Raw genomic sequence first — 57,671 nt, 5'->3', positions numbered from 1 at the left:
TGCTCAATGACCTTCTTCTCTCCGCTGATGCGGGATACGAGCACACAGACGCCATTCTCCATGTCACGTGGTCCAAGTTCGAGACGTACAGGAACTCCGCGCATTTCATATTCGTTAAATTTCCAGCCTGGGCTGACATCTGACCGATCGTCAACCTTAACCCGAATGCCAGCCTTCTTCAAATCTGCGAACAGCTCATCGGTACGGGCGAGGACAGCATCCCGTGTCTTTGGTGGGCCGATTGGAATCATCACGACCTGCGTAGGAGCTACCTTCGGTGGAAGGGCCAGACCACGATCATCACCATGCACCATAATCATGGAGCCGATGAGACGTGTACTTGTTCCCCAGGAAGTCGTATGCGCATACTCCAGATTATTTTCCCGGCTCAAATACTTGATATCGAACGCTACCGCAAATTTTGTTCCGAGATAGTGGGAGGTTCCCGCTTGTACTGCGCGTCCGTCTCTCATCATCGCTTCCAACGAGAAGGTATCCACAGCACCAGCAAACCGCTCAGAAGGAGTCTTCTGCCCTGTAATAACAGGGATCGCAAGTACTTCCTCAATCACTTCGCGATAGACCTCCAGCATCTTCATGGTCTCTTCGCGAGCTTCCTCTTCATTCTCATGAGCAGTGTGACCTTCTTGCCACAAAAATTCGCTCGTGCGCAAGAATGGAAGTGTTCTCTTCTCCCATCGAACTACGTTTGCCCATTGGTTAATGAGTACTGGCAGGTCACGGTATGACTGAATCCACTTGGAATACATGTGACCGATCATCGTCTCTGAGGTAGGACGAATGGCAAGTCGCTCTTCGAGCTTCTCTCCGCCTGCCTCAGTTACCCATGGCAGCTCTGGATTGAAGCCTTCCACGTGCTCCTTTTCTTTCTGGAAGAAGCTCTCTGGAATGAACATTGGGAAATAAGCATTACGATGACCTGTTGCCTTAAAACGCTCGTCCATCGCATCCTTGATATGCTCCCAAATCTCGAATCCGTCTGGACGGAACACAATACAGCCACGAACTGGGGAATAATCCATTAGTTCAGCTTTTTTGATGACATCAATGTACCAGCGGGAGAAGTCTTCTCCCTGTGGTGTTATTTCGGATACAAACTGTTTATCTTTTGACATTAGAAAAGCGTCCTCCCGTACCGTCTACAAGCATTCTAGCCTGCATACGACCATTAATTAACCGCTGATCAAGCGTAATATATCGTTATAAGTTACCGCAAGCATAAGCAGGAACAGCATCGCAAATCCAACGAAATGCACCATGCCCTCACGGCTAGGATCAATAGGCTTGCCACGAACGGCTTCAATCCCGAGGAAGATCAGTCTGCTACCATCAAGCGCTGGAATTGGCAGCAGGTTGAAGATACCGAGATTAATGCTGATCATAGCTGTCCAATACATCATCTGCACGAGCCCAGACTTTGCTACCTGACCTGTAACCTCAATTGTTCTGACGGGGCCACCAATGTCATCAAGTGCAAAATTCTGAACGAGCTGCTGCAATCCGCGGAAGATTAGCATGGATGTATCTACTGTGTACTGTCCAGACAGCTTCAATGTCTCACCAATCCCGGCGCTCCGAGTCGGCAGTTCCAGACTAATCCCCACCTTGCCGCCTTCCTGGCCAGGCATCGCTCTCGGAACTACAGTGATATCCATCGGCTTATCCTCACGCTTAATCTGCCAGCTCATTGGCACATCCTGTGAACCAGAGATCAGTTCAATGGCTTTTTGCTGGTCCGCTCCAACAGGGGTACCATTGATCTCATTGATGATATCACCCTTCTGCAATCCAGCCTGCTCGGCTGGTGAGCCTGCAGTGATTTCTCCTATTTTTATGTAGGTTGGGTTATCAATTTGAACACCGTTGACCTGAATGTAGATAGCAAATAAAAAAAAGGCCAACACAAAATTCATCAAAGGTCCAGCAAAAATAGCCAAGGCACGCTGTCCGACCGTCTTACTGCCGTACTGCCGATCTCTCGGAGCAATCTGTATCTCACGGCCTTTGCTCACAATGATAGCCTGGGGGTGGACTGAATAGGTCATCGTTTCACCGTCTGCGAGCAGTGTAATGGTGAGTGCATCCTCCAGGTCGATATGCTGTACCTCACCTTGGATGACATTCTTCTGCTTGTCCAGATCGTCAGTGAACATTCTCTTAACCAATCCGTCAGTCAGTCTAACATTAATGGTCTGACCGGGCTCGATCTGAATCAAATCCGGGTCTTCCCCGGCCATTCTAGCGAAGCCTCCGAACGGTAACAGGCGAAAAGTGAACTGAGTTTCATTCTTCTTATATGAAAACATCTTGGGCCCAAAGCCAATAGCAAACTCACGGACCAAAATGCCAGCACGCTTTGCAAAGTAGTAATGACCCCATTCATGTACCGCAACAACTAGAAAAAACATGAAGAAAATATAGATCACGATCTTAATAGTCTCCAACTGGTCGACACCTCCTTATACTATAATATGCATGTTCTAGGATAACATTATTCTTTTATAATACCAAGAGTTTTTGATGGTTGGCAAATGGTTCATACTCTCAACGAATTCTCAATCTACTCTACGAAAATCACGCTATAAGCTTAAAAAAACGAGACTGCAGATCAGCCATGAATCATAGCCTATACAGTCTCGTATTAATCGTTCTAACGCAGCTCGTTCATATCTCTGAGATGCTCAGTGGCTTACTAGCGTGGCTATAGGCCTATAGCACTGACGCAGCCTTGCGAGCCTCCTGATCCGCCCATTCAATAGCTTCCAGGTCAGGCTGGCTCACCGGCTGATGCTGGCTGACGATTCGCTCAATAATCTCTTCGATCCGGAGGAAAGGAATCTCTCCCTTCAAGAAGCGGGCCACCGCCACTTCATTGGCTGCATTAAATGCTGTGGCCGCCGTGCCACCAGCCTTACCGCATTCAAAAGCCAAGCGTAATGCCGGATAACGCTCATAATCCATCTCGCTAAAATGCAACTTCCCTACCTGAGCAAGCGACAATGGCTTGGCCGGAGAAGGCATCCGGTCAGGATAGGTCAGTGCATATTGGATCGGGACCCGCATATCCGGATTCCCTAACTGAGCAATCATGCTAGTATCAACGAACTCTACATAGGAATGGATAATACTCTCTGGATGAAGCAGCACATGAATGCGATCATAGTCGATTCCGAACAGCCAATGGGCCTCAATGACCTCAAGGCCTTTGTTCACCATGGTAGCTGAATCAATCGTTATCTTCGCTCCCATGGACCAGTTCGGATGCTTGAGCGCATCCTCCACGCTCACACGCTCTAGCTCGGCACGACTGAGATGGCGAAAGGATCCCCCCGAGGCCGTCAACGTAATGTGGGACACGCGATTCAGATCCTCACCATTCAAGCACTGAAAGATCGCAGAATGCTCACTATCAACAGGCAATAGCGCTACACCTTTCTGACGAGCTCGCTGCGTAACGATGTGTCCAGCCGTCACCAACGTCTCCTTGTTAGCTAGTCCGATATGCTTGCCTGCCTCGATCGCCGCAAGTGTAGAGCGCAGGCCCACGCTTCCCATCACCGCCGTTACGACGAGCTCAGCATCGGTTCCTGCAGCTACCTCAACTAACCCCTCGTCTCCCCAGTAAACTGCTATGTCTTCTGGAAGCTGCTGTCTCACTTGTTCGGCCAGCTTCTGAGTAGCGACGGATACTTTTTTCGGCCGAAAGCGCAGTGCCTGCTCCAGTAGCAACTCTACATTCTGACCAGCTGCCAGACCTTCAATCTGATAGGCTTCAGGATGCATAGCCACCACATCCAACGTCTGTGTACCAATAGAGCCGGTGGAACCAAGTAATGAAATCCTCTTCATCATGCACCTTCCTCACGATAACTCATAAACCTTCCTGCCTCTCTCAAAAAGGGAGCAGAAACATATGTATGAAAGGAAATACTACAATCCAGCTGTCACAACGGTCCAGAATACCTCCATGACCTGGCAGTAATCGACCTGAATCCTTGATATCATAGGCCCGTTTGTAAGCAGACTGAATCAAATCTCCTAATTGTCCAACGAGGGAGCAGGCCAAGCCAATGACAATCGCATGTCCCACTGTAAGAAGCCCACCCGAGAACCAGGAAAATACTACAGCTATGACGACAGCAAGTATAATCCCTCCCACAGAGCCTTCAATTGTCTTATTCGGACTGATGGAAGGCCATAGCTTCGTACGACCGAACGCCTTTCCTGCAAAATAAGCTCCTGCATCACTGGACCATATACTGGCCAACAGCAATATAGTCCAAAATAATCCATATGCCATATGTCTTGAATCCGCAATCGCAGAAAAGCCAACCCCCACATAAACAGTACCCAGAAACAGTAATGCTGCTGTATTGATGTTCACCCTATTTTTGGACAGTACCGTAATGACCAGAAATAAAGTCAACCATATCCACAGCATACTGGACAATTCCAGAGGTGGTTGTACTTGTAGAGGCTCATATGGAAATACCAATAGCAGAACTCCTACATAGCTCAGAAGAGCTTCTATGCTAAAGGAAGGGACCTTGATCATACGAATGAATTCATGTATGCCAATCAAGGCCATAGCAAGAATCAGGATATGATAGGGTAGCCCTCCCAGATAGACCATCATAAAAAACAGGGCACCTGCTATAATGCCTGTCAGCAATCGCTGCTTCAACGGCTTCAACCTCCATTACTTCAGGCCGCCGTATCTCCGTGTCCTGCGTTGATACTCAGCCACTGCTTCGTATAAATGCTCCTTGGTAAAATCGGGCCAATAGATATCTGTGAACCAAAGCTCACTGTACGCCAGCTGCCAGAGCATAAAGTTGCTCAGTCTGAGCTCCCCACTTGTACGGATCAGCAGATCCGGATCAGGCATTCCATTCGTAAGCAAGGATTGATCGATCAATTCTGACGTAATATCCTCAGCCTTCAGACGGCCCGCTTCAACCTCACGTCCGAGCGTTTTCATGCATTCCGTTATTTCCATACGACTCCCATAATTCAGGGCAAAATTAAGCACAAGTCCTGTATTATGCTCGGTCCGCCGGATCGCCTCCAATAATGGTTCCCGTGCATACGAGGGCAAATACTCCTCATGCCCCATCATACGTACTTGAACATTATTTTCGATCAGTTCATCCAGCTCAATCGCCAGAAATTCCTGTGGAAGCCGCATCAGAAAATCGACTTCTTCTTTGGGCCGCGTCCAGTTCTCAGTTGAGAAGGCATACATCGTCAAATACCGGATACCGAGATCACTTGCGGCGATTGTCGCACGCTTTACAGCTTTCATACCGTTCTGGTGTCCTACTGTGCGCGGCATGCCGATCCTCTTAGCCCATCTGCCGTTCCCATCCATGATTATGGCAACATGCTGCGGAATATTATCGTTTGAAATGGTCGGTGTCTGCTCTTTATGTCCCCCGCTCCACCAGGACCGAACCCGTTTGATCATGCTAATCCTCCAACATTCTCCCCGAAATGAATCATGGCCCAGAAAGAGACAAACCCCACCTTGACGGAGGGGTCCGAGGTCTCTCACTTATACTTCCATGATTTCTTTTTCTTTCGCAGCGAGTACTTTATCTACCTCTGCAATGAATTTATCTGTTGCTTTCTGAATATCATCCTGATGGCGACGAGACTCGTCCTCAGAAATATCTGTCTTCTCCAGCTTTTTGATATCATCATTAGCATCACGACGAATATTACGCACGGCAACTTTGGCTTCTTCACCGAACTTCTTTGTCATCTTCACGAGCTCCACACGGCGCTCTTCCGTTAACGCCGGGATGCTCAGACGAATCTGGTTACCGTCATTTGACGGAGTCAGACCCAGATCCGATTTCTGAATAGCACGCTCGATGTCAGCCAACGAGGACTTATCCCAAGGCTGAATCATGAGTGTACGAGAATCTGGCGTGTTAATGTTCGCCAACTGGTTCACCGGTGTCGGCGCTCCATAATATTCTACCTGAATCCGATCGAGAAGACTAGGGGTCGCTCGACCTGCACGCAGTGTTGCCAGGTCCCGTTTGAGTGCCTGGATCGCTTTATCCATACGCTCCTCTGCGTTCTTTTTAATCGCTTGTGGCATTAGTCTACACTCCCTTTTACAATTGTACCGATTTTCTCGCCAAGCACAACACGTTTGATGTTGCCTTGCTCCGTGATCGCGAACACGATCAACGGGATATTATTATCCATGCAGAGGGATGAAGCTGTAGAGTCCATTACGCCCAGATTCTTGTTCAGAACATCCAGGTAGGTCAGCTGCTCATACTTCTTAGCAGTGCTATCCTTGAATGGATCTGCTGAGTATACTCCGTCCACTTTGTTCTTGGCCATCAGAATGACTTCAGCTTCAATTTCAGCCGCACGAAGAGCTGCTGTCGTATCTGTAGAGAAGAATGGGTTACCTGTACCTGCCGCAAAAATAACTACTCTGCCCTTCTCCAAATGGCGAATCGCTCTGCGCCGTATGTATGGCTCAGCAATTTGTTGCATGGCAATGGAGGTCTGTACGCGAGTAGGAACGTCAATCTGCTCTAGGGCATCCTGCAATGCCAGTGAGTTCATGACGGTGGCCAGCATGCCCATATAATCAGCCGTTGCACGGTCAATACCGTTGGCGCTGCCAGCAATCCCCCGCCAAATATTCCCGCCTCCGCACACAATCGCTACCTCTACACCCAACTCTACTACATCTTTAACCTGTTGGGCAATCGACGCAATCGTATCGGCATCAATTCCGTATCCATTTGGACCCGATAATGATTCACCACTAACCTTCAGGACAACACGTTTAAATACTGGACTTTCCAAATGTTCAACCTCCATTGATATTCCATATTTGTTAATGCGCCTGACGAAACAAAAGCTCCTGACGGAGCCTGGCCCCGTCCGGGGACCGAAGGATCGTGCCCGCAGGAAGCTTATGCTGTCAAGGAGCTGTAAGACAGACCACATATCGTAGTTGTTTTCCTTGCGATTATAGAAGCATTTCAGTTCGGCTGAAATCTTATTCATTCTATAATCTAAAGAAAAGGAACACTGCTGTTGCCGTGTTCCAATTCTGTGTCTAATGTACTATAGACCCCGAGGGGCTATCATTATTGCTTAACTTGAGACATAACTTCTTCGTAGAAGTTGTCTTCTTTCTTCTCCAGACCTTCGCCCAGCTCGTAACGAACAAAACGACGAATGGAGATGTTCTCACCAATCGTGCTGATTTTTTCGTTCAGCAGTGTAGCGATTGTCTTGTCTGGATCTTTAACAAAGGATTGCTCCATCAAGCAGAACTCTTCGTAGTACTTGCTGATGCGGCCTTCCACCATTTTCTCAACGATGTTAGCTGGCTTACCTTCGTTCAGCGCTTGAGCTTTCAGAATTTCCTTCTCTTTCTCAAGCTCTTCTGCGGATACTTCTTCACGACGTACAAAGCGAGGGTTGGAAGCTGCGATATGCATCGCGATGTCGCGCACGAACTCTCTGAATTGGTCTGTCTTCGCTACGAAGTCAGTCTCACAGTTGATTTCTACCAGCACACCAATTCTACCGCCAGCGTGGATGTAAGATTCAACTACACCTTCAGTTGCGATACGGCCAGCTTTGTTCGCTGCTGCTGCCAGACCTTTTTCACGCAGGAATTCGATTGCTTTCGTCAAATCACCGTTTGTTTCTTCGAGTGCTTTTTTGCAATCGAGCATTCCTGCGCCTGTTTTTTCACGAAGTTCTTTTACTGCGCTAGCATTAACTGCCATATTTAATTCCCTCCAAAATTGAATTTAATTCCTTTTGCTTTAACGCAAGGCTGAATTTATTCCTTAAAAAAAGGGTAGTGAAAGGCTTCCACCTACCAACCACCCTTTTCATTTAATTCATGTGTATTAGCAATCCAGGGCTAATTAAGCAGTTGTCTCTTCGCCTTGGTTTGCTTCCATAACAGCGTCAGCCATTTTGCCAGTCAGCAATTTAACTGCACGGATCGCATCGTCGTTACCAGGGATAACGTAGTCGATTTCGTCCGGATCACAGTTCGTATCAACGATACCAACAATTGGGATACCCAATTTGCGTGCTTCTGCTACAGCGATGCGCTCTTTACGAGGATCGATGATGAACAGGGCACTTGGCAGACCCTTCATGTTTTTGATACCGCCCAGGAATTTCTCAAGACGATCTTTCTCTTTGCGGAGAAGGATGACTTCTTTCTTAGGAAGAACTTCGAATGTACCGTCCTCTTCCCAAGTTTCCAGTTGTTTCAGGCGATCAATACGTTTTTGAATAGTTTGGAAGTTAGTCAATGTTCCACCCAACCAACGTTGGTTGATGTAGAATTGACCAGCACGAGTAGCTTCTTCTTTTACAGAATCCTGTGCTTGTTTCTTAGTCCCTACAAACAGGATTGTGCCGTTATCAGCTGCGATGCTTTTAACGAAGTTGTAAGCTTCCTCTACCTTTTTCACTGTCTTTTGCAAGTCAATGATGTAAATACCGTTTCTTTCAGTGAAGATATAACGATCCATTTTTGGGTTCCAGCGACGAGTTTGGTGTCCGAAATGAACCCCAGCTTCCAGAAGCTGTTTCATGGAGATTACTGCCATCTTCACGCACCTCCTAAATTTGGTTTTTTAGTGTATCCTCCGTCGACATCATTTTCCACAAAGACTTCCTTACAGAAGCACCCCTTTGCAAAATTAATCGACGTGTGTTTTTAACACCGTCATTTAATATACCATAACACAAAGCTCCTTGCAACAATAAAACCGTCCCCTGTCCGATAGTCTTATCGGGAAGGGACGGTCGTGAATTTGGTAATGATGGAATTCAGGCTCTCACCTTTTTCAAGCGTATAGGTACCAGAGCGAATTTTGCGGTTTATTTTCTTGGCATTAGCTGCCTCCATGAAGTCACTGGCACTCTGCACAACCCCTGACTTCTCCAGTTCCTCTGCTACTGCGGTCAGATTCTTGCCTGGAGCAATCCGAAAGGTGACAAGTTGCTTCGCGGCCTTTGCCTGCTGCGGTGCCACTGCCTCCTTAGGTGTATCCACTGCCTTCACTGCTGCTGTCTGCTGCTTATTCGTCTCCTGGGGAGCAGAGCTTTGTGGTTCCGAAGGGGTTGATGGCTCCTGAGAGGGATTTGCCGTGTCTGGAGCTGTCGGATCAGCAGGCGTTTTGTTGCCTTGCTCAATGACCTTTTCACGCCACTCATCCTCTGTCATAAGCTCCTCTGAGCTTTCAATCACCTTCAGGTCCAGTCTCGCAGCAGCTTCCTCCAGTTGCTCGCGTGTCAGCTCTTGCGTATTCATGGAGGACACGCTCTGTGCCTGACCAATAAGGGCTAGCTGCAGCAACAGAGCACCAGCGATCAAGCCTGTACCAAGCCCAAAAATAAATAAACGTTTTTTAATCATGCTGGTCCTCCTGCTCGGCAAGCTGTAAAATCAACTGGACCTCTCCGCGCTGAATTCCTGTCTGCTTCACGATGAAATCGACAGACTTTCCTTGCCCGTATAAAGCAAACAATTCGGGATAACGATCCCGTATGCTTGGCCTTGTCTCTGGAACAGCCACCTCCGACTCTTCTGCCTGAAGCACTGCTTCCTCCGTAATCGCGGCTTCTTGTTCAGCTACGACCAAATTCGCAGCTTGCCTCTCCTGGAACTGGATGAAATCTGCAGCTTGCTTCGACAATTCAACGGGCTCGCTACCTGTCCGTTCCAGATCCACGACGCGCTGCCTCAGCTCTATAACCTGTTCTTGCAAAGCAGCATTCTTCGCTGCATGCTCACTCTTGATCTGAGTTACGATCTCAATGAGCTCATCGTTACCATGCTCAATGTCAGCCATGTATTGCTCAAGCGTAGCCTCTACATTACTCAGGACCTTTTCGTCCGAGGCTTGTGCATTCTGATTCTTTGGCAGCATCCAAGCATATAGCATGAGCGCCAGCCCCAGCAGGGCAATCATGATCCATGGCTCCACAACCCATCTTCTCCTTCTTATGATGATTTTCTGCTATAGCGACAGGTCCAGATGGTGTCCTTTGTACGGATGCTCTGCCTTCGGCTCTTCTGCTGACTCGGTCTGAGTGCGAGCCTTCTGATCCCGATGTCGTTGCGACTGCTGTTGTCCGTCCTCCTGGTCCTTCAGCTTCACGAAGGCCTCCGAGGATTCCGAGACGTTGACCGGCTTATTCCGCTCGGCATCAGCATCTTTTATTGCCTGTTCTCCAAGATGTGATTGTTCATTCATAGCTCTATGCCGATATTCGCTTTGATACCTCCCTGCTTCACTTGTACGAGGCACGGCTATCTGCAATTCAACGGCTTTCAAACTCATCATCACCACACCCTTCACTGGTTTGCATTTTGCAACAGTCGACTCAAGTAGCACACGTGATGTCTGCAAACGATCAGTTCAACTGAACAAGCTATTAGGCCAAAGCTGACATAGTGATATCTCCGTCAAAATAATAAAATGACATTCTTGATACCGGATCTTTAATATATTTCGTGTATCTGCCGATAACTATTTTAGAGCCACCATAAATGACATTCTTAACCTCTACCTTTGCCATGGTGGTATCCTCCAGCATTTTCTCAATTTCAAAAATGCGAACCTTGATTTCACCGGCTTCACGCTCGCTGGATTTCTGAGTAGCTGAGAGCTTTACTCGCATCGCCAGCTTATCAGGGGTCAATTGACCGGCTGCTGCCAATTGGTCCAAAATATGAAGCGCTTTATTTGTCTTGTCCATGCTGGCCAGTTGCAGCTTCAACTGGTCCCGCAATGTTGTTAATTCATTACGCAATTCTGGCAACACGCCTACTTCAATGGAAGTCAAGGTGGACATTGTATTCCCCACCGTGCGTGCACTTACCCTTTCGCCCGCCTGAATACTTCCGCCAACAATCAGGCCCTTCGGACCACCACAAGTTACGTTTCTTCCGGCCCTTACATGGGAATGCATGATGCTCTGGGATACAAGAATATCCACTCCTGCAATGACATTGCCATCCTGAATAAATGAGCATTTGACATCCTGCCCAGCCTTGACATGTCCTTTGTTGTAACCGATGATGCCACTGCTGATCTCTACGGAGCCTGAGGCTTCAATTTCAGCCCCCTCGACGCCTCCGATGACACGGATATCCCCATCTGCTCGGACACGAAAGCCTGTCAGCACGTTTCCACGGATGACCACAGTACCAACAAAATCAACATTGCCAATGCTGTAATCAACATCTCCATTGATTTCGTAGACCGGAAAAACATTAATCTTATCGTTGTCTGTTTTGGTAACCAGGCCATCAATTGCCGCATACATGGCGATTCCTTCAGGATGAATAACTACGTTTTTTCCAACCTTGAATCTTGCCTGTTTACCTTCCTTATAAGGAATCTCCTCATTCGTGACCGCAATACCAGGCACTCCAGGTTCAGGAGCTACCAACTCAGCGATTAACTGACCTTTACGCACATTCTTCAGCCTGGTTAGTTCTTTATAGTCTACTACTCCGTTGTTATGTTCAAGTGGCTTATGCTCATCATCCTGCAGCATAACATCTGCATACATGACATAGCCATCTACACCGTGAATCGGTTGCTTTCCTTTGGCAATCAGTGTCTTGGTATGCAAAAACAGCTCCGGCCTAACACAAAATTCAGCCAGTGCTGCATCGATGATACCAAAGCGAATCTGATTACGTTCCACGAACTGCTCCAGCTCCGGCAATGAGCAAGTGAAATCCTCCACCGGCTTGACGAACTCAAGATATGCAGCGCTTTTATCAGCAGATTGTGTAATTTTAAGTACAGATTCTAAGGTATGTGGCTGCTCCATTGCAATTAGCCCCCTTTGCATCAGTTCATTCCGATTTATCTTTAATCCTTGCTCATTAACAGATCCTTTTGCTTGTCTAGGGCTGCACGTAAGCGAAGAATTGCCTTGGAATGCAGCTGGGAAATGCGGGATGGGGAGAGCGACATTACCTCAGCAATCTCGCTTAAGGATAAATCCTCATAATACAAGAGGGATACTACCGTACGTTCTTTCTCTGTAAGCTTATCAATGCCTTGGACCAAGGCTTCCTTTAAGTAAAATTCATTGACCTTATGATCCGGATTTTTCGCTTTTTCATCTACCAACAGAGAAAGTCTAGTCTCGGATTCCTCTTCCCGAATCGGGTCCTCCAGAGAACAAATGGACATGACCGCTACTTCCTGCAACATCGTATTGAATTCCTTCTCCGAGATGTCCAAGTAATTGCTCATCTCTTCATCGCTTACGGATCTGAGATAACGCTGCTCCAGATGCTGATAGGCATCCTCAATCCGTTTAGCTTTTTCTCTAACCGAACGCGGGACCCAATCTCCCTGACGAAGACCGTCCAGAATGGCGCCACGTACACGCCAGGAGGCGTAGGTCTCAAATTGCAAGCCTCGCTCGTAGTCAAACTTTTCAATAGCGTCAATCAAGCCCATTACCCCATTGCTGGCCAGATCATCTTTGGAGACATTCTTGGGCAAGCCCACAGCCAGACGGCCAGAGACGTAGTCCACGATGGGAAGATAGTTCTCGATTAACTGCTTTTTGGCTTCCACTTCACCATGTTCTTTCCATTGCTCCCACAGCTCCGAGTAATTCAAATGAGCGGCTTTTCGCTCGTTCATCGAGTTCACCCTTCCTTATTGGTCTGTCAGGTGACGAACGGCCTTGGCCAATTCCTCAGGTTCCTTGGTTGTAACTAGCTTGGGCGGGTTCAAAGGCGTGAATGCTGCTTGTGCCGGATCAGGTTCCGGCTTTGGCTTCAGCATGTTGTTCAGATCTTCACCCTCATCAGGAGTAACCAGGTCCAGATTGGTGCCGAGACCTTGCTCCTGCCCGTCCTGCCTCATGTTAGACAGCCCGGCAGACGACAAATCTGGTCTGGATACATACCCGATCACCCAGCGAACCAGATAAGCCAGGATAAACCATACCACAAAAGCAATTATGCCACGTATGAAGCTCGTCACCAGCAAGTTTTTGCCGGTAGATAACAAGAATGTCAGCACAAACCCAAATATTCCAGACCACAGATTAATGCGCAAGCTTCCAAATAGCATAGTTTACAGTTCCTTTACACCTTTTTGTACGCTCCGAATACTCAAAACGCCAGTCTCACAATTCAATTCAATTGTTCTGCCGACACTTCCGCCAGTGTCTTCACCTAGCAGTGGGATCTTCAGATCCAGCAGGACATCCCGACAGGATTCCACATTCCGGGGACCGATTCTCATCGTATCCCCGCTGCCAGCAAATGCAAACATCTGAGAGCCACCAGCCATCTTGGCAACAATCCGGTGCTTGGATGCTCCCATGGAAATCAAGCGATTCAGCAGCTCCGGAAGGGCTGTGTCAGCATATTTGGCAATATTCAGATTTCCTTCACGGGCAATCTCCGAGGAGGGCAGCATGACATGTGCCATGCCTGCCAGCCTCAGATTAGGATCGTACATCGTTAATCCGACACAGGAGCCAAGGCCTGTAGTTCGGATTAAGTCTGTAGAACTAGCCACGTTTAAATCAGCCATTCCGACTTTAATGATGTTCTTTTCCTCAATCATGATTTAACGGACTCCTAGTGACTCAAATATTTTCGCAAAGGATTCTGGATCGGGAATCAGGAAGAATTGTCCCTCAATCTGATCCTGCCCTTCTAGAAAAGCTGTGTCAATCAACAAGGCGTCGTTACCCATTTGGCCGAATTGCAAGAGTCCATAGCTCAGGATAGCACCAGCCATATCCATCGCAAGTCCCGGTACGGTAGGGAACATGGACAGCTTGGTAAAGTCCGCCAATGAGGACAGATAAGAGCCTGCCAGAATGTTGCCAATTTCCGAAAGAGCTGAATGTTCCATCTCATTAAATGTTTCGTCATCGTCCGACTCAATTCCTGCTAATCTGCGCACCAGACTTTTGGCGGCTTCAGGAGAGAGAATAAAGAACAGATTGCCAGGGACCTCTCCCTCCACTCTAAAAAAAATAGCAATGACAAGCCGCTCAGGCCCGCCTACTTTCTCGGCTATCTCCTCGAATGGAAGAAGCTGTACCTTGGGAACACCCATGTCAATTGGCTTATCCAGGAGACGGGATAGGGCTGTCGCCGCATTCCCTGCTCCGATATTGCCAACTTCCTTCAGCACATCTAGCTTGAAATCCTCCAAATGATTAAACACGGCTTAGTCCTCAATACTTTCCAGCTGGACAATCTCGCTCTTATTCAAGACTTCTGCAAGATTCAGCATAATCAGCAGACGTTCTTCGCTGATCTTCGCTACACCACGTAGGTATCTGGCTTTCACGCCGCCAACGACCTCTGGTGGAGTCTCAATACTGTCTGTATTGAGATCAATAACATCATTCGCAGAATCTACGATAAAGCCTACTTGCATCTCATTTACAGCCACAATGACAATCCGCGTCTGGTCCGTATATTCTGCTTCAGGAAGGCCAAAGCGTCCACGCAGGTCGATGACTGGGATCACGACCCCACGCATATTGAACACACCCTTCACGAAGGTGTAAGTCTTCGGTACCCGCGTAATCGGCACCATCCGTTCGATGGACTGAACCTTATCTACCTCAATACCGTATTCCTCGTTCCCCAGTTTAAAGACGATAACTTTAATCTCTTCTCCCATGTCTAAAGACCTCCTCCAATGAGTTAAGCAGCTTTATTTAATGAAAACATTCGGGTCAAGAATGAGTGCTACCTGACCGTCTCCAAGAATGGTTGCACCTGAAATCCCTTGAATGGCCGGCAGATATTTCCCCATATTTTTAATGACAATTTCACTTTGTCCAAGGAAATCCTGCACTGAAATCGCAGCAAGTCGATCCCCTTTGCGGATGACTACGATTTCTGTCTCTTCCTCTTCGTTTTCATTAAAATCAGGTACCTCGAACACTTCACTCAGAGAGATCAACGGAATCGTGAATTCACGGTATGAGATCATCTTGTTACCATGTACATTCCGGATACGGTTGCGCTTGATAATAGCTGTCTCCAGGATTGAGGAGAGCGGAATGGCATATTTCTCGGAACCAATCTGCACCATCATGGCTGCGATAATCGACAAGGTCAGCGGGAGCTGTACAGAGAAATTGGTACCTTTTCCAGGTGTCGAGAATATCGTAACATTACCGCCGAGTGATGTAATCTTGGATTTGACCACGTCCAGTCCTACGCCACGACCAGATACGTCGGAGATGACCTCTGCAGTACTAAAGCCCGGAGCGAATAGAATCTGGTAGGCTTCCTCATCGCTCATAGCGTCAGCCTGCTCCTGCGTAATGATGCCTTTCTTGATGGCATTTCCCAGCACCTTGTCACGGTTAATACCAGCGCCATCATCTTCGATCTCAATGAAGACATTGTTCCCACTATGGAAGGCACGAAGGTTTACTGTACCAATCTCCGGCTTGCCAGCAGCAATACGATCGGCAGCGGATTCGATACCATGGTCTACTGAGTTACGCAGCAAGTGAACCAGCGGATCCCCAATCTCATCAATGACTGTGCGGTCCAGCTCAGTCTCCGCGCCAGTAATGATAAGCTCCAGCTTCTTGTCCAGCGTCTTTGCCAGATCACGAACCATTCGAGGGAACCGATTAAATACCGTGTCGATCGGAACCATCCGTAGCTTCAGAACAATGTTTTGCAGGTCTGAGCTGACACGGCTCATGTGCTCAACCGTCTCCGTCAAGGACTGACTGCCCACTTCCGAAGCCAGCTGCTCCAGACGAACACGATCAATCAGAAGCTCACTGAAGAGGTTCATCAGGACGTCCAGACGTTCAATATCCACGCGGATCGTACGGCTCTGAGCTGCTGCTCCATTCTTCGCAGGACTACTAGCCGCCTTGGCAGTCTTTGGAGCTGCAGTTGGTTGTACAGTAGCAGCTGTAGGAGCTATAACTGGCGTCACTGCCTCAGCTACAGCTGCAGCCATCTCTGTAGAAGCAGCTCTTGCAGCAGCCATACTCTCTTCTGTCATGTGCCGGAGCGATTCCTCATCCAGCAAAGTCAGCACTGCGTCTTCAATTTCGGAAATCCCTTTTATTTCTTTCTCCAGGTCAGCGGCGTCCTTCTGGGTTATGTAGTACAACGAGAAGCCGCGGTCGAATTTCTCTTGTTCAATGTCCTGCACCGATGGGTAAGCCTTCACTATTTCCCCCGAGTTCTCCAGAACGTTGAACACCATGAATGCGCGGGCAGCCTTTAGTTGACTCTCCTCACTCACCGTAACCTGAATATAAAGTACCCGGTGACCTTCCCTGATGGATTGCTCCAGGATTGAGTACTGGTATTGATCGAGTTCAAGTCCTGCATTGGTGTACGATACTGTAGCTTCAGCAGGGGTTCCTGTCGCAGCTATTTCAGCAACGGCCGGGCTTGCTGTTTTGAAATCACCACTCACAATTGATTGCAGGGAGGCAACAATTGAGGAGACATCTGCCTTTCCGTCTCCGCCCTCCATAATGTTCTGGACCATGGATTCCAATGCATCCAGCCCTTTAAAGAAGGTGTCGAAAATGAACTCATGCATATCAAGCTTTTCATTGCGCACTAGATCTAGTACATTTTCCATTTGATGTGTTAGTGACGCCAGGTCTTCAAAGCCCATTGTTGCTGCCATACCCTTCAAAGTATGGGCGGAACGGAAAATGATTTGAACGATTCCGAGATCAGTCGGATTGCTTTCCAATTGAAGCATATTTTCGTTAAGAGACTGCAGATGATCATTCGACTCATCAATAAACATGGATAAATACTGATTCATGTCCATTGTGAGACACCTCCTCCATGAGTTACACTCCGATTATTTCACAACTTGTACAAGCTTTGGCGCTATCTGGTGCAAAGGTAACAAGTATTGCACACAATTCAACTCCACAGCAGAGCGGGGCATGCCGTATACCACACAAGTCTCCTCATTCTCTGCAAACGTAGATCGAACTCCCGAATCGTAAAGCTTCTTCATCATTCTGGCTCCATCACTACCCATGCCTGTCAACAATACCAGATGTCGCTCCAGTGAAGTGAGCGAGGCAAGTGATTCGAACATCGTGTCCACAGAAGGTCTATGTCCGTTGCGTGGCTCCTCTGTCGTTAAGGAGAATGCGTATTTACCGCCGGATTGTGATGTGACTCTTAACTGATAGCCGCCTGGTGCGATATAGGCTGTCCCACTCTCCAACGTCATTCCTTGTTCTGCCTCAACGACCCGAATAGCGCTTAGCGAATTCAGACGCTGGGCAAGAGAACGGGTGAAATTCGGCGGCATGTGCTGCACAATTACAACGGGAGCAGGGAAATCGCCTGGAATCTGTTCCAGGAACGCCTTTAAGGCTCGCGGCCCCCCTGTAGAACAACCGACAGCCACAAGCTTACGGAACTGGACACCCCCGGTAGGTTTCTTCACGCTCTTTGCAGACTCCTCTGCCAATAATGATACGGTTGGCGGATTGGCCTTTGTTACTACTGGAGTAGTCTTCACCGGCTCTGGTGGTTTGGCAGTCACCCCAGAGGTCTTCTTCGTTACCGAAGGATCAGCAGGCTTCTTCTCACTGAAGCTCTTGAGAGGCTGTGCTTTTCCGATTTCCGCTTTGCGAGGCTCTGTCCTACGAGGCTCTGTCTTACGAGGCTCGCTAGGCTTGGAAGCACTTAGCTCCTGCCAAGTCCTGCGCGATTGTTCATCCAACTCTTTTTTAAGTAGCGGTTGGGCTGGGACAGGCTTGGGCTCTGCATTAGGCGGGACCTTAAGTACAGCTTGAACAGATTCCTCCGATTGTGATGGCTTCGGAGAAGGCACCTGCGAATCCTGCTTGCGTTCTGCCGGGGGTCTGCTAGACAGTGCAGGCTCGGTTTGAGAAGATTCCTTGAAGCGTTCCTGCTTCCTCTCAGCCGCCTGTACAGCTGCCTTCAATCTCTCCAGCAGTTCGACCCCCACCTTCGCAATATCGTGAGAATTGCTGATTGAAGGTTTGCGGATGAAATCAAAAGCCCCAGTTTCCAACGCTATGATGGTCTCCTTCATCCCCTGCTCATTAATGGCAGACAGCATAATAACGGGAAGGGGGCATTCCTTCATAATCAGCTTTAGCGCCTCTAAGCCATTCATTTCAGGCATCTCGACATCCATCGTCACCAGATCGGGCTTCAGGTGTCTAATCTGTTCCACAGCCTCACGACCATTGCTGGCTGTCCCAGCAATTTCAAACGACGCGTCTGCTACGATCAGATCGGAAAAAATTTTCCTCATGAACGCAGAATCGTCAACGACGAGTACACGATATACTGTCATTCATTTCACACCTCTGTCCTCGTTTCAAGAATCATTTGGTTGTCAATCGAAGCCATTTTTGCATGAAGCCCTTGATTCCTGTCACGGTACCTCCATTTTGCTCTGGCAAAGCCATGCCTGCATAGTGATGAGCCAAGCGCACAAGATCCCTTGTCGCTGGGCAGCCTGGAAACCCAAGTGAGAAAGGGACCTGCTTTTTGACAGCCTCGCTCACATGAGGATCATCACTAATGTAGCCAAGCAGCGGAATATCAAGGTTCAGAAATCGACTGGTGACTAGTGAAATCTTATCAGCCACAAGACGGGCCTCATTATCGTTATCGGCACGGTTGACGATAATCTTAAATTTTGTATCTGATTGATTGCCACTTACCACCTTTATAAGTGCATATGCATCTGTAATGGAGGTAGGTTCTGGCGTTGTTACAATTAAGCATTCGTCCGCGGCCATGATGAATTTCAGGTTCTCCATCGACAGACCGGCTCCGGTGTCAAAGAAAACATAGTCCATGTCAGTGGCTAGGAGTTCTATTTCTTCCATAAAATAATCCAAATCAGCAGATGTTAACGAGAACAGCTCCTTCACACCAGAGCCGCCTGGCACAAAAGGGAGTGAGTTGGCCCCCTTTTGCACAATCTGTGTCATTGTCTTTTCCCGTCGCAGAACATGGGAAAGGTTGTAAGGAGAGGATGTCCCCATTAACACATCAATGTTAGCCATTCCAATATCCGCATCGAAAAGTAAAACCTTTCTTCCAAGCGATTGAAGGGCCAATGCAAGATTTAGCGTAATATTGGACTTGCCCACCCCGCCTTTCCCGCTCGCTACGGTAACGATTCTGGCCTGTCCAGTTCTTTGGGGTAGTCTATATTTATCCAAAGTAGACATCAGCTGTCTCAACATCTGAGCTTGATCACTCATGACGACTCACCAAGCAACATATTTAGTAGCCGCTTCGTATCTGGCAAAAATACATCCTCAGGAACGTTTTGTCCGTTGGTCATATATGATATTTTCAACGGATACTCATGCAGGAGATTGAACATGGCTCCAATACTGCCTGTCTCGTCTGCCTTCGTGAAGATGACCTTATCCAGATGATACTGGCTGAAATGCTGTGCAATGGTCTTCATATCTTTACTTTTGGATGTGAGGCTGAGTACCAGGTATGTTTCGCTATCCTCCCTATGAGCCAGCAGGCTTTGGAGCTCGGATACAAGCAGCTCATTTCGGTAGTTCCGCCCAGCGGTATCCATCAGAATCAAATCGCAGGCTTCCAGGCGTTGCATGGCCCGATGTAGATCACTAGGGGATTGAACAATCTCTAAGGGAACATTCAGAATGGAAGCGTACGTTCTAAGCTGATCAACTGCTGAAATCCTGTATGTGTCAGATGTAATGAGCCCTACCTTCCGATTGAATCTGAACAGCTGCTCTGCGGCCAGTTTGGCAATTGTCGTCGTCTTGCCGACACCCGTTGGTCCCGCTACATATATGATTCGGGTGCTTAGCTCAATACCGCCCCCAATACGCTGGTCGATGAAGCCTTTCAATAACTCCCGAAATGCTTGTTCCCAGTCGAAGTCACTTGCGCTGGACAGCTCTCGGTCTCTTTGCTGATACACCATTTCCAGCCAATCATCCAGCAGTTCGCGGTCTACATCCTGTTCAATCAGGCGTTCACAAATGCGCTGTGCCGGCTCTGGTAGCTGTGGTTCCGTGACCGCGCTTCGGGACAAGCGGGTCATCATCAGCTTCATTTCGCGTATTTCCTCTAATAGAGATTGGTCTGCTGTGCTTACTTCAGCATATGCAGGAGGTTCATTCTTGACTGCACGATGACCTGCTACAGCCAACAGCTCCTGCATCTGAGCCTCGGAAAAAGGTGCCGAGACCTTCGCCTGCGGCACGCTCTGCTCAAGCTGAATATCATTCGCTCTGACCTGTTGTTCTGTATTCGGCCGAGCCTGCGGCGGCGCATAATCCTCTGCTGCTCTTCTATAAGCGTTTGGCGCGGCAGAGCGTGGCACCGTCACGGGTCGTGGAGGCTGCTCTTCTTCAATAAACAGCTTCTCCGCAGGTCTTGCTATTGTAGCCGTATTGATGCGTGGTGAAGAGTCAGCCTCCTTTTCGAGTGCAGCAATAACCTCTATCTTTCTCTGACGGAACATACCTAGGAAACCGCCAGTTTTCATAGGCTTCGTACTTAGTATTACAGCGTTGGAACCCAGGTCTTCCCGAATCTGCTGCATGGCTTCCGGCATGGTGTTTACGATATACCGTTTAACCCTCATAGATTCACCACCCCGACACTTTGAATTTCAACGTTAGGCTCCAATTCACTGTATGACAGTACCGGTACATCCTGCATGGTCCGCTCCAGTACCTGTCGCAAATACATACGAATCGTTGGTGAGGTTAACAAAATTGGCTGCTGACCAGACTGAATCAAGCGATTGACTTGCTCTGAAATCTTCTGATAGACCGTCTGGGTTGAGATAGGATCCAGTGCTAGATAGCTTCCTTGCTCCGATTGCTGTACACTTTCTGCAATCTTCTTTTCTAGCGAAGGGCCGACTGTAATCACCTTCAGCGTATCACCTTGTCTGGAGAACTGCTGAGTAATCTGACGTGATAGCGCCTGACGCACATATTCTGTAAGCACATCCGGGTCCTTCGTGTAGGCTCCGTAATCTGCGAGCGTCTCGAAGATGGTCACAGTATCCCGAATGGATACCTTCTCCCGCAGCAGCTTAGCCAGTACCTTCTGCACGTCGCCAATGCTGAGTACGGAAGGAATCAGTTCATCCACAAGCACCGGATAGCTCTCTTTCAGATTGTCTACAAGTGCACGTGTCTCCTGTCTACCAATCAATTCGTGTGCATGACGTTTGATCATCTCCGTTAGATGTGTAGCAACTACCGATGGCGGGTCAACCACTGTATAGCCTGATAGCTCTGCCGCATCCTTGGTTCCTTCATCAATCCATAATGCTGGCAGACCAAAGGCCGGTTCCGTGGTCTCAATGCCTGTTATGCTTTCATCATCGTACCCGGGACTCATCGCCAAATAATGATTCAGCAGCAGTTCACCGCCACCCACTGCATTTCCTTTTATCTTGATGATGTACTCATTGGGCTTCAATTGAATATTGTCCCTGATCCGAATAACCGGTACAACCAGTCCCATCTCCAGCGCGCATTGGCGCCGTATCATAATAATCCGGTCCAGCAGATCTCCTCCTTGCTGGGTATCCGCTAATGGAATCAGCCCATAGCCGAACTCGAACTCAATTGGATCTACTTGCAAGAGGTTAATGACACTTTCAGGACTTCGAACCTCTTCAATCTGCTGTTCCTCCTCCAGTTGTTCTTCCTCGATCGATTTCCGATCCAGATTCTGCTGCATTTTCCTGGCCACAAAAAAGAGCAATATGGCCAGAGGCAATGTCGTAATCACATGAATCGGTGTGAAGAAGCCGAGTAGAGCAACCGTTACAGCAACGATATAAATAAGCTTTGGATATTTGAAAAGTTGCCCTGTCAGGTCATCAGCCAAATTTCCATCAGAAGAAGCTCTAGTAACGATTAGCCCTGCAGCAGTAGAAATAAGCAGAGCAGGAATCTGACTCACGAGTCCGTCCCCGATCGTTAGAATCGAATACGTGGATAATGCATCAGCGAAGCTCATCCCCTTGACAGTCATTCCGATAATAAAACCGCCAATCAAGTTGATAACCATAATGATGATACTGGCTATGGCATCTCCCTTAACGAACTTACTTGCACCATCCATTGCACCATAGAAGTCAGCTTCTCTTTCGATCTTGCTGCGACGCTCACGAGCTTGCTGTTCATTAATAAGTCCTGCATTCAGATCCGCGTCAATACTCATTTGCTTACCTGGCATAGCGTCGAGGGTAAATCGAGCCCCAACCTCAGCTACACGCTCCGAGCCCTTCGTAATGACGATGAACTGGACGACAACGAGGATCAGGAACACGACGAAGCCTACTGCAATCTGTCCTCCAGCGACCCAGCTACCGAAGGTAGATACTACTTCCCCCGCATGACCCTCGCCCAGAATCAGCTTAGTCGTAGACACGTTCAGGGATACCCGGAACAATGTCGTAATGAGCAGGAGAGCCGGGAAGATCGAGAATTCGAGCGGCTCGTTTGTGTTCATAGCCACCAACAGCATAATCAATGCAATCGAAATATTAATGACCAGCAAAATATCGAGCAGCCATGCAGGGATCGGAAGTATCAACATAAGTACAATACCGATGATACCAACAAGGACAGTTATATTTTTAGTTTTCAATGGTCTCTTGGCCTCCGATCCCGTTATTTCGTTTTACCTTTTAATTTATATACATAGGCCAGCACTTCAGCGACTGCTTGGAATAAGTCGGCAGGGATGGAGTCCCCAACCTCGGTCCGCTGAAACAGCGCTCGTGCAAGCGGCTTATTTTCCATAGTCATTACACCATGCTGCTTAGCGATATCTTTGATGCGAAGCGCCATATAATCCTGACCTTTTGCTACTATCTGGGGCGCCTCCATCTCCGAGCCCTCGTACTTCAAGGCTACAGCAAAGTGAGTCGGGTTCGTGATAATGACATCAGCCTTAGGCACTTCCTGCATCATGCGTTGCATGGCCATCCGACGCTGCCGTTCACGAATTTTCCCCTTGATTAAGGGGTCCCCTTCCATCTTCTTATATTCATCCTTAATATCTTGCTTGGACATTCTTAGATTCTTCTCATATTCATAGCGCTGATAAATATAATCCAAAATCGCTAGAGCAAACAAACACGCGCCAATTTTGAGTCCTAGCTCCAGTGTCAATCCTGCCGCAAAGTTTAGAATTTGATCCCCTGAGAACTCGGATAGCTTGGCAAGGTTGCCGCGTGTGCCCCAAACGACGTTGTATACTAGAAGAGCTATAATCGTCATTTTAAAAATGGATTTCAGCATTTCTACGATAGAACGCATGGAAAACATATTTTTGAACCCTTTTATCGGGCTTATTTTACTGAACTTCGGCATCAGCGGCTTGCCTGTTAGTAGAAAGCCGATTTGAACGTAGTTGGCCAGCAATCCAACTAACATCGCTACGGCAAATACCGGGGCCAGAAGCATTACAATCTGGATTCCATACTCCGAGAACATCATCATGACATTTTGTTGCGTAACATCCATCGTAAGCCGATTTGTAAATACATCTACAAAGAGGTCAACTGTTCGAGTCTTGAAAAAGTCACCCATCATCATGAGACAGCCGAATACGAGTAGCAGGATCGAAGCAGCTGATACATCCATACTTTTGGCTACTTGTCCTTCTTTTCGGGAATCCTGTTTTTTCTTCGGAGTAGCCTTCTCGGTCTTCTCACCAGCAAACAGCTGCAGATCCAGTGTATACCTCAGTCTCACATGCACACCTCCGGCATTAGGGGCGGGTTCCAATTACATTAAGTAGATCTCTCATCGACTCAAACATCATGTTGAACAGACGCTCGAATACAAAACCAAAGCTAGGCATCAAAAGCAAGAGCATAAAAAGACCTACAATAATTTTTAACGGAACTCCTATTACGAAAATATTGAACTGTGGAGCCGTCTTGGCAAGGAATCCCAGGCCGACATCCGTCAAAAAAATAGCCACCACAAATGGCGCCGCCATCTGAAAGGCTAACAGGAACGATGTTGCAAAGGTCCGGATCAGAAAACCCGAAATGTTACCTGCATATAGCTTTAAGAAAAATTCATTGTCCAGTGGAATCCAATTGTAGCTGTACACAATCGCATCCAATAGATAATGGTGACCATTCATCGTCAGAAAAAGCAACGTGGCAATAGCATATTTGAAGTTTGCAGTCACTGGTACTGAGGCACCTGTCATCGGGTCATATACATTCGCCATCGCAAAGCCAACCTGAATATCCACAAAGGCTCCTGCCGTCTGAATGGCTGTCAGAATTAAGTAAGCGACAAATCCAAGCAATAAGCCCACCAGAATCTCACGTACAATCAGCAAAAAATAACTGACATCGGTTGGAATCTTCTGATCCACACCAAAAATCAAAAATACAATAAGTGCTATACAAGCCGAAATTCCAACTTTGTACGTAGCGGGTACACTTCGCATAGAAAAGATTGGTGCAACTACAAAAAACGATGTAATTCGACAGAATATCAACAGAAAAATAGGAAAGCTCTGAAGTATGATCTGCATCGCTCTCCGCCTACCCTATGTATCTATAAAGATTGTCTAGGATATCGTAGGTAAAATCGATCATCGTCGATAGAATCCAAGGGCCAAATAACAGCAGTGCCAGCAAGACTGCCACAATTTTAGGTACAAAGGCGAGCGTCTGCTCTTGAATCTGGGTCGTGGCCTGAAACACACTGACGATTAGGCCCACAAGCAATCCCAAGATCAGCATCGGCGCACTCGCCTTCAACACGGTGTAAACTGCTTGTGCGGCCAAAGAAATTATAAATTCTGATGACATTTCCGGCCTCCTTGGCTTGAATCTAGACTTGAATCGAAATTACTCATGTGTTAAAGCTGAGCAATAATGACTTAACAACTAAATACCATCCGTCCACCAGTACAAAGAGTAGTATTTTGAAGGGCAGTGAAATCATGACAGGTGGAAGCATCATCATCCCCATGGCCATCAAGGTACTCGCAACCACGATGTCAATGATTAGAAATGGTATAAAGATCATGAAGCCCATCTGGAATGCCGTCTTTAATTCGCTGATTGCGAATGCAGGCACCAGTACGTTCAGCGGAATCTCCTGATGATTGTTCGGCTTCTCCAAACCCGTATACTTGATGAACAACAGCAGGTCCTTCTCTCTTGTATGTGTGAACATGAAGGTCTTGATCGGCTCCTGTGCTTTATCCAATGCTTCTGATTGGCTCAATTCGCCTTTGAGATAAGGCTGCAAAGCCGTATCATTCATCGCCGAAAACGTAGGTGCCATAATGAACAAAGTTAAGAACAAAGCCAAACCGACCAATACCTGATTAGGTGGCATTTGCTGCGTCCCCAAAGATGTTCTTACAAAGCCTAATACAATAACGATCCGTGTAAAGCTGGTCATGAGCATCAGTATTGCTGGTGCGATACTCATAATGGTGATAAGCAGGATTATAGACAGCGACGTCGTTCCGGGCTGCCCGTTCTCTGAATTGCCGATGTCTATGCTAATATCAGGTATCGGATTGACAGCTGATGCTGACACAATCGTTACAGACATGAAATGACACAGAACGATCAGCAGGCAAGCAAGTATCAACTTTTTCTTCATCTTTCTCCCGACCGATCTGTAGTATTATCCTCATCCCGCAGCTTTTCAAATTTATCCTTGCGATCTGGCCTTTGCCGCAACTTCGATTCAAACAGCTCATGGAATGAAGCGTCATCCTCTAGTTCCTGCGACTCTATCGTATTTCTCTTGCGTAGCTTTTCCGTTAACCTCGCGACGAGCGGGGCTAACGGGCCGCTGTGCAAGGATGTCTCCTGCTCGAATGCGGCCACTATACGCTCCACTTCCTCGGGATCGGATACTTTGTCAATGAGACGGATCTCTTCTCCTACGCCAATCAGATATATACTGCTGCCAACCTCGATAAGCTGCAACGACTTGTTGGGAGCCAGACCCACGCCACCCAAAATACGAACCGAACGGCTGCTGAACCAACTCTGATTCCGGCGACTCAAGAAACGGATCAGATAGAGGATCAGCATAATGACGAAGGCAAGGACGACGATTACCCAAATAACATTTCCAATACCATAATCGTCTCCGCCAGACATTAGCTGGTTTCCTTGGTCAGTACCCATACCAGTGTGCCTTAGCTCAACGTCTTGCTGATCGCCTCAATGACACGATCGGATTGGAATGGCTTCACGATGAAGTCTTTTGCGCCAGCTTGAATCGCATCGATAACCATCGCTTGTTGTCCCATCGCAGAGCACATGATGACCTTGGCATTTGCATCAATTTTCTTGATCTCTTTCAAAGCCGCAATGCCATCCATTTCTGGCATGGTGATATCCATTGTGACCAGATCAGGACGCAGTTCCTTGAACTTCTCAACAGCTTGTGCCCCATCTGGTGCTTCTCCTACCACTTCATAGCCATTCTTGGACAAAATGTCACGAATCATCATTCTCATAAATGCAGCATCATCAACGATCAAAATACGGTTAGCCATGTAAAATAAATCCTCCCTAGATTATGCTTATTGTAATTTCTGAATCCGGTCCCATTGGCTCACGATATCCGTTACGCGCACACCAAAGTTCTCATCGATAACTACGACTTCACCTTTGGCAATCAATTTATTGTTAACCAGTATATCTACTGGCTCACCGGCTAGCTTGTCCAGCTCGATGATTGACCCTTGCGACAGTTCCAAAATATCTTTAATTTGCTTCTGGGTCCTTCCTAATTCTACGGTGACTTTAAGGGGAATGTCCATCAATAAATTCAGATTGTTCTCATCAAGGTTCGAATAGGAACCTGACTGCAAATTCGCGAATTGAATTGGCTGAACATTTACATTTCTACCCGGTGCTCCACCATAATGTTGAGGCCCGCCATAGGCTGGTTGTGGAGGCATGCCTCCATAATTCATCCCCTGTTGCTGCATACCGTAGTCCTGCGACATACCATAATCCTGCTGCATTGGCGGTGGATTATAAGCAGGCTGCGCTGGCGGCGTATGAGCTGCCGGTGGTGCCGGTGACGCTGATGGTTGTGCTGGTGGCGCTGATGGTGGCGCTGATGGTGGCGCATGAGCTGCCGATGGTGCAGAGACAGCCGCTTCAGTTGGTGCCGAATCATCGCCCTGAACCAGAATTCTCACCATTTCCTTGGCAAATGGTACTGGGAGTAACTGCATTAAGGTCGAGTCAATAAGATCCCCGATCAACAAACGGAAAGATACTGTGATTAACGTCTCATCGCTAGGGAGACTAGTAACTCCGCTTCCGTTCGCTGGATCCAGGATGTCAATTCCCGGCGGTGAAATATTCACGAACCTATTAAAGATCGTGGACATGGAAGTAGCCGAGGAGCCCATCATCTGGTTCATCGCTTCCTGGACGGCACTGATGTGAATTTCGTTCAGTTCCTCATCCTTCGGATTGCCTTCTCCACCCAACATAAGGTCAGCAATGACCTGTGCATCCCGGGTCTTGATCACCAAAGAATTGATTCCTTCAAAACCATCCACATAGTTGACATGTACAGTTACATGTGGTTTAGGAAACGTTGTTTCGAACTCAGGTCTCGTAATAATTGATACCTTTGGCGTTGTAATGTCTACTTTCTTTCCTAGTAATGTCGAAAGCGCTGTAGCAGCACTCCCAAATGTAATGTTACCAATTTCCCCCAAGGCATCTTGCTCCAGAGGAGTCAAGTAATCATCCACAGTATTCTGACCAGAAGAAGCAGGAGCTGAGGCGCTTTCTCCCGATTCAGACTGCTTTAAAAGAGCATCGATCTCCTCCTGAGAGAGATAGTCTTTACTCGTCAATTTCTTCAACTCCTTCGCTGACGATTTCATCAATTTGGACAGCTGCCCGATCCTTGACCACACCAGGGCTCCCAATAAACTTAAGTTTTTCTCCTACCCGAATGGAAAGCCCTTCATCAACAGGTTTATTTAATGAAATAACGTCTCCCACTGACAGACCAAGGAATTCAGCAATCGAAATCTGCGATCCCCCTAATTCAGCTACAATAGGTAACCGAGCCTTACTCACCCGCGCACGCAGTGCATCAAATTCCTCTGGAGCACGTGATTTTTTTTCAGATATGAACCACTGGTGCGTCGATAATCTAGACATAATCGGCTCCAGAACTACATGTGGAATACATAGATTGATCATCCCGGTGGTATCACCGATTTTGGTACTCAATGAGATCAACGCAATGGTCTCATTGGGAGAGACAATCTGCATAAATTGCGGATTGGTTTCCAATGCTTCCAATCGAGGAGTAATATCCAATACAGTCTTCCAAGCTTCTTGCAAGCTCTCAAAGGCACGACTGAAAATTCTCTCCATAATAATGGTCTCAATCTCCGTTAAAGAGTTGATCTTCGCAGGAGATGAACCCACCCCGCCTAAAAGACGATCAAGCATCGCAAAGGCTACGTTGGGGTGAACCTCCAGTACCATCCTACCTTCAAGTGGCTCAGCTTCAAAAATATTCAGAATCGTCATCTTCGGAATCGACCGGATGAATTCATCATAGGGCAGCTGCTCAACCTGGACCACACTGATCTGCACAAAAGTACGTAGCTGTGCTGAGAAATACGTGGTTAGGAAACGTGCGAAGTTCTCATGAATTCGGGTGAGACTTCGGATATGATCCTTGGAGAAGCGAACAGCTCTTTTGAAATCATAGGACCGGACCTTCTTTTGTGTCTCCTCTTTCTTTAACTCTTCCGCATCCATCTCACCCGAGGAGAGTGCGGCTAATAGTGCGTCTATCTCACCTTGCGACAATACATCCACCAATGTTTCTTCACCCCCCCTGCATGCTCAACTGACTGTGTGATCAAATTGGTGCTAGAATAAAGTTTGTGATTTTCACCGAAGTCAGCTTTCCATCAGGAATCGTTTCATTAATAAGTTCCATCAGCTTATCACTGAATTCAACTCTTCCCTTGGCTGATCTGAGCTGCTCTGGTTTGGTATCAGCAAGGGTCTGGATTACGACAGGCTTTATAGTAATCTCTTTAATTTTCTCGAAAGACTCTTTTGCTTCCTTACTGTTCAACTGAAACGAAAAGTTCACAGAGACGATGTAGTCAGCATCCGCGAGGTTCGTCTTGATGTCTTGAATCTCAGAGGTAACTTCCACAATTTCATCAGCCGTAAGTCTGAGCTCAACATGTTCAGCGGCAGCTGATCTAGCATTACTGCCTGATGGATTATCCATAAATTGTGGAACAAGCAGGAACACGGCTAGTACAATTAATGTGATGGACAACAAAATCGTAATAAGCCAAGGCAACATCTTTTTCATTCATCTTCCTCCAATTGTTGCACTTTGATCGTGGCGGCGTGTATACCGACCTCCCGATTGTAATCCTTGATCATCTTCACTACCTCTGCTGCTTTCTCAAGTACAATCAGCCTCTTGCCGGTGATCAGAGTGACATAAGTATCAGGCGTCTCCTCTACGACCTCAATCATCAAGGCGTTGAGCCACATGGGAGAACCGTTCAAGCGTGTTACCGGGATCATCTATATACTCGCCTCCTGATTTATGCAGAGAGACCCAGAGGTCTCTCTGCTACAACTAACTTAATTAACGTTTTAGGTTAACGACTTCCTGAAGTATTTCATCAGAAGTTGTGATAATTCGGGAGTTAGCCTGAAATCCACGCTGGGCAACGATCATCTCAGTGAATTCGGAAGTCAACTCAACATTGGACATTTCGAGCTGTCCTGCAATGATAGCGCCTGTACCAGCTGCACCATCATTCCCCCCAAAGAATTCTGCCATTTCTCCATCCGGATTGGCATTGACCGTCATGCGATACAGACTGCCTCCGATTTTCTCTAGGCCCTCAGGATTGACAACCATACCGAGGCCAATCTGGGAGGTCACTCCTGCTACACCATCTACAACCTCAACAATTTGGCCATCCTGCTGAATGGAGAAAGAAGTGGTCTCCGCAGCGATCGTAATTGGTTCCCCTCCGACATCTACGACGAAGAAACCGTCACTGGTAACCAAATTTCGGTTAGCATCCAAATGGAAATCCCCTGCTCTAGTCAGGTAAGGCACATCTTGGTCTCCATTTAGCTTCACAAGGAAAAAGCCATCTCCGTTAATCCGCAGATCGGTTGGATTGTTGGTCGTCATTGCACTACCAGCAAGATGAAGTGTATCGATGGAGCTGATACCAACTCCAAGGCCAACCTGTCTCGGGTTCGTACCCGCTACATCAGTACCGTCAGGTCCACCTGCTCCAGCCGATGTTTGGCTAAGAATATCTTTGAACATAACGCGTGAGCCTTTGAAACCTGTTGTATTCACGTTCGCAATGTTATTACCAATTACGTCCAGCTTGGTCTGAAAACCTTTCATCCCGGATACACCAGAATACATGGATCTTAGCATGAATTAAGCCTCCTAAATGTAATAGTTATCTAACCGCATCTGTCGATCAGCGGTCTTCTGGCTTCCTCTTCGGGCCAGCCAGTATGTTACGATATAATGACAGCACTATCAATTTGCGTAAAAACATTGTTCTTCATGGACTGCTCATCCAGAGCTGTAACTACGGTTCTGTTCTGAACATTTACGATTAAAGCAACATTATTCATCAAGATTAGCGATTCCTTGGCGCCTTTAGCAGCTGCTTTATCCAGTGCAGAATTAATTTGATCCATCTGCTCTGTTCTAAGTTCTATACCTCTTTGCTCCAATCGCTTCGCGGCATGTCCGCTCAATTTGACTGCTTGCTCTTGAAGAATTTCGTTAAATGGCTTAGCTGACTGTCCTGATACTGATGAAGTTCTTTTGGAATGAACCACATTCGTTGGTGTAGCTGTCGGATATAAGCTTCCAACGGTCATGCGTTCATTCATAACTCTTCCTCTTCTTCCTGAATACCGGAAGAATTAGAGGATACATTTGCAGCATTTGTACCAGCTTGTCCATTATAGGCAGCTATTGAAGTAATATTTGACAACAATACCTCTGCTGCTCCGACAACAGCATACTGCTTGCCGTCCTTCATTACGATGGATTCTACAAGGCCCTTCTTAACAGTCCCTTCAGCTTCTTCACCTGTAATACTGTCTTTTGCACCCGACTGGATCCAGGTGATTTCTTTGCCAATCATACTGGATGCAATACTCAAAGACTGACTTAAAGACGACACTTGTGTATTAATGTTCATCAATTGCTCTACGGTTGTAAATTGTGCCATTTGAGCAATGAACTCTTTGTCTTCCATCGGGTTCATCGGGTCCTGATTCTTCAACTGTGTAATCAGAATCTTCAGGAACTGATCCTTCCCCATCTCAGCGCTACCATTCGTGTCTTTCCTGGCCGCTGCCGCTCTTGCGACATTCTGCTCTGAGTAGTTCGGCCAAACATTCGATGTAGATACCGCTTCATTGGCCATTTCTGTATTCACCTCCACGTTTAAGCTCTGGCAGTAAAGGAAGTCGTGTTTTCTTCTCGTATCGCCGTTTGTTCTTCATTCCAGTTGCGAAGTTCTTCTACCATCTCCGAAATCTTCACTGCATCTTCCGACTCCTCCTCAGTGCGAGGCTTCGAACGACGTTCGGATTGCTGCTGCTGGGAGCCCGCACCCTTACCATCCTGATACATGTAAGAAGATGCAGACTCACTTTGAGTCACCTCTACTTTACTTACCTGAATGCCTTGGTTTTGTAAGCTAATACGAAGCTGAGACATTTGCTGCTCCAGAAGATCCTTAGCTCCAATACGTTCCGTTACAAACTGTGCTACCAGTTGTCCATTATGCATGCTTAGTTTAATGTCCAACTGTCCAAGATGCTCTGGTCGAAGAGAGATCTTAGCCTCCGTAACCCCGAGTTGCTTCACAATATCAAACTTTTGCACTACAAAATCGGTCATTTCTGATGTGAATTGCCGAATATGCACCGTCGAGGTAGCAGGTCCTGTTGATGAAGTACCATGATTTTGCACGACGAGTTGACCTGCTGTAGTAATTGGAGTAGTCTTTGCATCCAGTAAAGAAGATTCTTGATTAGATGCAGAAGCATTCTCTTGCGCATCTGATCTGCTTAGATTCAAAGCAGTTGGAAGCACTTGCTTCATTTCATTCGTCTCGGCTGGTCTCACTGCAACGGAAGGTAGTTGCTTTATAGCTCTATCAACAGATGCCTCAAGCTCCTTCGGAAAAACATCGGTATTCTTCATCATTTCCTGTAAGGATTGTAGAAGTCTAGCAGCCTTGTTAGCTACTTGCGAATTCTGCTGATTATTTGTTAGTGCTACGAGTTGTGTAAGGGCCTCCTGTATCGCAAACCGTATAGTCGATGGATCCTGTGCTAGCAGTGTAATCGTCGTTGACACTGCTTGACCTGTTCCATTGTTGGATAAGTCGCTCGGGAGCAACTGCTGTACCTGCTGAAGCCAGTTCTGCAGAGCTGCAAGTAATTCAGGACTCGCTTCAATCTCATCGTCCAGCTCCTTTAATCCCTCCAATAAAGCTGGCAGCAAATTAAGCAAAGCCTCTGCTCCCTCAACATCTGCCTCTTGTGGGACTACCATCATCGTGAGCAGATTCCCAGTGCTGCTCTCAGCCCCTGAATCACCAGAAGTGCTCTGACCCATAACCTGATTCAAGGCGGCAGTAAAACCACCTGTACCAGTCGTAGCAGTATTACCTGCCGAGGTTGTACTGGATGTTGAGGTCGTGCTCGCAGGACTGCTCATGGAAATATTTCCGGCCACCATTGTCATATTGTCACCTCCTTTCCTAGACTCGTTAATTACTACCCAGCATCTTGTTCAGAATCTTGGTTGTTGCTGCCGGGTTCTCCTTGTTCATGGCCTCTAGCAATTTAGAACGAGTCGCAGCATCTACGGAGCTCAAAATGTTAAGAGCCTTATCCGGGCTGATCTTGTTCGTCTCCAGAATCAGCTTGGCACCAGTATCAGCATTCATGGAAGAGAACGTCGCTCCGAGCTGTGTGGTATCAAGATTCGTTGAAGAGGTAGACGAAGGCGTCGCCGCTTCCTTCTTAATTCTAGATTGTAGAGCTGCTACGCTCAGATCACTAGAATTGGTCGCATTCTTCAGCTCTTGCGTAATGTCAGCAGCGAGCTGAGGGTCCATCTTCTCCAAGATTCGCACCTGATTCTCAGGACGCATGAAGCTCAGTAGCTGCACAACCTCTTCATTCGTCATATTTTGCAGAATTGGAGCAGATTTGCTTGGTCGCATGTCCTCATACATCGACGACAGTGACTTCACTTGTTTGAGATAAGGGTCCTCATTTGTCGTAGAAGAGTCTTGTTGCTGTTCTGACTGAGCTGTCTGCTCCTGCTCAATGCTGCTGATCTTCTTCTCAAGCTCCTGAACTTTCTTATCCTGCTCGGCCTTCTCGGTTGCCGCTTGCTCCAATTGAGCTGTCTGCTCTGTAAGCTCTGTTTTCAACTGCTTGATTGTTGCCTCCGAGCTCTCGGTCTGTGCCTTGGCATCAGCCACCTTCTGCTCCTCGGGAGTCAATTTGGGATCAGGAACCCAGTTGTTTACATAAGGAATTTTGTTGGCCACTTTCAGTAAGCCGTCGCGGAAATCCATATTAAAAAGAGTTAGCAGTACGGCAACCAGGACCGCAGTAAACACGATTGGAATCAGGACAAACATGACCCGCTCCATTCCCGTACTAGACTCTTTCTCTAAATCCAAATCGTTGTCTGCCATCGTTACCCTCCTCAAACCGTCACTCGCAAGTGACCCGTGCTAGCGCGCTCTCATTGCAAAACGAACGGTCGCCATCTCATCCAGCTCGTTTTGTTCTTGGAGGAGCAGTTCTTGTTGGAATCTGACTTTAGCTTTCTCTCTTGCTTTCAACCAGACTTGCTCATCCAGCATTTTATCGGTCAGAACTACCTTTTTACTGTTCACGTTCTCCTGTGCATACCGCACATCCATTTGTTTGCGGGCAATACACTGATTCAAATGGTTGATATAGCTTTGCAGCTCTTGAATTGTGGACAAGGATACGCACTGCTCAGCAGCTTGCTGAATCCCCATGAACACTCGCTGTTGCTCAGCCATCAATTGCTGTAACGTCTGTTCCTCGCACTGTAAATGGCCTACTGCACTAGAGAGCATCCATTCTGCCTGTGACTTCTCATTGGACTTCAGGTCCACAACCTTTTGAAATGAGTACTGGAACTTCATTATTCAGTAGTCAACTCCTCGCAAACTCTGATATCAACCGTTTCTGTACTTCTTCAAGCTCAACCTTCTCATCCGTGCGCTGACGGGTGAAATCCCAGACATCCTTAATTCGTTCAATGGACTCATCGATATCGGCATTCGAACCTGGCTGGTAAGCACCGATATTAATCAGATCCTCCGACTCTCGATATACAGACATAATTCGTTTGATATTCTCAGCCGCATCCAACTGCTCGCTTGGGGAGATATCCTTCATCACCCGACTTATGCTGGCCAACACATCAATGGCCGGAAAATGTCCTTTATTCGCAATCGAACGATTCAAGACGATGTGACCATCCAATATCCCTCGAACCGCATCTGCAATCGGCTCATTCATATCATCACCGTCTACCAGAACGGTATAGAAGGCAGTGATCGAACCTGCAGGACCCGTGCCAGCACGCTCCAGTAGCTTCGGTAGACTTGCAAATACAGAGGGAGTATACCCACGCATCGCTGGTGGCTCACCCACAGCAAGGCCCACTTCACGTAATGCCATCGCATACCGGGTGACCGAGTCCATCATCAGCATGACATTCAGACCACGATCCCGGAAATATTCCGCGATCGTCGTAGCAATCAGAGCCGCTTTAATCCGAATTAGCGCCGGCTGATCGGAGGTAGCAACAATGACTACCGAACGGGACAAGCCCTCAGGACCGAGATCCCGTTCGATGAAATCGAGCACCTCCCGCCCCCGCTCACCGACGAGTGCAATGACATTGACATCTGCTTCTGTATTCCGTGCGATCATCCCCATCAGGGTACTTTTACCAACACCAGAGCCCGCAAAGATACCTACCCGCTGGCCCTTACCGACCGTTAGCAGGCCATCAATCGCGCGCACTCCGATACTGATCGGCTCCAGTACACGGGGTCGAGTCAGCGGATTGGGAGGAGCATTAAATGTCGAATAACGAGTCATCCGTGACGGAATCAAGGAGCCGTCAAGCGGTTGTCCAAGTCCATCCAGCACCTTACCCAGCAGCTCAGATCCAACCTGGACATTGAGCGGCTTGCCTGTACCCACCACATCGCAGCCTGGTCCAATTGATTGTAGCTCACCGAGCGGCATCAAGAGCACCTTGTTATCACGGAAGCCTACGACCTCAGCCTGCAACGGCTTTGCATTCTTACCAGGATAGATGTAGCATACATCTCCGATGCTGGCATCCGGCCCTTCCGACTCTACCATGAGTCCGATAACCTGGGTGACCTTGCCGTTCACACGAACGGTGTCAAGATTCCTCAGATGATCCAGATAACGACGCGCACTAAGCTCCTTCATGTCTATGCTCCTCTTCCTCTAGCACCAGACGCAGCAGCTCTTTTTTGATCTCGGCCAGCTGGGTATCCACCCGAGCATCCACACTACCGAATGCAGAACGGATCACAACTCCACGGTCCTTCACAGAACCATCAGGAACAATTTGAAGCTCAGCTTGTGAATCAATAGACAGTGTCAGTTCTTCACGAGCAGCATTCACATAGGCAAAGTGGTCAGGTGACACGCACAATGTAATTGTTCCTTGCTCACGTTTACGCGCCAGATGCTTGCGGATCAGCTCAATCGTGTACTCAGGGTCTGTGCTTAGCTGCCTATCAATCACTTTCTCGGCAATTCCACAGCTCAGCTCTACCAAGAAAGGCTCGGCCTCCAAAATAAGCTGTTCCTTCACCGCATAAGCGTGCTGAAGCACTTCCTGAGCTTCTTCCATCATCTTGTCTGATTTGGCCTGCCATTCTGCTGCCGCAAGCCTCTGTCCTTCCTCATAGCCCTGTTGAAATCCCTCTGCTCTGAGCGATTCGGACAGCTGTTCATCCTGTTCACGCTTCTCTAGCCACCAGGCTTCAATCTGTGCTTGAGCTTCCTGTAACATTCGCTCTGCTTCCTCCGAAGCTTCCCGGATCTGTCGTTCAGCAAAATCACGAGCATCCTTAAGCATCTCATCACGCATACGCAGAGCCTCTACACTCACCTGAGGTTCTGCCTGAGCCACTTCGACTGATGTCTCAGTTATTTCAGACACCTCAGTCTCTACATATGAATAGCTGGGCTCAAGCTTTTTTAATATCTCGACAGGAACGTATTGGAAAGACTTAATCAAATTAGACAATGATGTCATCTCCTCCGCCGCGGGCAATGATAATCTCTCCGGATTCTTCCAGTCTGCGGATTGTAGCTACAATTCGAGTCTGAGCCTCTTCTACATCACGCAGCCGGACAGGACCCATGAATTCCATTTCTTCCTTGAAGGTCTCTGCCATCCGCTTGGACATGTTGTTGAAGATTGCATCCCGAACTTCCTCGCTGGACACCTTGAGCGCCAGTTGCAAGTCAGCATTGTCAATATCACGGATAATGCGCTGAATCGAACGGTTATCCACATTGACAATATCTTCGAATACAAACATCCGCTTCTTGATTTCTTCGGCCAGCTCTGGATCTTGAATTTCCAAGGAATCGAGAATAATGCGTTCTGTTCCACGGTCTACACCATTCAAAATCTGCACGATTGATTCAATACCACCTGCATTGGTGTAATCTTGAGTAACAGTAGATGAAAGTTTTTGCTCCAATACGCGCTCCACTTGGGAAATAACCTCAGGCGATGTACTGTCCATCACTGCAATTCTCCTTGCCACATCCGCCTGTTTCTCTTGTGGAAGTGAAGAGAGAATGGTTGCTGCTTGATCAAACTGCAGATAAGATAGTACCAGCGCAATTGTCTGTGGACTCTCGTTCTGGATAAAGTTCAAGATTTGATTCGGATCAGCCTTGCGTGCAAAATCAAACGGTCTAACCTGCAGCGTAGCCGTCAATCTGTTAAGCACCTCAATGGCTTTCTGTGAGCCAAGTGCTTTCTCCAAAATCTCACGAGCGTAGTTAATGCCGCCCTGAGAAATGTATTCTTGGGCTAGACACATTTGATGGAATTCAGCCATAATCATATCTTTTTCTGAAGCATCAACTGTTCTCACATTTGCAATTTCAAGAGTAAGTTGTTCAATTTCTTCCTCACGTAGGTGTTTAAAAATTTCAGCTGATACTTCCGGCCCTAACGTAATCAATAAAATGGCCGCTTTCTGTCGTCCCGACAACGTTCCCGATTTAGCCAATGCACTCACCTCTATTCGTCAGCCAGCCATGTACGCAGCAGGTTGACGAACTCATCCGGCTTCTTCTTAGCCAAAGAGTCGAGCTGTTTGCGCACTTGACTTTCACTAGTCACACTTTCCAGATTAATGGATGGGAATTCCGCAGGTGTTGGCAGCGACAATTCGTCCTCAAGTTCTTCCTCTTGTTTGCGACGGTTTCTGGCAATGATGATGATTGCACCCGCTACAAGGGCGAGAACCGCGGCACCAATCCCCCATAACCATGGATTGGACAGGGACAAGAAATTAGCATTTGCTCCGGCTTCCGGAATATATTGCGGCACTACTGATACTTTCAGCGCCAATTGTTGCTCTGTAAATTCGGTTCCTGAATCCGCCAGTGTCGCTCTGACAATGTTCGTCAGTGTGGATCTGATTGGATCTGCATACTTCGGATCTACCTCATTTAGATCTGAAGGCGTCTCAACTGAGACGTTGATCGTCAAATCCTTGACGGTATACGGGCTAGAGATAATATCTCTTGCAATCCGATTAACCTCGTAGTTAATCGTGCTTTGACTTTTCTCCGACTCACTGTTGCCGGAGGTATCCCCACCGGGATAACCAGGTACATCCTGTGTACCCGTTCCAGCAACACCGCCAGTGTTTCCGCTGGACCCAGAGAAGCTTTCCTGAATGTCCTGAACACTGATCTCGATGCCCTTCATTCGATCCACATCAACTGGTGTCACCAGTTGCTCTTTGGAGTTCACCTTATCGAAGCTCAGCTTGGAGGCTACCAACACTTTAATCTTGCGATCTCCAGCGATCTCGGAGAGGAATTGCTCAACCTTTAGCTTCACGTCATTCTCGAATTTCTTCTGTAAGGCCATGTTCTCCTGCACACCGCTGGAGATACCACCTTGTCCACCTTTAATAGTAGGAATCAGTTCATATTCGTTATTCGTAATCGTAATATTCTCTACAGGAAGATTCGGAACTGCCGTCTTCACCAGGTTGAAGTAGCCGTCAATCGCCTGCTGACTTGGCCGGAAGCCTGGTTGGAAATCCATGACTACCGATGCGGAAGCCTTATCAGCCTCCTCAAGCCCTGCAAAGATGTTTTCCTTCGGAAGATTAATAATGGCCTTGGCGCTCTTGACCCCTTCCATCCGGCTCAGTAACTGTTGAACCTCACCATTGAGTGCGTTGTTGTACTTCACATCGAATTCATTCTCGGTCATCCCGATGGCGTTGGTAGATTGATCAAATGCGCTCATTCCAATGGAGCCATTCTGAATAAGACCTTGGGACCCCACTCCCACTTTAGCCTGTGCTGCCTGTGCAGTCGGCACACTGATCGTCGTACCACTGGCGCTCAGCTGATAAGGAATGCTTGCTGAGTCCAGATACTGCATAACTGCGGCCGCATCGTTAGCATTTAATTCCTGAAACGCAACCTCATACTCCGTCTTGGTAAATTGCACGGTCAGTACGCTTAATGCGACGATGATAATCGCTAAGGTCGAGATCAATAATATTTTTTGTTTGTTACTAAAGTTATTCCAAATACCGGATACTTTGTCGCGATATTGGGCAAGTCTCTCGTTCACTGTGTCACCCCATCCGAAACTTTGCTAGATCTATTAAATCTGCGTTCGCATTATTTCTTGATATGCTTCAATCGCCTTGTTTCGAACCTGGGTTGTGAACTGTAAGGACAGCAAAGCTTCTTGGGAAGCAATCATTACTTGATCAATATCAACCTGCCCGGTCAAAAACTTGTTTGACATTTCTTGAGAGTTTTGTTCCTGCTGATTGACTTCTTCCAGAGCATTTTTAAGATACGCTCCAAAGTCCTGCATCGCCTCAGATGGAGAAGTCTTATTTCCTTTTCCAACTATGTCTGTACTAGGAGCAATGGGTACCGGGATGCTAAACATGGTGTTCTGAATCATTTCTTGCAATCCTCCTTAATGAATTTATAGTTCTTATTTCCCGATTTCCAAAGCTTTGGTAATCATGGCCTTCGTGGCATTCAGAGCCGTTACATTTGCCTCGTAAGATCTGGTAGCTGAGATCATGTCTACCATTTCTTTCATAATGTCTACGTTAGGCATATATACATAACCGCTGGCATCTGCATCAGGATGTGATGGATTATATACCGGCTTCAGCGGAGATTCATCATTTCGAATCTGGGCCACTTTAACACCTGGCGTGTTCGCCTTGCCTTCCATCTGGTTTCTCATCGTTTCGGCAAAGCTCGCTTGATTCGGCTCCAGCACCACTACTTTTCGGCGGTATGGAACTGCTTGTCCGTTAACTACCTGTGCACGTGTCGTTTCAGCGTTGGCAATGTTACTTGAGATTACATCCATGCGCAGACGCTGAGCGGTAAGCGCTGAGGAGCTGATATCAAAGCTGTTGCTAATCTTCATCCTTAGGTTCTCCCTTCAATGGCGGTTCGGACCATTTTAATGCGGTCATTGACTTGCTGGATATAAGCATTGTAGCGTAGCTGATTTTCAGCCATGAGACTCATTTCCCGATCCACATCCACGTTGTTAAAGTTATTATTCATGGTGGAATATGGGTCTATAGTAACAACGGATTCCGGTACGAAATTTACAGGACCTATACGAAAATGCCGGCGATCCGTCACCCGGCCAACGAGCTGCGGCATCTCTCCTTCAACCTGCTCGCTTAGCATGCTTTCAAACTGCACTTCTGCTCGTTTGAAATAAGGCGTATCCACATTCGCAATGTTGTTCGCGAGCGCTCTTTGCCTCAGGTTGGCGGCTTGCAGCCCTGCTTCAAGCCTGTTGAAGGTTACTCCGCCGAGTAAATTCATAAGTACCTCCTCTCCGCTGTCTAACTGTCTGATTCAGGAAATTTTCAGCGTATAAATACTGAAAAAATTCCTTTTTCGACAAAAGAACTACATTTTTACATACCAAGACTTAGGTCTTAAGTAGAAATATCTCTTCTGCTGTCGTATATTCTAAGTTTCGTAGAGTTTGGACCTAATTACAATAAGAAAAAAGCCCTATCTTTTCAGAAAAAGCGGGCTTGAGGTGTATTTTTTTGTAATTTATTTCATTTTATTTGTCTATACCCGAGTAACTTTACAGTATTATATCCTTTTATAAGGTCCTATTTCCTATCACTGAATTGGGCCATTCATAGCGGTTTCAAAAATTGCAAGTTGCACCATTGGCTTGTTATCGGCCTTAAATAGCTTTTCTGAACGCAAAATAGGGACAACGGCAGCCGTTGTCCCTATTTTTTCATCCAGCAGAAGCGAAGGATTCGACATCCTACGACTATGACATGTCGATTTCAGTAAATGTTGTACTTGATGCAGTCGAAATTGAATTGTTCAGTTCCGCCTGAAAATCTATAAATGCTTTATCTATAAAATATACTGGCTAAGATCCCGATCCTCGGCGATCGTCCCCAGCTTCTCTTTTACATATTCCGGTGTGATGATCATACGCTCCAGGGTAAGCTCAGGCGCCTCGAAGGACAGATCCTCCAGCAGCTTTTCCAGAATAGTATGAAGTCTGCGAGCACCGATGTTTTCCGTATTTTTATTCACGGATTCCGCTATCTTGGCAATTTCACGAATAGCATCCTCAGAGAACTCCACCTCAATATCTTCAGTACGGAGCAGTTCTACATATTGCTTGGTCAGTGCATTTTGGGGCTCGGTCAAAATAGACACGAATTCATCCAACGTAAGACTGCTTAGCTCCACCCGGATTGGGAAACGCCCTTGAAGCTCGGGAATCAGGTCGGATGGCTTGGAGACATGGAAGGCTCCTGCTGCGATGAACAGAATGTAGTCCGTTTTGACAGGGCCATATTTGGTCATAATGGTGGACCCTTCAACGATAGGAAGGATATCCCGCTGCACCCCTTCTCTGGACACATCAGGACCGCTCCCTTGACCGCGAGCGGCAATTTTGTCGATCTCATCGATGAATATGATTCCCGATTGTTCAACACGCTGTATGGAGTCCTGAATGACGTCATCCATATCGATCAGCTTGCCAGCCTCTTCCTGAATAAGCACCTTGCGTGCTTCCTTGACGGTCAGCTTGCGTTTCTTCGTACGCTTCGGCAGAAGGTTGCCGAACATCTCTTGCATATTCATGCCCATCTGCTCATTGCCTTGTCCAGCAAACATGTCAAACATATTGGGTGCATTATCCTCAACATCAATCTCGATCAGGTCATTCTCCAAGTTGCCAGCCAACAAATTGAACTTAACCTGGCGTCGTTTCTCAGTAACAGAGGAATCCTGTTGCTCATCCTCTTCCTTATCGTTGTTATCATTGTTGCCGAACAGCATTTCAAACGGATTGCGTTGGGAACGGGAGGAGCGTGCAGACGGCACAAGGATACTCACAATACGATCATTGGCCAGTTCCTCGGCTTTATCCTTGACCCGCTCTGTACGCTCACCTCTCACAATCCGGATCGAGGTCTCCATCAGGTCACGAATCATGGATTCGACATCTCTGCCGACATAGCCAACCTCAGTGAATTTGGTAGCCTCAATCTTGACGAAGGGTGCACCAACCAATTTGGCAAGTCTGCGTGCAATCTCTGTCTTGCCGACCCCTGTTGGACCGATCATGAGAATGTTCTTAGGTACAATCTCATCACGGACACTCTCAGGCAATCGACTACGCCGATAGCGGTTGCGCAGAGCAACCGCTACTGATTTCTTGGCATCCTTTTGACCCACAATATACTTATCCAGCTCAGCTACAATCTCTCTGGGGGTTAACGCCTGATTTTTCATTTACATTCCTCCAACCAGATTACTGAATCCGTTTATCTGTATGGAGAGCCGTGTCGCGAGCGCCATCGTCACAGCTCTTCCACGATAATATTATCATTCGTATATACGCAAATCTCAGATGCGACTTGAAGAGCTTCCTTAGCAATATCCTTCGCTTCCAGATCAGTTGGGTGACGCTTCAGTGCACGTGCTGCGGCCAGAGCAAAGTTGCCGCCAGAGCCTATAGCCAAAATATGATCATCTGGCTCGATGATCTCGCCGCCACCAGAGATGAGCAGCATTCCTGTACGATCCATCACAATCATGAGTGCTTCTAGCTTGCGCAGTATGCGGTCCTGACGCCAATCCTTGGCCAGCTCTACCGCCGCTCTCTGAAGATTGCCATGATGCTCCTCCAGCTTGCCCTCGAACTTCTCGAATAACGTGATCGCATCAGCGACCGAGCCAGCAAAGCCAGCAATCACTTGACCTCTATACAGTCTGCGAACCTTTTTCGCGGTCTGCTTCATCACGACATTGTTGCCAAAGGTTACCTGCCCGTCACCAGCAATAGCTCCCTTACCATTATGCATGACTGCGCAAATTGTAGTTGCGTGAAAAGACATCTCCATGTCCTGCCTCCTCCCTGAAAGTAACCTTATGCTTACTGCCCAGCAGGTATGACATCTGACTCTGTCATGTACCGACGCAAGGAATCCAGCGCACGCTGAGCGAGAGCTTCATTTTTTTCCTTTTTGTTACGGATGCGTGTCTCCAGCTTAGGCAACAATCCAAAGTTAGCATTCATAGGTTGAAAATGCTTGAAGTCTGCCGTCGTGATATAACGAGCCATACTACCCAGTGTGGTATCTGCTGGCAGCACCAGCAGCTCTTGACCCAAGGCTGCACGCGCTGCATTCATGCCAGCGATCAGACCTGATGCAGCTGACTCGACATAGCCCTCTACGCCTGTCATTTGTCCTGCGAAGAACAAGGTGCTACGGCCCTTGAACTGATATGTCGGCTCAAGCTGCTTCGGTGAGTTAATAAATGTATTGCGATGCATTACGCCATATCTGACGAATTCAGCATTTTCCAGACCCGGAATCATAGAGAAGACCCGCTTCTGCTCACCCCATTTGAGATGCGTCTGGAATCCGACCAGATTGTACAACGTACCTGCCGCATTGTCCTGACGCAACTGGACAACCGCATGCGGCAACGTCCCCGTATGCGGGTTCATCAGTCCTACCGGCTTCATCGGGCCGAACAAAGCCGTCTGCTTCCCGCGCTTCATCATAACCTCGATTGGCATGCAGCCCTCAAAATAGATTTCCTTCTCGAACTCCTTCAGCTGTGCAACTTCGGCAGTGATAAGTGCATCATAGAATGCATCAAATTCAGCCTCGTTCATCGGACAGTTCAGATACGCGGCTTCTCCTTTATCATAGCGGGAAGCCAAATACACCTTGCTCATATCGATAGAATCCTTCTCGATAATTGGTGCAGCTGCATCATAGAAATAGAAATATTCCTCGCCTGTCAGCTTCTTGATCTGCTCAGATAGAGCCGGGGAGGTCAACGGGCCTGTGGCTACGACCACAATGCCATCCTGCGGAAGCTCCTGCAGTTCCTCCTGCACAACCTCCACAAGTGGATGCTCGTGCAGTCTGGAGGTAATTTCCCCAGAGAAGCCGTCCCGATCTACGGCAAGCGCTCCACCCGCAGGAACTGCATGTCGATCAGCCGCATTCAGTATGAGTGAATCTAACATTCTCATCTCTTCCTTGAGCACGCCGACTGCGTTACTCAAGCCATTAGCCCGCAATGAATTACTACAGACCAACTCAGCAAATTTATCCGTATGATGCGCCGGCGTCTTCACGACCGGTCTCATCTCATATAATCGAACAGGTACACCGCGACTGGCAATCTGCCAAGCAGCCTCACTTCCGGCCAGACCGGCGCCAATCACAGTGACCTTCTGTACTTCACTCACTTGATAATCCCCCTACACTTTCCATTTTCACATCGCTGCTTCATGCTCTCAAGAATTCTCCGCAGCCTCATCGCTTTCTTCCACCATCTCGACATGGTCGCAGGATGTACATTGCAACTTGATACCTTGTTTACTGCGCTTCTCCACCATCATGCTGCTGCATACAGGACATGGCTTTGTCGAAGGACGATCCCAAGATACAAAATCACATTCAGGATAGCGGTCACAACCGTAGAAAATTCTCCCCTTCTTGCTCCGACGCTCCACTACATGCCCAGTTTTGCAGGAAGGACAAGTAACGCCTATGTCCTTCACAATCGGCTTCGTATTTCGACAATCCGGAAATCCTGAGCAAGCGAGGAATTTGCCAAAACGCCCCAGCTTGTAGACCATCGGCTTGCCACATTTGTCGCAGACCTCATCGGATACTTCATCCTCGATCTCAATCTCTGCCATCTCTTCTTCAGCAACCTCAAGCCGCTTCTCAAAGGACTTGTAAAAGTCATTCAGGACCTTTACCCAATCCTCGGCCCCTTCCTCAACATGGTCCAGATCCCCTTCCATGTTCGCGGTGAACTCTACATTCAGAATTTCAGGGAAGAATTGCTCCATCTGCTCAATGACCAGTTCGCCCAGTTCCGTAGGGACGAATTTCTTCTCTTCGATCGCTACATATCCACGCTTCTGGATCGTCTCTAGTGTCGGTGCATAGGTACTCGGTCTCCCGATTCCCAGTTCCTCCAGAGTCTTCACCAGTCTGGCCTCCGTATAACGGGGCGGCGGCTGCGTGAAGTGCTGCTTCGGCTCAATACCCTCACGCTTCAACGCATCTCCTGTCTGGAGCGGAGGCAGCAGTTTGTCCTCCTCAGTCTTACCGTCGTCGTTACCCTCAACGTAGACCTTCATAAAGCCAGGGAATCGAACCTTGGAGCCATTGGCACGGAACACGGTATCGCCCGCTGTGATATCCACAGAGAGGGTATCCATAATTGCTGATGACATTTGGCTTGCCATGAAACGTTCCCAGATCAGCTTATATAGCCGCAGTTGGTCTCTACTCAGGAAAGGCTTCATTGTATCGGGATCACGCAGCATCGAGGTAGGCCTGATGGCTTCATGCGCATCCTGCGCATTGGCTGACTTCTTGGCATACTGGCGAGGAGTCTCCGGCACAAAAGCATCCCCATATTGACCAACGATATACTCCTTGGCCTCTTCCTGTGCGGATGCCGCTACACGAGTGGAGTCGGTACGCATGTAAGTAATCAGACCGACCGTTCCTTCTTTGCCCAGATCCACACCCTCATACAACTGCTGAGCTACAGACATCGTCTTCGACGCCCGGAAATTCAGCTTCCGAGCAGCTTCTTGTTGGAGAGAGCTTGTCGTGAATGGAGGCGAAGGATTACGGAGACGTTCCTTCTCCTTCACACTGGCGACAGTGAATTCATCATTGCCGATGGCTGCCAGCACCTTTTGAACATCCGCTTCACTGCCGAGCTCTGTTTTCTCACCGTTCAGCTTGTGAAATTTGGCTTCAAAGGTGCTGCCCTTGATCGCAAGCTTGGCTGTTATCGTCCAGTATTCTTCAGGCACGAAGTCACTGATTTCATTCTCGCGGTCCAGAATAATCTTCACGGCTACTGACTGTACACGCCCAGCCGATAGACCCTTCTTAACCTTCTTCCACAATAGAGGACTAATCTTGTAGCCCACAAGTCGATCCAGAATACGTCTGGCTTGCTGGGCATTCACAAGGTCCATATTGATCTTGCGTGGTGTCTTGAAGGCATCCTTGACCGCCTGCTTCGTAATCTCATTGAACACTACCCGACATTCCTCAGTACCATCCAGCTCCAAAGCATGAGCTAAATGCCAGGCAATCGCTTCCCCTTCGCGATCGGGGTCAGCCGCCAGATATACTTTTTTCACTTTCTTGCGGGCATCCTTTAATTCCTTCAGAACCGAGCCCTTCCCGCGAATGGTAATATACTTGGGATTGAAATCATTTTCGACCTCTACGCCGATCTGGCTTTTGGGCAAATCCCGCACATGCCCCATAGATGCCTTTACTATAAATTTGCTGCCCAGGTACTTGCCGATTGTCTTCGCCTTGGAAGGCGATTCCACAATGACGAGTGAATCCGCCACAGGCCCATCCTCCTCTCAAATGCAACCGTTACTCTCTACTTCACACATAGACAGAATAGGATCTGCCCATAAGCGGCTTATTTCGCATGCTCCCTGTTAAGATCAGTTCATCTGATCAATCATGCATCACAGGTATAGTAAGTTCCGCTACAAGCCGTAGATTTATGGTTCAATTTACATTGTTTTTTCGTTTTCACTGTTCATTTTCACTTTTTCGTTGATATTAAAGAAATTCACTATGGATTGTCGCAGATATTGCCCATTAAATCAAATGATAGCGAGCACCTGCTAGTTGAAGGACGCGTTTTTTTATGATTAACGATAACAGAACTGAGTGTAAAAGTCCAAAATCCCAGGCTGTCATGGTTAGCAACTCATCTAATGTCTGGTCCCCTTGTTCCAGCAGTTCAACAATTCGCTGCTCCTCACTACTGAGCTGGCCATCGACCGCACCAAGCATACTAGAAGACTGAGCGCAGGCAGCTGAACCTTGGACTGGCACTGCTGTTCTGTCCAATGAAGCCGTATACTCCTCCATAACGTCCTCAGCCTCTGTCACAAGCTTTGCCCCTTGCTTGATCAGCTGTAGCGTGCCACGACTCTTCGGTGAAGTTATTGGTCCGGGGACAGCAAATACATCTCTACCTGATTCCAAGGCGCAATCCGCCGTAATCAGCGAGCCACTTCGTGCATCTGCCTCCACAACAAGCGTCCCACGCGAAAGCCCTGCGATAATCCGGTTACGTTGCGGGAACAGTCCAGGATGAGACTTGGTACCTGGCGGATACTCGGAGATCACCAGTCCTGTACGTGCAATCTTCCAGTAAAGTCCATGATTCTCAGCAGGATAGACCGTATCAATGGCCGTTCCTAACACAGCAATTGTACGTCCCTGGACTTGCAATGCCGCTTCATGACATATACCGTCGATCCCTTTCGCCAATCCACTGATGATCGTGATGCCCTTAGAAGCCAGTTCAGCGCCTAGCGCTTCGGCGACCTTCCGTCCGTATGCCGTAGGCACACGGGTCCCAACCATGGCTACTCCCAAAGTATGAAGCAACTCAATGTTGCCCAGTGCATACAGCACCCAAGGCGGATCTGCAATCTCACGTAGCATCTGCGGATATTCCTGATCAAGAAATGTTATAACCTGAATGCCTGCCTCTTGAATCTGGCGCTGTCGCTCCAGAATCCAAGCTTTATTAAAGGTAGCAACCGCCCGACGGGACTGCTCAGGCTTCATACCCGCTCCAATCCATTCCTTCTCCCCGAACCAAAGTGTATCTGATAAAGCACATCCACTGTTCAACAAACGAGAGATGGTCTTACGGCCTACCCCTTCCAAGGCATCCAAGGCGACTAATATCCATTTATCCTCCATCAGTAGCTCTCTCCTCTTACAGGGAAGTAGAGCACTTCCCTATTATTTGATATGCGCAACTATTTTGCAAGCGTTTCAATCCGATTCCTTATGTACAACAAAAAAAGCAACCCTTTTTCTCCCCAGTACAGGGACAAAAAAGGTTGCTTACCTTTGTTCTACATTATAATGCAGATAATATGAAAATGCTATGCTGCCTTAGTGTGTCGTGCATTGGCTGAGAAGACCCTTCTCTTCCAATACGCTGACCAGTGTCGAGCCCATCTCGGATGGGGTCGGTGCCACCTTGATTCCACAGGACTCAAGCTTCTCGATCTTCTCTTTGGCCGTACCTTTCCCCCCAGAGATGATAGCGCCCGCATGTCCCATCCGCTTGCCTGGAGGCGCCGTTACGCCGCCAATGAAGCCCACGACTGGCTTTGTCATGTTCGCCTGAATCCACTCTGCTGCTTCTTCCTCAGCTGTACCACCGATTTCACCAATCATAATTACAGCATATGTGTTCGGGTCCTCGTTGAAGCGACGCAGTACGTCAATAAACTCCGTTCCTTTAACAGGGTCGCCGCCGATACCCACGGCAGAAGATTGTCCAATGCCGCGCGTTGTCAGCTGGTGAACAGCCTCGTACGTCAGTGTTCCACTACGGGATACTACGCCGACATGGCCTGGTGTGTGGATATAGCCCGGCATGATACCGATTTTGCACTCGCCTGGTGTAATGACACCTGGACAGTTCGGGCCGATCAATACGGTATCCTTACCTTCCATGAAGCGGCTAACCTTGATCATGTCCACGACCGGAATTCCTTCCGTAATACAGATCACCAGCTCCAGCCCTGCATCCACAGCCTCCATAATGGAATCCGCTGCAAATGCTGGAGGAACATAAATAACACTTGCCGTTGCGCCCGTTGCTTCCTTGGCCTCAACAACCGTATTGAATACCGGTAGACTGACTGTGCTGCCATTCTCCAGCGTAATTTCTACTTGCGTACCACCCTTGCCCGGAGAGGTTCCGCCGACCATCTGGGTGCCGTAATCAAGCGCCCCTTTGGCATGGAACAATGCCGTCTTCCCTGTAATCCCTTGCGTAATCACCTTGGTATGCTTATCGACCAAAATACTCACGTTGTTCACATCCCCTATCTTTATATTCATCCATCTGGAATGCAATTGCTGATGAAGGACGCAAATACGCATCCTCAATTCATAATTACTTCACAAGAGCAACGATCTTCTGAGCACCATCTGCCATGGAATCAGCCGATACGATGTTCAGACCGGATTCCGACAGGATTTTCTTGCCCAGATCGACATTCGTGCCTTCAAGACGAACAACAAGAGGACGAGTAAGACCGATTTGTCTAGCAGCCTCCACGACACCGTTCGCAATGACGTCACACTGCATAATTCCACCGAAAATATTTACGAAAATCCCCTTCACACTAGGGTCTGACAAAATAATCTTGAAGGCCTCGGTAACCTTCTCGGTTGTCGCACCGCCCCCTACGTCGAGGAAGTTCGCGGGCTCACCGCCGTAATATTTAATAATATCCATAGTAGCCATCGCAAGTCCTGCACCATTAACCATACAGCCAATGTTGCCATCCAGCGCAATGTAGCTGAGGTCGAACTTGGAAGCCTGAATTTCTCTCTCATCTTCTTCGTCCAGATCCCGGAGCTCCTGGATATCCTTATGACGATAAAGAGCATTGGAGTCAAAGTTCAGCTTGGCGTCCAGTGCCATTACATTTCCGTCGCCAGTTACTACCAGTGGATTAATCTCAGCAATCGAACAATCCTTGTCGATGAATGCCGCATAGAGAGCAAGCATGAATTGGGCAGCCTTGTTCACCAGCTCATTCGGAATATTGATGCTGTATGCCAGCTTCCGCGCCTGGAACACCTGCAGTCCGACAGCCGGATCAACCACTTCCTTGAAGATCTTCTCTGGCGTAGCTTCTGCTACCTCTTCAATCTCTGTTCCGCCTTCTTCAGAGGCCATCATAACGACACGTCCGGTCGCACGATCTACTACCACACCCACGTAATACTCCTTGCGGATGTCACAGCCCTCTTCAATCAGAAGACGCTTAACTTCTTTCCCTTCTGGGCCTGTCTGATGCGTGACCAGGACCTTGCCCAGAATTTCTGATGCATAGGTACGTACTTCGTCCAGATTCTTTGCGACCTTTACACCGCCTGCTTTTCCGCGGCCACCCGCATGGATTTGTGCCTTTACAACAGTAACAGCGCTTCCAAGGGACTCAGCTGCTGCTACAGCCTCCTCCACCGTGTATGCTACCTTACCGTTCGGTACCGAAACTCCGTATTGCTTCAACACTTCTTTCCCTTGATATTCATGGATATTCATTCTAGTATCCTCCTATCAACATGACTGCAACAAGGCGGTTTACAAAAAAATCTGACTATAAACCCACATCATTGTAACATGTTTTTAAAACGCTTTCCTTAAAAATGCATCCATAAATACACAGCATTTTTATATCGGTATCATTCCTAAAATCGAATATTTGGAATTATATGTAAGTTATATCAAATACAAAAAGGACTATTCCCGCTGCAAAAATCCTCCGCGGCTGGAACAGTCCCTTCCATAGGGGCCTAGCTCTGCTCTTTGGGCTCTAGATTACACGCATGAACGCGTTCCAAAAGATCATTAAATTCCTCTAGCAAAGACTGAAAATGCTGAGTCGAGAAACACACCTTCCCACGAATGGCTCCAGGGATAGAGGCAGCCTTCAAGCGCAGCTGATCCCCTTCCTCCGTCAAGCTGATCATCACCTTGCGCTCATCCTGTTGCGAGCGTTCCCGGTGGATCAAGCCAGAGCTCTGCAGCCGCTTCAGCAACGGAGTGAGCGTTCCGGAATCCAGATGCAGGGCATCACCAAGCTCCTTGACCGTTGAAGTCCCTTTCTCCCACAGCACCATCAGGACGAGATACTGTGAATAAGTAACGCCAAGCTGCTCCAAGTAAGGCTGATACAGCTTGGTTATCTCGCGCGAACACGCATATATGGCAAAGCAGAGCTGATTCTCAAGCTTCAAAGCCTCTTCTGGACGATTGATTTCAATCACGTTGTTCACCTACTTTCTTGCTCTATTTTAACACAAATTCATCTCTAAAACATATAAATTGACAACAATTTAAATTATATTCAATCTTATTTACCACAATTATATATGTATTGCCGGCCCAATACAAAGTCATGTGTGGATTCAGCAACCGCTGCACACTAATCTTGGCTCCAAAAATACACTACATCACATTTCGTTCGCCGTGTGCCCATAATATGGCCCTATGCTGCACGATTCATGCGCTCGTAGTCAGCATAAGACCACAACCTGCCAAGCACTATTCCAGTCGTTTGAGCATCATTACACTATAGGCACGACGCAGCAGCACTTTGACTACCATATATACAGGAATGGCCAGCAGCAGACCCCAGAATCCGCCAACCTTAACACCTGCAATGCTGACAAGCACCGCACTAAGCGGATGAAGATCCATACTTTTCCCGTATACAACTGGTGAGAACACATTGCTCTCAATCTGCTGTGCCACAATAATAATGACTAATGACCATAGCGCCGTCATGGGGGAGTCAATGAAGGCGACAATCACAATCGGAATCGTGGATATGATCGGTCCGAAATATGGGATGAAATTAAAAATAGCTGAGATGAGTGTCATCAGGAGTGGATAGGGCTGATCAATGATGAGAAAGCCCACATAGATGAGTATACTCATGAGGAAGGTCACGATGAAGCGCCCCATAATGAATCCGCCTAAGGCCTTGTCAATATCATGCAGCATGATTTGGACATCACTACGATAATGGTGCGGAACCAGATTCCCGAGCCCAGTTCTGAATTTCTCCCCTTCCTTAAGCATGTAATACAGTACGATAGGAACTGTTGATACAACCAGCACAATATTCGTGATCGTCGTCATCCAATTTGAAATCGAATGGATAGCTAGGTTGATAAAATGATCCAAAAACTCGGATACCCGATTCAGCAAATCTGATTGCTCGGGGATCACTCCTGCCCAGAATGGATGCCGCCGCAGCTCCTCCAGAGCGATTCTTGCATTTTGGATCATATCCGGGGCATTCTCCGCAAAGCTGACGGCCTGCTCCTGCAGGGACGGCCAGATCCAGATCATGAAGATTGCACTGGCAACAGCTGCAAATAGATAGATGAGCAATACGGATATCATCCGGCGAATATGAAGCTTGTCCATATAATGAATTAGCGGACGCAGTATATAATAGAAGAAACCCGCTATGACAACCGGAGCAAGGATCAGAAAGGCCACACTGAATACTGGAGTGAATAGAAAGCTCAGCTTGTTCGCCATATACAGGATCAGCATGGTCAGCAGAATACGAAGCGCATTTCGCAAATATACATCTTTAAGCATAGGACACCTTCCTCCAGTGATATGAATTGGACCACAACTAAAGTAGAGTTAGCAGTGCCGTAGCTATGCTAAAGTAAATGAATAAGGAGAGAATGTCATTGATGGTCGTAATCAGCGGGCCTGACGCTACAGCAGGATCTACCTTCAGTCGGTTCAGCAGCAAAGGAATCACAGTTCCCGACATGGTGCCGATGATCAATGTCAGGAACAGAGAAATCCCCACGACGAGACCCAGCATCATATCTCCCCTCCATAGATAGGCAATGAGAAAAATCAACACTCCGCAGCAGGCTCCAATGGTAACACCCACTTGCAGCTCACGCAGGAGCAGCTTCCAGAGCTTGCGCCGATTCAAGCGCTCGGAAGCAAGCCCTCGTACAATCACCGCAAGAGATTGCGTACCTGTATTTCCTGTCATTCCTGCAATCATGGGCATAAAAAAGGCCAACGCCACGACCTGGGTTAGAGTATCCTCGAACCCGGCAATAATGCTGCCTGATACCAGGCCAATGAAGAGCAGCAGCACCAGCCAGGGCAAGCGCCTGAGGGAAGCGGTAAGTGCCGGGGTATGAAGGCCGATCTCCTTGCCTGAGCCTGACAAACGTCCAATATCCTCATCTGCCTCCCGCACGACTACATCCACAGCATCATCAATGGTGATAATGCCGCATATCCTGTGCTGCTCGTCCACTACAGGCAATGCTAAGAGATCATACTTGCGAATCGTACGCGCCGCCTCCTCCTGATCCATATCCGCTGCAATCGTAATAACTTCCGTATTCATGAAGTTCTCTACAAGATCATCTGGCTCGGCTAACAAGAGATCACGATAGGAGCAGACACCGAGCAGTCCTTCGTTCTTGTCCACGACGTAGACATAGCTCACACTTTCAAGGACAGGCAGCATTGCTTTTAGTTGTCCAACGATTGCTTGTACACTCGAATGAATCGGTACAGCCAGATATCTACTCGTCATCATTCGTCCAGCTGTCTCCGAAGGATAATTCATTCTTCGCCTAATGACTGCGGAATACTCAGCCTCCAGAGTAGACAATAGCTTATGCTTCTCTTCTGTATTCAGGGCATCCAGCATATAAGTAAGGTCATCATCTTCCATAGCTGCGACGACCAGCATCTGCTGCTCCGGGTCCATTAACCCGAAAGCCTCGGACTGCTCCTCCGGCTCCAATTCCGGGATCAGGGCTGCTACTTGCTCTGCAGTCATCTGGCTTAGTAGCTTGAATTGGTGGTCCAGGACCAGGTCTCTGTATAATTGACCTACATCGTAGGGATGCAGCTTTTCGATCAAGGCTTGCAGCTCGAACTCATTTCCTTGCAGAATCAATTCGATAATAGTTGTCGTTGAGATAGCTTTTGACATATAACCCCCTCTTTCTTACACTCTCTGGATTTATATAGATTTATATGGATTTTTCTTTATCTTTCTTTATCTTCCTTGATCTTTCTTGATCTTTCTTGATCTTTCTTTATCTCCCTTAATCTTTCTTGATTTATCCTTATCTCTTCGAACTACTCACATATTCCCCCATTTATTTTCTTCTATTTTGATTTCTTTTGATTACTCTGAACCACCTTGTCCTCTCTGGACTACCTTGATTCCTCTAGGTCGTTCTTGCTTTTCCATTACCCATAAATTCCGAGGTTTAGACACAGGGGTTCACTATAGATCAGTTCTATAGTCGGCATTACCGCAACGCATTTATACAAAAAAGGAAACCCCAGATCGGAGTTTCCCTTGTCGATTTCATATCTACGTGCTGCTATAAGCGTCAGCTTGCTCTACTTCAAGGTTATATTGAACCTTTGCTCAGCGCTAATATATTCCACCTGAGCCCCTAGTCCTCTGGCTACAACCTGAAGAGGCACATAAGTTACCCCATTGATGACTTTGGGAGCTACCTGCACAGTATCAGCCGTCTCGCCGTAGTACACCGTTTTGCTCCCGATCTGAAGAGTCAGCTTGTGTTCTCCACGAATCACTTCAACCTTCCCAGCTTGCTGATCCCAGCTCAGCGTGGCTTTCATGGCGTCCGCAATATCACGGAGCGGCACTACATTAGTCTGCTCGATAAGCAATGGACGATTCGTGAGGCTCAGCTTGCTACCATCCACATACACCTGTAGGTCGGAACTCTTATAGGTCGGAGTAGATGTGGCTGTGCTCTTTTGGGTGCTTGAGGAGGACTTGGACTTCGAATCTGAGCTAGAGCTCTTGCCAGACCCCGAACTGCTTCCACCATTATGCTTGTGATACTCCCCGTCTTCAAGCCCCCACTTGGCACAATTCGTCCGGCAATAATGTCCTCCCTTACTATCTGTTCTTCCCGGATGAGCAGAGGCAGTAGAGCTCACCATTAGTAGCAGAACTAGAACCATTGAAGCGGACAACCAGCGCTTGATCATAACCAACTCTCCATTTCTAGTATATTTTTCCTACATCCTATCACAATAGTCCTATTAACTGTGCTGTTTTTCAAAATTTAATTACCATTCGACAGCCTTTGACACCAATTTCAGCTAATAGTACACTCTTCTACTGAATCTGCAAGTTCTTCCGGAATACGTTTGTGCAACAAAAAAAGAGTATCTGCCAACTCCAGTGCAGATACTCTACATATACAGTCCTTCCTATTCAACATACTTATAATCAAGTTCAGCATACTTATATCAAGATTAGTTATTCGAGATGATCATAGTCAAGAATACTAATAGCACGCTAGCTACAGTTGAAAGTCACGACCATAGAAAAATACAGTATTTTTGCCAGCACGCTTGGAGCGGTACAATCCCTCATCCGCCAGATTCAGCACCTCATCAAATTGCAGGCTTTGATCAGGGTAGACGGCACCGCCTATACTGCAGCCGATGTGAACCTGCTGGTAATCAATGACGAAAGGCCGATTCATGGCAGCAATGACCTGCTCCGCAAGCTGTCCAGCCTTCTCAAACTGATGATCCCGCGGTGTATGCATGACAATCAGGAACTCGTCACCACCAAGACGAACCGCAATATCCCCTTCCGACAGCAGCTCAACAAGTCGCTGAGCCACCTTTTGCAGCAGAATATCTCCGGTCTGATGCCCTCGTGTGTCGTTCACAAGCTTGAAGCCATCCAGGTCAATATACAGGAAGGTTAACGTATGCCCGTTAGCATCTACGGTAGTGATTGCCTTCTCCAGATAGCTCTCCAGTGCGATACGGTTCGGCAGCCCCGTAAGCTGGTCCGAATGAGCCAGGTTCTGCATGATTCCAAGCTCTGTCTCCTTCTTGGATACAGCCTCTACCATCTCCCGCAGTGAGCGGGACAACGTGCTGATCTCCTGAAAGCCACCAGTCTGGGGAATCTCATGAATCTCCCCTTCCTTTAATCGGTTGGCATGGCGGGTCAGCGTACGAATAGGCAATGATATTCGGGCAGCAAGCACCCAGCCAATAAGCGCGAACAGCAAGACAGCTGCTCCACCTGCGAGCAGGTTGAAGCGGAGGAGGCTGGTAACTGAGGAAAAAGCCTCCGGCTCTGGCTGGCGCACCACTACAGTCCAGCCCAAGCCCGGATAGTCCAGATATCCATCCCCATAAGCATATCCCGTGAGATAGCTCTTGCCGTCTGGCCACGTCTCGACAGCCCAGCCGTCCTTAGCCCTCTTGGTCGCCTCAAGGCTCGGCAGCTGGAGCGGCATACCTACCATGGACCTTGGGCCAAGCAGGATGGTCTGATCGTTCTTGCTGACGATGAACATTTCCACGGACTCATTGCGCGCCGCCTCCGGTTCCATCACAGTCTTCTGCACCTCATCTGCCCAAGCCCAGCTCATATGTGCCGCTAACACCCCATATAGCGTTCCTTCTTTGTCCTTAATCGGGATACTGATATCTACGAATTGCAAGGGCTCTCCGGTCGGATTCGGCAGCAAGGATGCCAGAAGAACTGCATCATGCACGTCTCCAATGAACTTCCCCTTAATGCCTTCCAGATAGACAGGCCTTTCAGCCAGACTCTTCCCCTCCAATATACGTCCTGTAGCAGCCAGCACTTTACCTTGCGGGTCCGTGAAACCTACCCAGGAGAAAGAAGGGAAGCTAGTCTGAAGCTGATGAATCATGCTCCGGACTTGATCTGGATCAGGCTTGCCCTGCGAAGCAACCAGATTCCCCAGTAGATCCACTTCTCCACTTCGTGACCACATGAAATTATCCAGCTTATCCGCCATATGGTTCGCCATTCCCATCAGGGATTGGCCAACCTCTGTCCGGACCGTGTCTGCGGATTTTTTGTTCAGCACCCAGCTCAGGCTGGTTGTCAGCAATAAGGACACGATCACAAATGTCATGATTAATACCGTCTTCAATCGAAAAGACATCTCTCTACTCCCCGGATGAAAAATTTAGTAGAAGAATCACTCCTTCTAACATAACATAGCTTGAGCGAGGAGGTGTATCCATAATGTATCATTTGAATCTCATGCCTGCTCCTGAGCCTCTCCCGGCTTCATACCCAGCTTGCGGTAGTCACCCGGAGTAACCCCTACGATCCGTTTGAATACCCGACCGAAGGTGATAGAATTCGCATAGCCCACCTGCTGGGCGATGTCCTGTAGGGTCTCAGCTGTGGTTGCCAGCAAATATTCCGCACGCTGCATACGTAGTTGGGTAAGGAAATCCACGAATTTCATATCAAACTCTTCCTTGAATAAATAGCTCGCATACTTCCCCGAAATCTGAAATCGATCACTCAAATGCTTCAATGATAGATCTGGATTAGCAAAATTCTCTTCAATGTAGACTTTCATCTCACTGATCATGGCCCTGTAGCTCTTCGACTCATTTACTGATACATAGATTCGATAGATCTCTCCCAGCCAGCGTAGCATCACGGTCTGCACCTGGGACAGCGTCGTCTCAGCCTCAATTTCCCGATAATAGGACTGAAGACTAGGCTCCTCAAAAATTCGCTGCAGACTGTCCGACACCTCACTCAACTCGCGTCCAAGCATCTGAATGAGCGTATACAGCATCATGCGAATCTCTTCATCTCTAATCTGATCGTTGCGAAAAGAAATGAACAGTTCCTCCAGCTTGCGCCGCCAGCGCTCATCAGCCAGCCGGAAGTCACGGACAAGCTCGCCCAAATGCTGAAGATATTGATAGGACTGCAGAGTTGTCTTGTCGGGTAAATGATCGCTTAAGACAACCATATTCTGCCCTAGCGACAACTTATGCTGTAGTGCGATGTCCGCCGCCTCACGAGATGTCGAGATTGCCTCCAGCCCCTTGACGACAGGCCCAACGCCGATCGCGAGAGACAATCCCAAATTGTCAGTGATCCAGCGCAGACAAGCTTCAGCGAGCCTGCGGAGCTGCTGGGCATCCACCTCTGCTTCCATT

General features: G+C 47.8%; 59 protein-coding genes (2 of these 59 only partly in view). All 59 read right to left on the bottom strand.

Going from position 1 to position 57,671, the window contains the following annotated elements; all coding sequences use genetic code 11:
• Positions 1-1,136 carry the 5' portion of a proline--tRNA ligase gene (gene proS, locus MKX74_RS10015; protein WP_341178247.1) on the bottom strand. Its footprint begins 313 nt before the window's first position, so the window shows 1,136 of its 1,449 coding nt (coding positions 1-1,136); its start codon is at positions 1,134-1,136; its stop codon lies beyond the left edge, outside the window.
• A 57-nt stretch (positions 1,137-1,193) separates the two neighbouring features.
• Positions 1,194-2,465, bottom strand: coding sequence for an RIP metalloprotease RseP (gene rseP / locus MKX74_RS10010; protein ID WP_018883369.1), 1,272 nt, complete (start codon positions 2,463-2,465; stop codon positions 1,194-1,196).
• A 265-nt stretch (positions 2,466-2,730) separates the two neighbouring features.
• Complete coding sequence (locus MKX74_RS10005; RefSeq protein ID WP_341180551.1) at positions 2,731-3,870, bottom strand: 1-deoxy-D-xylulose-5-phosphate reductoisomerase; 1,140 nt, start codon at positions 3,868-3,870, stop codon at positions 2,731-2,733.
• A 43-nt stretch (positions 3,871-3,913) separates the two neighbouring features.
• Entirely contained in the window at positions 3,914-4,705 is a 792-nt protein-coding gene (locus MKX74_RS10000) for a phosphatidate cytidylyltransferase (protein ID WP_028589369.1), read from the bottom strand.
• A gap of 15 nt (positions 4,706-4,720) precedes the next feature.
• On the bottom strand, positions 4,721-5,488 hold the full coding sequence (locus MKX74_RS09995; protein ID WP_018883372.1) for an isoprenyl transferase: 768 nt from the start codon (positions 5,486-5,488) through the stop codon (positions 4,721-4,723).
• Positions 5,489-5,575: 87 nt separating this feature from the next.
• Positions 5,576-6,130 (bottom strand): ribosome recycling factor, encoded by a 555-nt coding sequence (gene frr, locus MKX74_RS09990; RefSeq protein ID WP_018883373.1) that lies wholly within the window; start codon positions 6,128-6,130, stop codon positions 5,576-5,578.
• Complete coding sequence (gene pyrH, locus MKX74_RS09985; protein ID WP_018883374.1) at positions 6,130-6,858, bottom strand: UMP kinase; 729 nt, start codon at positions 6,856-6,858, stop codon at positions 6,130-6,132. Before pyrH ends, frr begins: the two co-directional genes overlap by 1 nt.
• Positions 6,859-7,145: 287 nt before the next feature.
• Complete coding sequence (gene tsf / locus MKX74_RS09980) at positions 7,146-7,796, bottom strand: translation elongation factor Ts (protein ID WP_018883375.1); 651 nt, start codon at positions 7,794-7,796, stop codon at positions 7,146-7,148.
• A gap of 144 nt (positions 7,797-7,940) precedes the next feature.
• Positions 7,941-8,639, bottom strand: a complete 699-nt coding sequence (gene rpsB, locus MKX74_RS09975; protein WP_018883376.1) for a 30S ribosomal protein S2 — start codon at positions 8,637-8,639, stop codon at positions 7,941-7,943.
• Between the two features lie 182 nt (positions 8,640-8,821).
• Entirely contained in the window at positions 8,822-9,451 is a 630-nt protein-coding gene (locus MKX74_RS09970) for an endolytic transglycosylase MltG (RefSeq protein WP_018883377.1), read from the bottom strand.
• Positions 9,444-10,022: a hypothetical protein gene (locus tag MKX74_RS09965; protein WP_028589373.1), complete on the bottom strand. Its 579-nt coding sequence runs from the start codon at positions 10,020-10,022 to the stop codon at positions 9,444-9,446. The genes MKX74_RS09970 and MKX74_RS09965 overlap by 8 nt, the downstream gene beginning before the upstream one ends.
• Before the next feature lie 33 nt (positions 10,023-10,055).
• Positions 10,056-10,382: a hypothetical protein gene (locus MKX74_RS09960; protein ID WP_226383531.1), complete on the bottom strand. Its 327-nt coding sequence runs from the start codon at positions 10,380-10,382 to the stop codon at positions 10,056-10,058.
• Between the two features lie 91 nt (positions 10,383-10,473).
• A complete protein-coding gene (locus tag MKX74_RS09955; RefSeq protein ID WP_341178246.1) occupies positions 10,474-11,883 on the bottom strand; it encodes a DUF342 domain-containing protein in 1,410 nt (469 codons plus the stop codon).
• 41 nt (positions 11,884-11,924) lie between these two features.
• Positions 11,925-12,713: a FliA/WhiG family RNA polymerase sigma factor gene (locus tag MKX74_RS09950; RefSeq protein WP_018883381.1), complete on the bottom strand. Its 789-nt coding sequence runs from the start codon at positions 12,711-12,713 to the stop codon at positions 11,925-11,927.
• 15 nt (positions 12,714-12,728) lie between these two features.
• A complete protein-coding gene (locus tag MKX74_RS09945; protein ID WP_018883382.1) occupies positions 12,729-13,148 on the bottom strand; it encodes a hypothetical protein in 420 nt (139 codons plus the stop codon).
• A gap of 3 nt (positions 13,149-13,151) precedes the next feature.
• Complete coding sequence (locus MKX74_RS09940) at positions 13,152-13,649, bottom strand: chemotaxis protein CheD (protein ID WP_018883383.1); 498 nt, start codon at positions 13,647-13,649, stop codon at positions 13,152-13,154.
• 3 nt (positions 13,650-13,652) lie between these two features.
• Positions 13,653-14,261 carry a chemotaxis protein CheC gene (locus MKX74_RS09935; RefSeq protein WP_018883384.1) on the bottom strand — a complete coding sequence of 203 codons (609 nt, stop codon included), beginning with the start codon at positions 14,259-14,261 and terminating at the stop codon, positions 13,653-13,655.
• 3 nt (positions 14,262-14,264) lie between these two features.
• Positions 14,265-14,726, bottom strand: coding sequence for a chemotaxis protein CheW (locus MKX74_RS09930; RefSeq protein WP_028589377.1), 462 nt, complete (start codon positions 14,724-14,726; stop codon positions 14,265-14,267).
• 33 nt (positions 14,727-14,759) lie between these two features.
• On the bottom strand, positions 14,760-16,874 hold the full coding sequence (locus MKX74_RS09925; RefSeq protein WP_341178245.1) for a chemotaxis protein CheA: 2,115 nt from the start codon (positions 16,872-16,874) through the stop codon (positions 14,760-14,762).
• A 33-nt stretch (positions 16,875-16,907) separates the two neighbouring features.
• A complete protein-coding gene (locus MKX74_RS09920) occupies positions 16,908-18,392 on the bottom strand; it encodes a protein-glutamate methylesterase/protein-glutamine glutaminase (protein WP_341178244.1) in 1,485 nt (494 codons plus the stop codon).
• 31 nt (positions 18,393-18,423) lie between these two features.
• Positions 18,424-19,314, bottom strand: coding sequence for a MinD/ParA family protein (locus MKX74_RS09915; RefSeq protein WP_341178243.1), 891 nt, complete (start codon positions 19,312-19,314; stop codon positions 18,424-18,426).
• Entirely contained in the window at positions 19,311-20,687 is a 1,377-nt protein-coding gene (flhF, locus tag MKX74_RS09910) for a flagellar biosynthesis protein FlhF (RefSeq protein ID WP_341178242.1), read from the bottom strand. Before flhF ends, MKX74_RS09915 begins: the two co-directional genes overlap by 4 nt.
• A complete protein-coding gene (gene flhA / locus MKX74_RS09905; RefSeq protein WP_341178241.1) occupies positions 20,684-22,717 on the bottom strand; it encodes a flagellar biosynthesis protein FlhA in 2,034 nt (677 codons plus the stop codon). The genes flhF and flhA overlap by 4 nt, the downstream gene beginning before the upstream one ends.
• A 23-nt stretch (positions 22,718-22,740) precedes the next feature.
• Positions 22,741-23,829, bottom strand: coding sequence for a flagellar biosynthesis protein FlhB (flhB, locus tag MKX74_RS09900; RefSeq protein WP_028589383.1), 1,089 nt, complete (start codon positions 23,827-23,829; stop codon positions 22,741-22,743).
• Between the two features lie 16 nt (positions 23,830-23,845).
• Positions 23,846-24,631 (bottom strand): flagellar biosynthetic protein FliR, encoded by a 786-nt coding sequence (fliR, locus tag MKX74_RS09895; protein ID WP_133567863.1) that lies wholly within the window; start codon positions 24,629-24,631, stop codon positions 23,846-23,848.
• A 10-nt stretch (positions 24,632-24,641) separates the two neighbouring features.
• Complete coding sequence (gene fliQ / locus MKX74_RS09890; RefSeq protein WP_341178240.1) at positions 24,642-24,911, bottom strand: flagellar biosynthesis protein FliQ; 270 nt, start codon at positions 24,909-24,911, stop codon at positions 24,642-24,644.
• Between the two features lie 43 nt (positions 24,912-24,954).
• A complete protein-coding gene (gene fliP, locus MKX74_RS09885; RefSeq protein WP_028589386.1) occupies positions 24,955-25,719 on the bottom strand; it encodes a flagellar type III secretion system pore protein FliP in 765 nt (254 codons plus the stop codon).
• Complete coding sequence (locus MKX74_RS09880) at positions 25,716-26,228, bottom strand: flagellar biosynthetic protein FliO (protein WP_036634111.1); 513 nt, start codon at positions 26,226-26,228, stop codon at positions 25,716-25,718. The genes fliP and MKX74_RS09880 overlap by 4 nt, the downstream gene beginning before the upstream one ends.
• Before the next feature lie 38 nt (positions 26,229-26,266).
• Positions 26,267-26,629, bottom strand: coding sequence for a response regulator (locus tag MKX74_RS09875; RefSeq protein WP_028589388.1), 363 nt, complete (start codon positions 26,627-26,629; stop codon positions 26,267-26,269).
• Between the two features lie 27 nt (positions 26,630-26,656).
• Positions 26,657-27,955 carry a flagellar motor switch phosphatase FliY gene (fliY, locus tag MKX74_RS09870; RefSeq protein ID WP_341178239.1) on the bottom strand — a complete coding sequence of 433 codons (1,299 nt, stop codon included), beginning with the start codon at positions 27,953-27,955 and terminating at the stop codon, positions 26,657-26,659.
• The gene (gene fliM / locus MKX74_RS09865) at positions 27,945-28,943 is read right to left on the bottom strand and encodes a flagellar motor switch protein FliM (RefSeq protein ID WP_028589390.1); all 999 of its coding nucleotides are present in this window, start codon (positions 28,941-28,943) and stop codon (positions 27,945-27,947) included. The genes fliY and fliM overlap by 11 nt, the downstream gene beginning before the upstream one ends.
• Positions 28,944-28,983: 40 nt before the next feature.
• Positions 28,984-29,454, bottom strand: coding sequence for a flagellar basal body-associated FliL family protein (locus tag MKX74_RS09860; protein ID WP_028589391.1), 471 nt, complete (start codon positions 29,452-29,454; stop codon positions 28,984-28,986).
• Positions 29,451-29,675 carry a flagellar FlbD family protein gene (locus tag MKX74_RS09855; RefSeq protein ID WP_028589392.1) on the bottom strand — a complete coding sequence of 75 codons (225 nt, stop codon included), beginning with the start codon at positions 29,673-29,675 and terminating at the stop codon, positions 29,451-29,453. Before MKX74_RS09855 ends, MKX74_RS09860 begins: the two co-directional genes overlap by 4 nt.
• Before the next feature lie 64 nt (positions 29,676-29,739).
• Complete coding sequence (locus MKX74_RS09850) at positions 29,740-30,558, bottom strand: flagellar hook-basal body complex protein (RefSeq protein ID WP_028589393.1); 819 nt, start codon at positions 30,556-30,558, stop codon at positions 29,740-29,742.
• Between the two features lie 86 nt (positions 30,559-30,644).
• Complete coding sequence (locus tag MKX74_RS09845; protein ID WP_028589394.1) at positions 30,645-31,028, bottom strand: TIGR02530 family flagellar biosynthesis protein; 384 nt, start codon at positions 31,026-31,028, stop codon at positions 30,645-30,647.
• Positions 31,025-31,570 (bottom strand): flagellar hook capping FlgD N-terminal domain-containing protein, encoded by a 546-nt coding sequence (locus MKX74_RS09840; protein WP_028589395.1) that lies wholly within the window; start codon positions 31,568-31,570, stop codon positions 31,025-31,027. The genes MKX74_RS09845 and MKX74_RS09840 overlap by 4 nt, the downstream gene beginning before the upstream one ends.
• 20 nt (positions 31,571-31,590) lie before the next feature.
• Positions 31,591-32,901, bottom strand: coding sequence for a flagellar hook-length control protein FliK (locus tag MKX74_RS09835; RefSeq protein ID WP_341178238.1), 1,311 nt, complete (start codon positions 32,899-32,901; stop codon positions 31,591-31,593).
• Between the two features lie 25 nt (positions 32,902-32,926).
• Entirely contained in the window at positions 32,927-33,868 is a 942-nt protein-coding gene (locus tag MKX74_RS09830) for a magnesium transporter MgtE N-terminal domain-containing protein (RefSeq protein ID WP_028589397.1), read from the bottom strand.
• Positions 33,869-33,907: 39 nt separating this feature from the next.
• Positions 33,908-34,351 (bottom strand): flagellar export protein FliJ, encoded by a 444-nt coding sequence (fliJ, locus tag MKX74_RS09825; RefSeq protein WP_028589398.1) that lies wholly within the window; start codon positions 34,349-34,351, stop codon positions 33,908-33,910.
• A 10-nt stretch (positions 34,352-34,361) separates the two neighbouring features.
• A complete protein-coding gene (gene fliI, locus MKX74_RS09820; RefSeq protein WP_028589399.1) occupies positions 34,362-35,681 on the bottom strand; it encodes a flagellar protein export ATPase FliI in 1,320 nt (439 codons plus the stop codon).
• On the bottom strand, positions 35,668-36,510 hold the full coding sequence (locus MKX74_RS09815; RefSeq protein ID WP_341178237.1) for a FliH/SctL family protein: 843 nt from the start codon (positions 36,508-36,510) through the stop codon (positions 35,668-35,670). Before MKX74_RS09815 ends, fliI begins: the two co-directional genes overlap by 14 nt.
• Entirely contained in the window at positions 36,503-37,513 is a 1,011-nt protein-coding gene (gene fliG, locus MKX74_RS09810; protein WP_028589401.1) for a flagellar motor switch protein FliG, read from the bottom strand. Before fliG ends, MKX74_RS09815 begins: the two co-directional genes overlap by 8 nt.
• Positions 37,514-37,524: 11 nt before the next feature.
• Positions 37,525-39,105, bottom strand: a complete 1,581-nt coding sequence (fliF, locus tag MKX74_RS09805) for a flagellar basal-body MS-ring/collar protein FliF (protein ID WP_028589402.1) — start codon at positions 39,103-39,105, stop codon at positions 37,525-37,527.
• Positions 39,106-39,138: 33 nt separating this feature from the next.
• The gene (gene fliE / locus MKX74_RS09800; protein ID WP_133567868.1) at positions 39,139-39,450 is read right to left on the bottom strand and encodes a flagellar hook-basal body complex protein FliE; all 312 of its coding nucleotides are present in this window, start codon (positions 39,448-39,450) and stop codon (positions 39,139-39,141) included.
• Positions 39,451-39,483: 33 nt separating this feature from the next.
• The gene (flgC, locus tag MKX74_RS09795) at positions 39,484-39,933 is read right to left on the bottom strand and encodes a flagellar basal body rod protein FlgC (RefSeq protein ID WP_018883412.1); all 450 of its coding nucleotides are present in this window, start codon (positions 39,931-39,933) and stop codon (positions 39,484-39,486) included.
• 2 nt (positions 39,934-39,935) lie between these two features.
• Positions 39,936-40,346, bottom strand: coding sequence for a flagellar basal body rod protein FlgB (gene flgB / locus MKX74_RS09790; protein ID WP_025679887.1), 411 nt, complete (start codon positions 40,344-40,346; stop codon positions 39,936-39,938).
• Positions 40,347-40,907: 561 nt separating this feature from the next.
• Positions 40,908-42,305: an ATP-dependent protease ATPase subunit HslU gene (hslU, locus tag MKX74_RS09785; protein WP_018883414.1), complete on the bottom strand. Its 1,398-nt coding sequence runs from the start codon at positions 42,303-42,305 to the stop codon at positions 40,908-40,910.
• Positions 42,306-42,373: 68 nt separating this feature from the next.
• Positions 42,374-42,916, bottom strand: coding sequence for an ATP-dependent protease subunit HslV (gene hslV, locus MKX74_RS09780; protein WP_025679888.1), 543 nt, complete (start codon positions 42,914-42,916; stop codon positions 42,374-42,376).
• 32 nt (positions 42,917-42,948) lie between these two features.
• Positions 42,949-44,283, bottom strand: coding sequence for an FADH(2)-oxidizing methylenetetrahydrofolate--tRNA-(uracil(54)-C(5))-methyltransferase TrmFO (gene trmFO / locus MKX74_RS09775; protein WP_025679890.1), 1,335 nt, complete (start codon positions 44,281-44,283; stop codon positions 42,949-42,951).
• Between the two features lie 48 nt (positions 44,284-44,331).
• Positions 44,332-46,434, bottom strand: coding sequence for a type I DNA topoisomerase (gene topA / locus MKX74_RS09770; RefSeq protein WP_341178236.1), 2,103 nt, complete (start codon positions 46,432-46,434; stop codon positions 44,332-44,334).
• A 262-nt stretch (positions 46,435-46,696) separates the two neighbouring features.
• Positions 46,697-47,818 (bottom strand): DNA-processing protein DprA, encoded by a 1,122-nt coding sequence (dprA, locus tag MKX74_RS09765; protein WP_341178235.1) that lies wholly within the window; start codon positions 47,816-47,818, stop codon positions 46,697-46,699.
• 198 nt (positions 47,819-48,016) lie between these two features.
• Positions 48,017-48,946 (bottom strand): succinate--CoA ligase subunit alpha, encoded by a 930-nt coding sequence (sucD, locus tag MKX74_RS09760; RefSeq protein ID WP_018883419.1) that lies wholly within the window; start codon positions 48,944-48,946, stop codon positions 48,017-48,019.
• An 85-nt stretch (positions 48,947-49,031) separates the two neighbouring features.
• Complete coding sequence (sucC, locus tag MKX74_RS09755; RefSeq protein WP_018883420.1) at positions 49,032-50,192, bottom strand: ADP-forming succinate--CoA ligase subunit beta; 1,161 nt, start codon at positions 50,190-50,192, stop codon at positions 49,032-49,034.
• Between the two features lie 251 nt (positions 50,193-50,443).
• Positions 50,444-50,914 carry a MarR family winged helix-turn-helix transcriptional regulator gene (locus tag MKX74_RS09750; protein ID WP_445667317.1) on the bottom strand — a complete coding sequence of 157 codons (471 nt, stop codon included), beginning with the start codon at positions 50,912-50,914 and terminating at the stop codon, positions 50,444-50,446.
• Positions 50,915-51,194: 280 nt separating this feature from the next.
• Positions 51,195-52,265, bottom strand: coding sequence for an AI-2E family transporter (locus MKX74_RS09745; protein ID WP_341178234.1), 1,071 nt, complete (start codon positions 52,263-52,265; stop codon positions 51,195-51,197).
• Positions 52,266-52,302: 37 nt separating this feature from the next.
• A complete protein-coding gene (mgtE, locus tag MKX74_RS09740) occupies positions 52,303-53,646 on the bottom strand; it encodes a magnesium transporter (RefSeq protein ID WP_341178233.1) in 1,344 nt (447 codons plus the stop codon).
• A gap of 419 nt (positions 53,647-54,065) precedes the next feature.
• Entirely contained in the window at positions 54,066-54,689 is a 624-nt protein-coding gene (locus MKX74_RS09735; protein ID WP_341178232.1) for a copper amine oxidase N-terminal domain-containing protein, read from the bottom strand.
• A gap of 317 nt (positions 54,690-55,006) precedes the next feature.
• A complete protein-coding gene (locus MKX74_RS09730) occupies positions 55,007-56,647 on the bottom strand; it encodes a diguanylate cyclase domain-containing protein (RefSeq protein ID WP_341178231.1) in 1,641 nt (546 codons plus the stop codon).
• Positions 56,648-56,746: 99 nt separating this feature from the next.
• Positions 56,747-57,671, bottom strand: the 3' portion of a protein-coding gene (locus MKX74_RS09725; protein WP_341178230.1) for a helix-turn-helix domain-containing protein. It continues 1,328 nt past the right edge of the window; the window shows 925 of its 2,253 coding nt (coding positions 1,329-2,253); its start codon lies beyond the right edge, outside the window; it ends in the stop codon at positions 56,747-56,749.

It is taken from the genome of Paenibacillus sp. FSL K6-1230 (assembly GCF_038002385.1).
Taxonomy (GTDB): domain Bacteria; phylum Bacillota; class Bacilli; order Paenibacillales; family Paenibacillaceae; genus Paenibacillus; species Paenibacillus massiliensis.
This window is presented reverse-complemented; position numbering and strand designations above follow the sequence as displayed.

Bases quoted from the DNA above. Each gene is read 5' to 3' on its own strand.
- MKX74_RS10005 (WP_341180551.1), bottom strand. From the start codon at position 3,870: ATGAAGAGGATTTCATTACTTGGTTCCACCGGCTCTATTGGTACACAG.
- MKX74_RS09995 (WP_018883372.1), bottom strand. From the start codon at position 5,488: ATGATCAAACGGGTTCGGTCCTGGTGGAGCGGGGGACATAAAGAGCAG.
- frr (WP_018883373.1), bottom strand. From the start codon at position 6,130: ATGCCACAAGCGATTAAAAAGAACGCAGAGGAGCGTATGGATAAAGCG.
- tsf (WP_018883375.1), bottom strand. From the start codon at position 7,796: ATGGCAGTTAATGCTAGCGCAGTAAAAGAACTTCGTGAAAAAACAGGC.
- rpsB (WP_018883376.1), bottom strand. From the start codon at position 8,639: ATGGCAGTAATCTCCATGAAACAGCTTCTGGAAGCTGGGGTTCATTTC.
- MKX74_RS09970 (WP_018883377.1), bottom strand. From the start codon at position 9,451: ATGATTAAAAAACGTTTATTTATTTTTGGGCTTGGTACAGGCTTGATC.
- MKX74_RS09960 (WP_226383531.1), bottom strand. From the start codon at position 10,382: ATGATGAGTTTGAAAGCCGTTGAATTGCAGATAGCCGTGCCTCGTACA.
- MKX74_RS09955 (WP_341178246.1), bottom strand. From the start codon at position 11,883: ATGGAGCAGCCACATACCTTAGAATCTGTACTTAAAATTACACAATCT.
- MKX74_RS09950 (WP_018883381.1), bottom strand. From the start codon at position 12,713: ATGAACGAGCGAAAAGCCGCTCATTTGAATTACTCGGAGCTGTGGGAG.
- MKX74_RS09945 (WP_018883382.1), bottom strand. From the start codon at position 13,148: ATGCTATTTGGAAGCTTGCGCATTAATCTGTGGTCTGGAATATTTGGG.
- MKX74_RS09940 (WP_018883383.1), bottom strand. From the start codon at position 13,649: ATGATTGAGGAAAAGAACATCATTAAAGTCGGAATGGCTGATTTAAAC.
- MKX74_RS09930 (WP_028589377.1), bottom strand. From the start codon at position 14,726: ATGGGAGAAGAGATTAAAGTTATCGTCTTTAAACTGGGGAACGAGGAA.
- MKX74_RS09925 (WP_341178245.1), bottom strand. From the start codon at position 16,874: ATGGACATGAATCAGTATTTATCCATGTTTATTGATGAGTCGAATGAT.
- MKX74_RS09920 (WP_341178244.1), bottom strand. From the start codon at position 18,392: ATGACAGTATATCGTGTACTCGTCGTTGACGATTCTGCGTTCATGAGG.
- MKX74_RS09915 (WP_341178243.1), bottom strand. From the start codon at position 19,314: ATGAGTGATCAAGCTCAGATGTTGAGACAGCTGATGTCTACTTTGGAT.
- flhF (WP_341178242.1), bottom strand. From the start codon at position 20,687: ATGAGGGTTAAACGGTATATCGTAAACACCATGCCGGAAGCCATGCAG.
- fliR (WP_133567863.1), bottom strand. From the start codon at position 24,631: ATGCAGATCATACTTCAGAGCTTTCCTATTTTTCTGTTGATATTCTGT.
- fliQ (WP_341178240.1), bottom strand. From the start codon at position 24,911: ATGTCATCAGAATTTATAATTTCTTTGGCCGCACAAGCAGTTTACACC.
- fliP (WP_028589386.1), bottom strand. From the start codon at position 25,719: ATGAAGAAAAAGTTGATACTTGCTTGCCTGCTGATCGTTCTGTGTCAT.
- MKX74_RS09880 (WP_036634111.1), bottom strand. From the start codon at position 26,228: ATGTCTGGCGGAGACGATTATGGTATTGGAAATGTTATTTGGGTAATC.
- MKX74_RS09875 (WP_028589388.1), bottom strand. From the start codon at position 26,629: ATGGCTAACCGTATTTTGATCGTTGATGATGCTGCATTTATGAGAATG.
- MKX74_RS09860 (WP_028589391.1), bottom strand. From the start codon at position 29,454: ATGAAAAAGATGTTGCCTTGGCTTATTACGATTTTGTTGTCCATCACA.
- MKX74_RS09855 (WP_028589392.1), bottom strand. From the start codon at position 29,675: ATGATCCCGGTAACACGCTTGAACGGTTCTCCCATGTGGCTCAACGCC.
- MKX74_RS09850 (WP_028589393.1), bottom strand. From the start codon at position 30,558: ATGCTAAGATCCATGTATTCTGGTGTATCCGGGATGAAAGGTTTTCAG.
- MKX74_RS09845 (WP_028589394.1), bottom strand. From the start codon at position 31,028: ATGAATGAACGCATGACCGTTGGAAGCTTATATCCGACAGCTACACCA.
- MKX74_RS09840 (WP_028589395.1), bottom strand. From the start codon at position 31,570: ATGGCCAATGAAGCGGTATCTACATCGAATGTTTGGCCGAACTACTCA.
- MKX74_RS09835 (WP_341178238.1), bottom strand. From the start codon at position 32,901: ATGACAATGGTGGCCGGAAATATTTCCATGAGCAGTCCTGCGAGCACG.
- MKX74_RS09830 (WP_028589397.1), bottom strand. From the start codon at position 33,868: ATGGCAGACAACGATTTGGATTTAGAGAAAGAGTCTAGTACGGGAATG.
- fliJ (WP_028589398.1), bottom strand. From the start codon at position 34,351: ATGAAGTTCCAGTACTCATTTCAAAAGGTTGTGGACCTGAAGTCCAAT.
- fliI (WP_028589399.1), bottom strand. From the start codon at position 35,681: ATGAAGGAGCTTAGTGCGCGTCGTTATCTGGATCATCTGAGGAATCTT.
- fliE (WP_133567868.1), bottom strand. From the start codon at position 39,450: ATGATTCAGAACACCATGTTTAGCATCCCGGTACCCATTGCTCCTAGT.
- flgC (WP_018883412.1), bottom strand. From the start codon at position 39,933: ATGAAGATTAGCAACAGCTTTGATATCAGCTCCTCAGCGCTTACCGCT.
- flgB (WP_025679887.1), bottom strand. From the start codon at position 40,346: ATGAATTTACTCGGCGGAGTAACCTTCAACAGGCTTGAAGCAGGGCTG.
- hslU (WP_018883414.1), bottom strand. From the start codon at position 42,305: ATGAAAAATCAGGCGTTAACCCCCAGAGAGATTGTAGCTGAGCTGGAT.
- hslV (WP_025679888.1), bottom strand. From the start codon at position 42,916: ATGGAGATGTCTTTTCACGCAACTACAATTTGCGCAGTCATGCATAAT.
- dprA (WP_341178235.1), bottom strand. From the start codon at position 47,818: ATGGAGGATAAATGGATATTAGTCGCCTTGGATGCCTTGGAAGGGGTA.
- sucC (WP_018883420.1), bottom strand. From the start codon at position 50,192: ATGAATATCCATGAATATCAAGGGAAAGAAGTGTTGAAGCAATACGGA.
- MKX74_RS09745 (WP_341178234.1), bottom strand. From the start codon at position 52,265: ATGCTTAAAGATGTATATTTGCGAAATGCGCTTCGTATTCTGCTGACC.
- mgtE (WP_341178233.1), bottom strand. From the start codon at position 53,646: ATGTCAAAAGCTATCTCAACGACAACTATTATCGAATTGATTCTGCAA.
- MKX74_RS09735 (WP_341178232.1), bottom strand. From the start codon at position 54,689: ATGATCAAGCGCTGGTTGTCCGCTTCAATGGTTCTAGTTCTGCTACTA.
- MKX74_RS09730 (WP_341178231.1), bottom strand. From the start codon at position 56,647: ATGTCTTTTCGATTGAAGACGGTATTAATCATGACATTTGTGATCGTG.